We start from the raw sequence: 57314 nt of genomic DNA, 5'->3' as shown, positions 1-57314 counted from the left end.
CGCCGGTCGACCGGTCCACGTCGGCCGGCAGCACCGCGTTGAGCGCCTTCGGGTTCTGCACGTCCGCGTTGGACGGCAGCGCCGCCGAGCGGTACTGGACCGTGGGGGCGGAGCCGAGCAGCGGGTCCGTGGCGGTCGCCTCGGCCAGCGTCAGCCGGTCGGTCCGGTAGAGGAACGCCGAGGCGATGCCCCGGGCGTCCGCGCCGGTCCGGTCGTACGCGGCGGCGTACGCCGGGCCGCCGTTCGCGGCGATGGCGAGCGCCAGCTCCTGCACGGTGTCCGGCGCGCCGTCGGCGTTGTTGGTGTCGCCGCAGGCGAGCGCGCCGTCGACCACCGAGCAGATGTCCTGGTCCTCGGCCTCCTGCACCAGGATCAGATCCGGGCTGTGCAGCGACTGGACGATCTGCCGGGCCTGCACTGCGAGCTTGGCGGCGTACGCCTCCGGGCTCGCCGGCACGTAGTCGAACGGCGGGCTGACGCCGGGGCAGCCGGTGTTGCCGGCGAAGTCGCAGCCGTCGAACGGGTCGTCCCGGTAGTCGTACAGGTTCTCCACGTTGTACGTGGCGATCGCGACCTCGCTGCCGCGGTCGGCCGGCTGCGGCGGGGGGTTCGCGGCCGGGTCCGCGCCGCCGGTCAGGGTGAGCTGCTCGGGCTGCACGCTGTACTTGCTGAACGCGTACGAGACGGAGCCGTAGGCGTCCTCGGTGAGCGTGTCGAACGTGCGCGCCTCGGGCAGCAGCGCCCGGGAGTCACCGGCGGTCGCCTTCACACCGCCGGCACCCAGCAGGATGCGCTGGTTGTTGCCGTTGTCGAACAGCGTGCCGGGGATGTCGTCGAGCGGGTGCGCGTCCCGGAACACCCGCCGGGCGTACGGGTCGGACCGCTTCATCACCGGGTCCTCGCGGTCCAGCACGTAGATCTCGGAGTCGGCGGTGGAGGAGTAGATGTGCCGGGGCGCGGAGACGCCGCTGCCGGCGCGTACCCGCATCCGCTCGCCCTCGTGCCGCTCCCAGAACAGGTCGGCGGCGGCCGCCTCGGCCGGCGGGACCGCGTCGTCGACCCGGACCGCGGTGTCCACGGCGAGGCCGGAGTCCAGCTTGCGGACCAGCGAGGCACCGGAGAGCTGGGTCTGGTTGAAGTACTCGGAGACCCGGCCGCGCAGCACGACCTCGTCACCGACGGTCGGGGCGTACCCGCCGATGAGCGTGGTGAACGAGCCCATGAAGACGAACAGGCCGTCGGAGGTCAGCGGGTCGCCGTCCTCGGTGCCGAGCCGGCTCTGGAGGTAGAAGCCCCACTGGTCGGCCCCGGCCGAGCTGCGGGTCAGCGACATTCCGGTGATGACACCGCGTACGTCGTACAGCGTGGAGCTGGTGCCGTTGCCGCTGGTCGGCGCGAGCGGCGACCGGTCGGTGCGGCCGTCCTCGTCGTCGGCGGTGCGGCCCTGCACCTCGCCGATCGACAGCACGCTGGTGGCCTGCACGGTGAGCGTGCAGGTGGCGGTGCCGCCCTCGGCGTCGGTGGAGGTCACGGTGACCGCGTAGCTGCCGGCCGGCAGGCCGGTGGCGGTCAGCGTCGCGGTGGCCGTGCCACCGTTCGCGACCGCCGGGGTGAACGCGGTACGGCTGATCGAGCCGCTCGCCGGCACCGGCACGACCGAGGTGACCGCCAGGTCGGTGATCGTGTCGTCGGCGTCGGTAGCGGTCACGTCGCGGGTCGCGGTGGCGCCCGCCGACAGCGTCAGCGCGCCGCCGCAGGCCAGGGTGGCCGGCTGGTCGACCGGTCCGCCGTCGACGGTGTGGCTGCCCAGCCCGTCGAACGTGTCGGTGGCGAAGCCGGCCCACTGCGCGGCCGGATCGAACGGGTCCGCCGGGTCGGTGTCGCCGGCGGTCACCGAGGGCAGGCGGCGCAGCGTGTTGTCCGCAGTGCTGGTCAGCCCGCCGCCCCACTCGGTGCCCGGGTCGACGCCGACCTGGCCGAGGGAGTCGACCACCGTGCCACCCTTGCGCAGCACTATCGCGTCGTCGCCGTTGAACAGCGAACCGGAGTACGTCTGGTCGGCCTGGGCGAGGATCGCCGGCGCGGCCGCCGCGGCGGCGAAGACGAACACGTCACCGGCGGCGACGGTCCCGGTCAGGGCCACGTTCGTCGAGGTGGTGGCGCCGTTGAAGAAGAGCTGGAGCTGGTAGCCGCCGGCAGCCAGGTCGATCGGGGCGCCGGTGCCGTTGTACAGCTCGACGGCCTTGTTGTTCGACGACCCCTCGACGTACTCCGAGATGAAGAGGTCGGTGGGCGCGGCGCTGGCCGCGGTGGGTGCGACAGCGATCGCCGTGAGGGTGACGGCGGCGGTGGTCGCGAGCGCGGCGAGGGTGCGGCGCGGGCGCATGGGGCCTCCACGATGGGTGGACAGGAACTAACGAACGTTAAGGCTCTCGTGGGTACACCGTCCAGCCCTTCGATGGCCGGGCGGTGAACGGTCAGCGGTGACTGTCCAGCCGGTGCACCAGTTCGGCGACGTCCACACCGTATTCGCACCAGTCGCGGTCGGGGCGGTAGCCCAGCTCGGCGTTGACCTTCAGCATCGACTCGTTGTCCTGCGCGTTCCAGGTCTGCACCTCGGCCACCTCGGGCTCGGCCGAGCGCAGCTCCAGCAGCATCCGCGCCTTGATCGCCCGGTCGATGCCGTAGCCGCGGTGGTCGTGGACGACGATCGTGTCGTACTGGTCGGCCCGGGTCGGGTGCTGCGCCGGCACCACCACCTCGGTCAACCCGGCCACCTCGCCGGTCTGCTCGTGCAACGCCAGCACGATGTACGGCTTCATGCCGCGCCGGTGCAGCGTGGCGAGGCTGTCGCGCAGCCGGTCCGGGTCGTAGGAGCTGGGCCGCAGCTCCACGTCGTCGGAGTCGCGCACCTCGGCCTTCGCCCGCGCGTACGCCTCGATCAGCTCGTCCGGCGGGCCACCGGGCCAGAACTCCACGCGGTAGCCCGCGCCGACCTCGGCGGCCATCTCGGTGAGCGCCGGCCAGTCCACTGAGCGCAGGTCGAGCACGCTGCGGGTCTCCACGTAGTCGCGGGTGAAGCCAAGCGACTCGTAGAACCCGACGGCCGGGGTGTCGCCGACCACCTCCACGCCGATCGACTGGAAGCCCTCGTCCCAGACCCGGCGGGCGGCCACCCGCACCAGCTCACGGCCGATCCCGCTGCGCCGGACCGCCGGGTGCACCAGCACCTCGAGCACGCCGATACCGCCGAGCAGCAGCACGTGCACATGCCCGAGGATCGCACCGGCCGTGCCGTCCGGGGCGGCGTCGTCCTGCGCGACCCACGAGATCCGCCGCTCGCCGGGCATCACCTCGGACAGATACTCCCGCATGGAGCTCTCCCGCCAAGGCGGATCCTGCGGCAGATCGGCCGCCAGGACCGCGTTCAGCGTGTCCAGCAGGGACGCGATCTCGGCGGACGACGCGGTCCTGGGATCCCACTCGCGCACCATCACCCGTCTAGCTTGCCGTCAACGGCAGCCGGGGGGAAGGGTTCAGTCCGCGAATGTACGCGAGCCGTCACCTCACGTTGCGGCTGAGCCTGCCGTACTCGTCGGCCTTGTCGAAGACGGCCTGGGCGTACCGACGCACATCGTTGTAGGACAGGATGGCGCCCCACCAGTCGCCCGGGATGGTCATGTTCCGGCCGCCCTTGCACAGGTAGAGCCCGGCGGCCAGCGCCGCGTCGTCGATGTCGTGCGGGTTCTTCACCCCGTCGCCGTCGGCGTCCGCACCGATCTCCTGCCAGGTGGTCGGGATGAACTGCATCGGGCCGAGCGCCCGGTCGTGGACCCGGTCGCCGTCGAGCAGCCCCTGGTCGGTGTCGAGGATCCGGGACCGGCCGCCCTGCCCGTCGAGCGGCTCTCCCTTGATCTCCGGCAGGGCCCGGCCGTCGGCCTGCAGCGTGGCGCCGTTCGCCGCGCCGTGGCGCGACTCGACGTACCCGATGGCGGCCAGCGTGGTCCAGCTCAGCTGGCACCCACGGTTGGTCTGGGCGAGCACCAGTTCGGCGTACGCGTACGCCTGGAGCGCCACCACGGGGACGCCGGTCACCGCGCTGACCCGCTGCGCCCAGCCGGTGAACGCGTCGGCGGGGCGTCCGGCCGGCAGCACCGGGGCGGTGGTCGCACCGGGCAGCGGGGTGCCGGTCGGCGCGGTGGTGCCGGGCAGGTCGGTCAGCTCCGGCAGCGGGGGCGTGGCGGGCGCCGCCGCGGTCTGCGGCACGCTCTGCGACGGCGTGGCCTCGGCGACCGTCTCCGGCCGGCCGACCGCCGCCGGCACGACCACCGCACCGGCGGTGGCGGCGGCGGCGACCAGCGCGAGCAGGAACAGCGCGGGCAGCGTGGTGCGGCCGCCGGGCCGCCGGGACCAGGCGCGGGTGGCCCGGGCCGCGCCGACGGTGAGCTGTGTCGGGCGCGTCCGGACGGCGTGCGCGAACGGCATCCGCCGGCGTCGTCCGCCGCTCTCGGCCACCGCCTCGGCCTTCGTCTCCGGCCCGGCGTCGGTCCCCTCGCGCCCGCCGTCCGCCCCGGGCTCGGCGTCGGTCTTCGCGCCTGGCTCGGCGCCCGCGTCGGCTGCGGCGCCCGCGTCGGCTGCCGCGCCCGCGTCGCGGGGCGGATCGGCGGGCGGGTTCGGGGGGAGGGAATCGCGCTCGCGGCGGGGCTGCGGGATGGACCGGGTGCCGTCGTCGGGTGGCGCGGCGGGTCGCAGGGGCCGGGCCGTCGCTCGCCGTTCGCCGTCCACCACCCGTCGAGTATCACCCATCCGGGTGGCGACGTCAGGCCCGGCCGTACGCTTGGGACATGCCCCGGTACGAGTTCCGTTGCCGCGCCTGCGGCGACACCTTCGAGGTCAGCCGTCCGATGGCCGAGGCCGCGCAGCCGGCCGCCTGCCCGCAGGGCCACGCCGACACGGTGAAACTGCTGTCCACGGTGGCCGTCACCGGACGCGGCGGCTCCGCCCCGAGTGGTGGGATTCCCAGCGGCGGTGGTTGCTGCGGCGGCTCCTGCGGCTGCTGACTTTCCGCCTTCCGTCCCGCGGGTCGATCGGGGTCTTGCCGCCGGTGTGATCTTTTGGCACCTTGGGGCGGAATCTGCCCAGCCGTTCTCACGATGCGTGACGGCACGACCATAGGGCAGCATGAACCCGACGTCACCGGGCGGAGGTTCGACGTATGTCGCAAGGACACCACCTCCCCAGCGGGTGGGTGACCTTCGTGTTCACCGACATCGAGGGCTCGACGCGGCTGGCCCGGATGCTCGGCCCGGTCTACCGTCCGGTCCTGCACGAGCACCGGCGGCTGCTGCGCGACACGCTGGCCGGCACCGACGGAGCCGAGCTGCTGACCGAGGGGGACTCGTTCTTCCTCGCGTTCCCCGACGCCGCCGCCGCGGTCCGCGCCTGCCTGACCGCGCAGCGCGCGCTCGCCGGGCACGAGTGGCCCAACCCGGACGCCACCCCCCGGGTACGGATGGGACTGCACACCGGCTACGCCGAGCCCCGCGACGGCGAGTACGCCAGCCCCGAGGTGCACCGGGCCGCCCGGGTGGCCGCCGCCGCGCACGGCGGGCAGGTGCTCTGCTCCGCCGCCACCGCCCGGCACGCCGACCCGCTGCCGGACGGGGTGTCCCTGCTGGACCTCGGACTGCACCGGCTGCGCGGCTTCGACGACCGGGAGCGGCTGTTTCAGCTCGTCGCGCCCGGGTTGGAGCGGCGGTTCCCGCGTCCGCGTACCGCCGACGCGACGGCGCACAACCTGCCCACCCAGGTCACCTCGTTCGTCGGCCGGCAGGCCGAGCGCGCCGAGCTGGGGCGGCTGGTCGAGGCGTACCGGCTGGTGACGGTGCTCGGCGCGGGCGGCGCCGGCAAGACCCGGCTGGCGGTGGAGCTGGCCTCCGGACTCGTCGAGGACTACCCGGACGGCGTCTGGTTCGTCGACATCGCCGCGGTGACCGACCCGGGGCTGGTGGCGTTCGAGATCGCCGCCGTGCTCGGCCTGCGCCCGGAGCCCGGCCGACCGATGGTCGACACCCTCGTCGAGTACGCGGCGCCGCGCCGGATGCTCGTGCTGCTCGACACCTGCGACGCCCAGACCGCCGCGTCGGCCGAGGTGATCGGCCGGCTGCTCGCCGGTGGCCGGGGTGTGCGGGTGCTGGCGACCAGCCGGGAGTCGTTCGGCGTGCCCGGCGAGGTGGTGTGGCGGATACCGCCGCTGTCGGTGGACGAGGGTCCCGACGGCGGGGGGAGCGACGCGGTGGCGCTGCTGCTGGACCGTACCGCAGTGGCCCGCGGCGGCCGGGCGCCGGAGCCGGCCGAGCAGGCGGACCTGCACCGGGTGGTACGCCGCCTGGACGGGTTGCCGCTGGCCATAGAGCTTGCCGCCGCCCGGCTGCGGGTGCTCTCGGCCGGGCAGCTGGCCGAGCGGCTGGACGACATGCTGGGCACGCTCGACGCCGGGCGGGAGACGGCGGAACCGCCGCCGGTGGAGGCGGGTTGGAGCGGCAACCAGCAGGACACGGTGGACCTGGTGGCCGCCGCGACCGGCGCCGCACCGCCCACTCCGGCGACGCGGGCGGTGCAGCGGTCGGCGAGTGAGCGGCACCTGACCATCCAGGCCACTGTGACCTGGTCGTACCGGACGCTCGGCGCGCGCTCGGCCCGGCTGCTGCGCTGGATGGCGGTGTTCGCCGGCCCGGTGGACCTGCCGACCGTGCAGTGGCTGCTCGACGAGGACCCGCTCGACCCGCTCTCGGTGCTCGTGGACAAGTCGATGGTGCTGGCCGAGCCGCACGCGTCCGGCAGCACCTACCGGATGCTCGACCCGATCCGCGCGTACGCGGCCCGGCGGCTGGTCGAGGCCGGCGAGGAGCAGAGCGCCCGGGACCGGCACGTCGCCTGGTGCCGGCACGCGCTGGACCGGGCGCACCTGGGCCCGGACGGCCGCCCGGTGACGCTCTCCCTGTACGCGCTCGACCCGCTGGCGAACGAGTTGCGGGCCGCGTTGCGCTGGTGCGCCACCGGCGGCAGCGCCCGGTCGGGTCTGTCGCTCGCCGGTGACCTGGATCAGTGGTGGCGGGAGCGCGGCCTGGCCCGGGAGGGGCGGCTGTGGCTGTTCCGGCTCTACGGCCGGCTCGCCGAGACCGGTGAGCCGATGCCGGACGCCGAGCTGGCCGCCGCGTACCACATGCACTCGCTGCACGCGGGCGCGGACGGCGAGTTCGGCGAGGAGCTGCGGTACTCGCAGCGGGCCGAGGCGGCCGCCCGGCAGTCCGGCGACCGGGGTCTGCTGGCCCGGGTGCTGGCCGGACGCGCGGCGCCGCTCGTCGACATGGGGCAGTTCGCCGAGGCGGAGCGGATCTGCCGCGAGGTGATCGACTGGGCGTACGCGCAGGACGTGGTGGGGGACGCGCTGCTGGCCGTCTACAACCTCGCCGAGCTGCTCTGGCGCCGGGGCGCGCTGGACGAGGCGGCCGACCTGCTCGCCGCGGCCCGCCCGGTCGAGGCGGCCCGGCCGGCCGAGCGGGGCGGCCGGTCGGTGGACATGCTGCTCGGCATGGTGGCCCTGGCGCGGGGTGATCTGGTCGCCGCGCACGAGCACCTGCTGGTGGCGTTGCGGTCCCGGATGAGCCACGGCTACCTCGGCCGGGCCTGCGACACGATAAACGCGATAGCGGTGCGCTGCGCGCTCGCCGGGGACGCGCTGGCGGCGGCCCGGCTGTTCGGGGCGGCGCAGGCCACCCGGGCGAACCTGCGGGCTACGCCGGGGATATACGGCCCGTACTGGTCGGCCCGGCAGGCGGAACTGCGGCGGGTGCTGGGTGACGAGGCGTTCGACGCCGCCTACGGGGCCGGTACGGGGCTGCGGCTGGACGAGGTGGCGGCGCTGGCGCTGCACGTCGAGCACCCGGACCTGGCCGCCGACTCGCCCCGGTTCGGCACGCAGACGCCGGGCTCGTGGCCGGCGTTCGAGCCGCGCAGCACTGCGGGCTGAGCCGGCCGGGCGCGGCGGGTCGACCGGCTGAGCGCGGCGGGGAGCCCGCTCGGTGGCGGACTCCCCGTGCGGTGCGTCAGGCGGGCGCGGCGGCGCGGCGCTGGGCGTCGGCCTTCATCCGGGCGGCGCGGTCGAGGTCGGCCTGCGACACCGCGGCGACCGAGCCGAAGACGCTCACCGCCTGGTAGTACGTCCAGGCGAGGCTGTAGCAGGCGGGCCGGACCACCGCGTTGTACGTGGCGCAGACCCGCTTGAGATCCGCGTAGAAGGCGCTGTCCAGACGGGACTTGCTGGACGAGAAGACGCCCATCGCCTTGTGGTTGCGGTAGCCGAAGTCGTGCCGGTAGCAGGAGAGCTTGAAGTTGAACCCGATCGGGTTGTCCGGGCTGGACGAGCAGTAGTCGGTGGACCAGTCGAAGCCGTACTCGGTCCAGGGTGCCCGGTTCTGCCGGGCGCTGTTCCAGGCGTTGTAGCTGGACGCGCTGGTCTGCGTCCAACTGGTGAGGACGGACAGCTTCTGCTGGGTGCTCACCGCGGCGGCGGCCGGTGTGGCCAGGCCGAGCAGGGTGAGCAGGGCGAGTGCGCCGGCGGCGAGGGTGGTGGCGAGTCGACGGGACACGGGAACCTCCGGGGGTGGTGGCCGGGATCTCCGGATGTCGACAAGTGTCGATCAAAGGGGTGAGCTGGGGCGATGCCTCGGGGAGCGGCTCGCTGACATCCGCCTGAACAGACGAATGCCCCCGGGCCGTCGAGGCGGCCCGGGGGCATTCGGGGTGAATCAGCGGACGAAGCGCGGCGGGCTCGCCGGGCTCTCGTTCGCCAGCCGGTCCAGCGCGGTCACGTAGTACGTGTACCGGGCGCCGTCGGCCGCCGTCGTGTCCACCCAGGACTGCACGGCGCCGTCGGTGGCCCGGACGGTGCCGACCAGGTGCGAGGCGTCCGCGAAGTCGCAGCGCCCGGCCAGGCCGTGCCCGTCGAACCGGTAGATCGCGTACGACGCGGCGGTGCCGAGCGGGCCCTTGCCGTCGGCCGGCTGACGCCAGCTCAGGCGTACCCCGTCCGCCTCCCGCTGGGCCTTGGTGACCACCGGGAACAGCAGCGGCTTGCGCGGCAGGTGCGTCATGGTGGGCACCAGCGCCGGGCGGGAGTAGTGCTCGGCCGCGTAGATGTCGGTGGCGCCGAGCCGGTTGGCCCGCACCTGCACCGCGGAGAAGTGCACGTTGCCGAGCACCTCCGGGTACGACCGGTTGAGCGTCAGGTGGTTCGACAGCTCCTGCGGGTTCATCCAGAACGACCCGTACGCCGGGTCGCCGCTCTTGTAGTCGGCCTGGCCGATGTAGAGCTGGACGTCGGTGCCGCGCACCTGCTCGGCCCACCACGGCACCAGCCGGGCGTAGTCGGCGGCCGGGTACTGGCCGATGTACCAGTAGAGCTGCGGCACGATGTAGTCGATCCACTCCTCCTTGACCCACTTGCGGGAGTCGGCGGAGATGATGTCGTACGACTGCGAGCCGGTGGTGTCCGAACCGTTCGGGTCGGCCGACGCGTTGCGCCAGATGCCGAACGGGCTGACGCCGAACTTCACATACGGCTTGACCGCCTTGATCTTGGCGTTCATCTCCTGGATCAGCAGGTTGATGTTGTCCCGCCGCCAGTCGGCCTTGTCCGTGAAGCCCCTGTTGTGCGCCGCGAACGTGGCGTCGTCGGGCACCTGGTGGGTGCCGCTCGGGTACGGGTAGAAGTAGTCGTCGAAGTGCACGCCGTCGATGTCGTACCGCTTGACCGCGTCCATCATCGCGGTCTGGACGAACTCGCGGACCTCGGGGACGCCGGGGTTGTAGTAGAGCCGGCTGCCGGCCACGCCGGCCGGCGGGTAGGCGAAGACCCAGTCGGGGTGCTGGCGGGCCGGGCTGTCCGGGGCCAGTTGCGACAGGTCGGCGCCGGCGCCGCCGGGGGCGGGCATGGAGACGCGGTACGGGTTGAACCAGGCGTGGAACTCCAGGTTGCGCTTGTGCGACTCGTCGACGAGGAAAGCCAGCGGGTCCCAGCCGGGGTTCTTGCCGCGTACGCCGGTCAGGTACTCCGACCACGGCTCGTACGGCGAGGGCCAGAACGCGTCGGCGGTCGGGCGGACCTGGACCACGACGGCGTTGTGGTTGAGCTTCTGGGCCAGGTCGAGCCAGGCCAGGTATTCGGCCTTCTGCTTGGCCACCTGGTCCGGCGCGGTCCAGGAGTCCTTGCTGGGCCAGTCGATGTTCGTAACCGAGGCGATCCACATGGCCCGGAACTGGCGCTTGGGGGTGGCCGGATCGGTGACGCAGTCGGTGGAGGGGGAAGTGGCGGTGCCGATGTCGCCGGGGGCGGCCTGCGCCGGCGTGCCGGCGACCAGCGTGCCGAGCAGCGCCGCGGCCAGCGCGGCGGCTCCGAGCCGAGTTGCCTTCATGCGGTGCGGTCCCTTCGTCGGGTCCGGGGGGACGGTCGGCGGCGGAGCGTACGGCAAGATTCGCCGTGCCATCCATGCCGCCGGTAGAAAACTTTCATCTATCCGTGCCCGGCGCAAGACCCCGACCGGTGATCGATGTCCCGCGCCGTCCGACTCGGCCGGATCGTGACGATTCCGAGACCTGCGGTGCGGGATTGGAGCGGAAAACGGCTGGGTAGCTAGCCCGGTCACAGACCGCCACCGTGGCGGCCACACGGCGGGGGAGGTGATCAGATGTCGGTCCTGCGGACCAAGCCGATCGGCGACGTGCTCGCCCAGGGCGACGCCGACGGCGAGGACGGCAAACCGGGCCTGCGGCGCCGGCTCGGCGCGGTCGACCTGATGGGCTTCGGCATCGGCATCGTGATCGGCACCGGCATCTTCACGCTCACCGGCGTCGAGGCGCGCAACAGCGCCGGGCCGGGCGTGGTGATCTCGTTCGGCATCGCCGGCCTGGTCGCGCTGCTCGCCGCGCTCTGCTACGCCGAACTCGCCAGCAGCGTGCCGACCGCCGGCAGCGCCTACACCTACGCGTACGCGACGATGGGCGAGATCGTCGCCTGGATCATCGGCTGGGACCTGCTGCTGGAGTTCGCGCTCGGCGCGGCGGTGGTGGCCCGCGGCTGGTCCGGCTACCTCGCCGACCTGTTCGGCCTGCCCAGCGCCTGGTTCGCCGAAGAGGGCAGCGTCGTGAACCTCGGCGCGATCGGCATCGTGCTGGTGCTCGGTGTGGTCGCCATCGTCGGCATCCGCGAGTCGGCCCGGGTCACCAACCTGCTGGTGCTGGTCAAGGTGGCGATCTGCGCCTTCGTCATCATCGCCGGGCTGTTCTTCGTCAAGGCGGCCAACCTCAGCCCGTTCATCCCGTCCGCCGAGCCGGCCGGTGCCGGGGACGACGGCATCAAGCAACCGGTCACCCAGGCCATCTTCGGGCTGGAACCCTCCGTCTTCGGCTTCGTCGGGGTGCTCACCGCCGCCGCCGTGGTGTTCTTCGCGTACACCGGGTTCGAGGCCGTGGCGAACCTGGGTGAGGAGACCCGCAAGCCCAAGCGGGACCTGCCGCTGGGTCTGCTCGGCACGCTGCTCATCTCGACGGTGCTCTACATCGGCGTCTCGCTGGTCGTGGTCGGCATGGTCAAGTACACCGAGATCGACGAGGGCGCGCCGATCGCGTCCGCGTTCCGGGCGGTCGGCGCCGGCTGGGCCGCGGTGCTCGTCTCCATCGCCGCCGTCGCCGGGCTCACCAGCGTGATCCTGGTCGACCTGGTGGCCATGGGCCGGATCGGCTTCGCCATCGCCCGCGACGGGCTCATCCCGCCCGCCATCGCGAAGGTGCATCCGCGCTGGGGCACGCCGTACCGGATCGCCGGGATCATGACGATCGCGGTGGCGCTGCTCGCCGGTTTCCTGCCGCTGTCCGCGCTTGCCGACCTGGTCAGCATCGGCGCGCTCTGCGCGTTCACGCTGGTCGCGATCGCGGTGCCGATCCTGCGCAAGCGCCGCCCCGAGCTGGAGCGGCCGTTCAAGGTGCCGTTCTCGCCGGTGCTGCCGATCGTCACCGCGGTGGCGTGCCTCTACCTGAGCCTGAACCTGTCGGTGGAGACCTGGCTGCGGTTCCTCGCCTGGATGCTGATCGGCGCGGTCATCTACTTCGGGTACGGCCACCGCAAGAACCGGCTCGCCCGTCACGAGCACTCGGACACCCCCGAGCCCGCCCCCACCCCCTGAGGCGGGCCCCGAAGGAAGGGCCCCTTCTTAACGCCCGGCGTTAAGAAGGGGCCCTTCTCCTACCGGAGGCGTTAACAAGGGGCCCTTCCTTACGCCGGAACGAAGCGCAGCAGGTTCCAGGAGGTGGCCGGCAGCAGCACGGAGACCCGGCCGCCGTCGACGGTGGGAGTGGTGAGGTCCCGGGGCGTGACCCGCTCCGGGTCCGCTTCGGTGTTCGTGGCGTCCGGGTCGGTTCCGGCCGCCACCGTGGTGTGCGCCTCGGCCCGCAGGCCGGGCAGGCCGCGCAGGTACAGGTCGAGCGGGACGTCCTGCGAGCTGCGGTTGACCGCGAAGACGGCCAGCGCGCCGGTCTCCTCGTCGTGCACGGCGACGGTGTCCAGCGCGGGCACGTCGCCGTACCGCCGGGTCTCGTAGGTGGGGCCGGTGGGCTCGGTCCGCAGCACGGTGCCGCGGGCGTACCGGGCGGTCAGCGCGAACGGGTGGAAGATGCTCTGCCGCCAGGCCGGACCGCCGTTGCGGGTACGGATCGGGGCGATCACGTTGGCGAGCTGCGCCTGGCACGCCACGCCGATGCGGTCGGCGTGCCGGAGCAGGGTGATCAGCAGGTCGCCCACCACCACCGCGTCGACGGCCGTGTAAGCGTCCTCGATCAGCGCCGGCGCCTCGACCCAGCCGCGCCGGTCCAGGTCGGACTGGAGGCGGGACTGGTACCAGACGTTCCACTCGTCGAAGGAGATCTTCAGCTTGCGCTTCTGCCGCAGCTTGGCGCCCACGTAGTCAGCGGTGGCGACGACCTCGGTGATGAAGGCGTCCATGTCGACGGCGGAGGCGAGCAGGCTGGCCCGGTCGCCGTCGGAGGGGTCGTAGTAGGTGTGGGCGGAGATGTAGTCGACGTGCTCGTAGGTGTGCTCCAGCACCGTCGCCTCCCACGCGGCGAACGTGGGCATGCCCCGGCCGGAGCTGCCGCAGGCGACCAGGCTGATCGACGGGTCGATCATCTTCATCGCGCGGGCGGTCTCGGCGGCGAGGCGGCCGTACTCGTCGGCGGTCTTGTGCCCGACCTGCCACGGTCCGTCCATCTCGTTGCCGAGGCACCACAGCCGCACCCCGTACGGCTGTTCGGCGCCGTGCTTGCGGCGCAGGTCGGACAGTCGGGTGCCGCCCGGGTGGTTGGTGTACTCCAGCAGGTCGAGCGCCTCGGTCACGCCGCGGGTGCCGAGGTTGACCGCCATCATCGGCTCGATCCCGGCCTCGGCCGCCCAGGTCATGAACTCGTCGAGCCCGAACTCGTTTGTCTCGATGGTCTTCCAGGCCAGGTCGAGCCGGCGCGGGCGGTCGCCGACGGGGCCGATGCCGTCCTCCCAGCGGTAGCTGGAGACGAAGTTGCCGCCCGGGTAGCGGACCACTGAGACGCCCAGCTCACGGGTCAGGTCCAGCACGTCGCGCCGCAGCCCTCGCCGATCGGCTGTGGGGTGGCCCGGTTCGTACACCCCGCCGTAGACGCAGCGGCCCATGTGCTCGACGAAGGAACCGAAGATCCGGCGGTCCGCCGGCGCGACCCGGAACGCCGGGTCGATCGTGAGCTGCGCGTTCGGCACGATGCCAACCTCTCCCTCGCTGCTGGTGCGGGTGACCGCTGTCACTCCGCTGTCAGTGGTTTGTACAACGTTGTAAGCGCCCGTGTAAAGAGGCAGTCGCGTCGTCGTGGCGCGGTACAGTGCGGCCAGCGTTCACCGGAAGGGAGTGCAGTGCGGCACAGGCTCAAGGACGTCGCGGAGCGCGCCGGAGTGTCGGTGAAGACCGTCTCCAACGTCGTCAACGGCTACCAGCACGTGCGCGCCGACACCCGGGCCCGCGTCGAGGAAGCCATCGCCGCGCTCAACTACCGGCCCAACCTGTCGGCCCGCAACCTGCGCAAGGGGCGCACCGGGGTGATCGCGCTGGCCGTACCCGAACTGGACATCCCCTACTTCGCCGAGCTGGCCCGGCACGTCGTCACCGCCGCCGCCGACCACGGCTGGACGGTGCTGATCGACCAGACCGGCGGCCGGTCCGAGCAGGAGCGCAAGGCCGCCAGCGGGATCGGCGACCACATGATCGACGGCCTGATCCTGAGCCCGCTCGCGCTCACCGCCGACGACCTCGCCGCGCTGGCCGGCCTGCCCATGGTGCTGCTCGGCGAACGCGTCGACCACGGCTCCGCCGACCACGTCATGATCGACAACGTGGCCGCTGCCCGCGAGATCACCGCCCACCTGATCGGGCTCGGCCGCCGCCGGATCGCCGCGATCGGCTCCCAGTGCACCCCCGAGGGCGCCAGCGCCCGGCTCCGCCTGGCCGGCTACACCGCCGCGCTGACCGAGGCCGGCATCGCCTACGACGACCGCCTGGTGGCGCCCGCGCCGGCCTGGCACCGCGCGGACGGCGCCGCCGCCATGCGGCACCTGCTCACCACGGGGGTACGCCCCGACGCCGTCTTCTGCTTCAACGACACGCTCGCGCTCGGTGCGCTGCGTGCCCTGCACGAGATGGGCCTGCGCGTGCCCGAGGACGTCGCGGTGGCCGGCTTCGACGACATCGAGGACGGCCGCTTCTCGATCCCGACGCTGACCACGGTCGCCCCCGACAAGGAGCGCATCGCCCGCCTCGCGGTAGAGCTCCTGGCGGGCCGCCTGGGCCAAGACCGCGACTCCCCACCGCGCGAGCTGGTGGCCCCCCACCACGTGGCCCTCCGCGAGTCCGCCTAACCCGCCCCCTCGTGCCCCGCTTGCCCCTCTTGCCCCGTCGATCATGAAGTTGACGGCGAAGTCGATCTCCTTGAGTGCCGTCAACTTCATGATCGACGGGGTGGTCCCTGGGGCGGTCGGCGCGGCTTCAGTCGAAGAAGCGGGCCAGGTGGGAAGAGGGTGGGGCGGGGGCGTCCGGCGGCAGGGGGGTCAGGTCGGCGAAGATCGAGGCGCCGTCGCAGCCGACGTGCAGCGGATACCAGCGCGGCGTACCAGGCGGACGCTGGCCGCAGATGCCCTTGAACGTCTGCACGTCGAGCAGGCGTACGTGGGTCGGGTCGGCCACCGCGTTGACGTGCCGCCACCAGGGGCTCATCACGTGCAGCACCCCGCCGGGACGCAGCACCCGGTGGCACTCGTCGAACAACGGCAGGAAGTCGATCAGGTGCTCGACGATGTGCACCGCGAAGAACACGTCCACCGACTCGTCGCGCAGCGGCAGCGAGCCGGCCAGGTTGGCGACCGCGTTCACCCCCGGCGCCGGATAGATGTCCAGCCCCAGGTTGCCCGGCCACTGCTTGGTCGCGCCGCAGCCCAGGTCGACCACGACCGGCGCCTGCCCGGCCACTGTGACCCGGCACCAGACCCCGAGTACGCTGGACAGCCGGCCGATCAGCTCCCGTACCAGCCGTAGCTGCTCCGGGTCGGCGACCTCGCCGGTCAGGTGCGCGACCCCCCGGTCGAAGCGCACCTCGACAGCCGTTCCGCGCAGCCGCTCGTCGTGCCGGACCATGTCGGCCCACGCCTCGGCGAGGAAGCCGTCGGTCTGCCGGAGTCGCTCACCCGAGAGCGCGGTCTGCCCCATCGCCACCATGCGCCACCTCCGGCGGCCCGTTACCCCCGATTCGCCCCGATATACCCCGCCAGCCCGCCCCCGTCCGCCCCGGCCCCCGCTCAGCCGCGCCCCGCCCGCGTCGGCCCCGCCCGGCCCGCGCCCCCCAGCCCTCCGTCCGCCCCGCCTGTCGCCCGTGATCAAGGACTTTGTGTCCCCGGACGACGCCCTCGAGGACACAAACTCCTTGATCACCGACGCGTGCCTGAGATCTTGGAAGATTTCGGCCCCTATGGGGGCACTTTCCTTCCAAGATCTCCCGCGACTCGGGCTGCGGCGCTGATCAAGGAGTTTGTGCTGGCGCCCGCGGCGTGGATGGACCCAAACTCCTTGATCACCGCCGGTCTCGGGTCGGGTTGTGCGCGGCGATGGCGGGAGTCTGGGCTGCGCCTCGTCGATCATGGAGTTGTGGCCCGGGCAAACCTCGCGAAAGGTGCAGGAAAGGGGCCGCAACTGCAAGATCAGCGGGGTGAGGGTGAGGGTGAGGGTGAGGGCGGGGGTGAGGGTGAGGGCGATGGCGGGGGAGAGGGCGGTCAGGGGGAGAGGGTGCGGCGGACTGCGCGGGAGCCTCGCATGCGCTGGCGCGGCTGGGCAGCCGCTGCCTTCGGGCGCTTGAGGTGGTAGCGGTGCAACTCGTTGTTGCCCGGCAGCGACGGGTCCTCGCTCATCGCGACCAGTTCCCAGCCCTGGTCACCGGCCCGGTTCAGGTGGGCCAGCGCGGTGTCGCCGTACGGCGTCACGTCGATCATGGAGCCGTCCGGGCCGTACCAGATGAAGACGACCTCCCACCCGGCGTCGGTGGCGGCGGCCTGGCGGCGGCGGACCAGCAGCGCGTACTCCCACTTGAGCATGCGCTCATTGTGGACCCGCGCGCGCCGGTCGGCACGGATCAGTGTTCGGCGATCCGTCCGTCCGCCACGCGCAGCCGCCGGTTCACGCTCACCGCGTCGAGCATCCGCCGATCGTGGGTCACCAGCAGCAGCGTTCCCGGGTAGCTCGCCAGCGCCGACTCCAACTGCTCGATCGCGGCCAGGTCGAGGTGGTTCGTCGGCTCGTCGAGCACCAGCAGGTTGACGCCACGCCCCTGGAGCAGGGCCAGCGCGGCCCGGGTCCGCTCGCCGGGGGACAGCGTCGCCGCCGGCCGCAGCACATGCTCGGCGCGCAGCCCGAACTTCGCCAGCAGCGTCCGCACGTCCGCCGGGGCCAGATCGGGTACGGCGGCACCGAACGCGTCGAGCAGCGGCTGGTCGCCGAGGAACAGTCCCCGGGCCTGGTCGACCTCGCCGACCACCACACCCGGGCCGAGCGCGGCGTGCCCCTCGTCCAGCGGCAGCCGGCCGAGCAGCGCGGCGAGCAGGGTGCTCTTGCCGGAGCCGTTCGCCCCGGTGATCGCCACCCGGTCGGCCCAGTCGATCTGCAGGTCCACCGGGCCGAGCGTGAAGCCGCCACGGCGTACCACCGCTCCTCGGAGCGAGGCCACGACGGCGCCGGCGCGGGGCGCGGCGGCGATCTCCATCCGCAGCTCCCACTCCTTGCGCGGCTCGTCGACCACCTCCAGCCGCTCGATCAGCCGGGCGGTCTGCTTGGCCTTCGCGGCCTGCTTCTCGGTCGACTCGGCGCGGTACTTGCGGCCGATCTTGTCGTTGTCGGTGGCCTTGCGGCGGGCGTTCTTGACGCCCTTCTCCATCCACGCCCGCTGGGTGCGGGCACGCGCCTCCAGGTCGGCCTTCGTGTCGGCGTACTCCTCGTACTCCTCGCGGGCGTGGCGGCGCGCCACCTCCCGCTCCTCCAGATAGGCCGCGTAGCCACCGCCGTAGTGCTTGACCTGCCGCTGGTGCAGGTCAAGCTCGACGATCCGGGTGACGGTGCGGGTGAGGAACTCCCGGTCGTGGCTGACCACCACGGTCCCGGCGCGCAGCCCGGTGACGAAGCGTTCCAGCCGGTCCAGCCCGGCCAGGTCGAGGTCGTTGGTGGGCTCGTCGAGCAGGAAGACGTCGTACCGGCTGAGCAGCAGCGACGCGAGCCCGGCGCGGGCGGCCTGCCCGCCGGACAGACCGGTCATCGGATGGTCCAGGCCCACGTCGAGACCCAGCTCCGCGGCGACCTGCGCGGCCCGCTCGTCCAGATCCGCGCCGCCGAGGTCGAGCCAGCGTTCCAGAGCATTCGCGTACGCGTCGTCGGCGCCCGCCGCCCCGGCGGTGAGCGCCTCGGTGGCGGCATCAAGCGCGGCCTGCGCGGCACTCACCCCGGTGCGCCGGGCCAGGAACTCGCGGACCGTCTCGCCGGGCCGGCGCTCCGGCTCCTGCGGCAGGTAGCCGACGGTCGCCGTGGGCGGGCTGAGCGAGACCGAGCCCTGCTCGCGGGGGACAAGGCCGGCGAGGGTACGCAGCAGCGTGGACTTGCCCGCGCCGTTGACCCCGACCAGCCCCACCACGTCGCCGGGCGCGACGACGAGGTCGAGGTCTTCGAAGAGGAGGCGGTCACCGTGGCCGGCGGTGAGGTCCTTGGCGATCAACGTGGCGCTCATCAGATGACCGAGCCTACCGGCGGGCGCATCCGGATTACCGTGACCCGCGCTCGCGGCGGCGCCGGTCTGAGGGAGACTCACAGCCGTGGTGACCACACTGGCGATCGACTGTGGTGGTGGCGGGATCAAGGCCTCCGTACTGGATGCCGCCGGAACCATGCGCGCACGGCCGTTGCGCGTGCCCACGCCGTACCCGCTGCCGCCGGCCTTGTTCGTCAAGACGCTGCTGGATCTCGGCGCCCGCCTGCCCGCGGCGGACCGGCTCACCGTCGGCATGCCCGGCATGATCCGGCACGGCGTCGTGGTGGCGACGCCGCACTACGTGACCCGCTCCGGGCCGCGCAGCCGCGTCGACCCCGAGCTTCTGGCCGAGTGGTCCGGGTACGACGCGCGCACCGCGCTGGCCGAGGCGTTCGGCGTGCCGGCGCTGGTGCTGAACGACGCCGAGGTGCACGGCGCGGGCGTGGTCGCCGGGACCGGCTGCGAGCTGGTGCTGACGCTCGGCACCGGGCTGGGCAGCGCGCTGTTCGACGGCGGGGTGCTGGCGCCGCACCTGGAGCTGTCGCACGCGCCGGTGCGGTGGAACACCACCTACGACACGTACGTGGGCGAGCCGGAACGGCGGCGGCTCGGCGACGCGTTCTGGTCGCGGCGGATCCGGCAGGTGGTGGACGGCCTGCGGCCGGTGTTCCGGTGGGACCGGCTGTATCTCGGCGGCGGCAACTCGCGGCTGATCCGGCCCGAGCAGGTGGCCCGGATGGGCGACGACGTGGTGATCGTCCCGAACACGGCCGGAATCGTCGGCGGTGTCCGGGCCTGGGACCTGGTCGGCGGCCGGTACGACCCGACCACCTGATCTTTCGCCCTGCAGGAACACTCGCGCTCGCGCCGGTGTTGTGCCAGCGTCGGACCTAGGGCCTGGCGCGACACGAGGAGGTGGGTCGAGTGGATCTTCTGGCGGAGTACCGGCGGGCGACCATGTTCTTCGAAGCGGGTGACCCGACCGGAGCGGCCCGGCTGCTCGAACCGATCATCGAGGCGGAGCCGGACAACTCCTCGGTCCGGCAGCTGCTGGCCCGCGCGTACTTCCAGTCGGCCCAGCTCAACCGGGCCGAGGAGCAGCTGCGCGAGCTGGTCGACCGCGACCCGAGCGACCACTACGCGCACCACGTGCTCGGCCGCACGCTGGAGCGGATGAACCGGCCGGTGGACGCGCTGCGGCACCTGCGCATCGCGGCCGCGATGTACTCGACGAACACCGACTACGCCACCGCCCTGCGCCGGGTGGAGGGCAAGGTCGGTCGTTGACCGATGACGCGGAAGGGCAGCCCGGGCGGGCTGCCCTTCCGCGTACCTAGGATGGGACCGTGAAGCTCAAGCTCGACCTCCACGACATCTACAACAAGGGCCACGACATCGATCGTGCGCTGCGCGGGATCATGGACGAGGCGGTCGCGAAGAAGGCCACGCTCGTGGAGATCATCCCGGGTAAGGGGTCGGGCGCGCTCAAGAAGAAGGTGCTGCGCTTCCTCGACCAGAAGGACGTGAAGCAGCTCTACCACCGGGTCGAGAAGGACTCGAAGAACTTCGGCCGCCTGTTCGTGCACTTCCGGTGGAAGTAGCGCCGCCTGCGTCTGCTCCCACGATCAGGCCGCGGTGAGCACCGTCATGGGGGAGCCGAAGGTGGTTGTTCCGGGGCCGTGCCCGATGCCGACCAGGACCCGGTTGCCGAGCGGCGCGGCCAGGCGCACCACCACCTCGCGATCCTCGGCGTAGTCCAGTCGGATGCCGTCCCCGTCGTGGGTGACCTCCACCGGTTCGACGAGCACCGCGGTGTCCGTCTCATGCACCAGGGCGTCTGGGTAGTCGGCGTATTGCGCGGGCGTTCCGATGAACCGGAACGTCAGAGTGCGCCCATCGTTCGCGAGCATGGCCTCCTCGTGATGAATGGCGCCCACACCGGGGGGCCGCCATGTCATCCGACGTTCGAAGTCCGGGTCCATGGCGATGAACGGCCATCGCCGGTCCTCGGGGTACATCATCCACGCCGGGAGTTCGCGGACACCTCGATCGGTGGCGAACGGCCCGTCCCCGCGGATGATGTTCGCCAGCGGTCTCTGCGCCCCGGTTTGCACGTCACGGCAGTACTTGACGGCGTGCGGCCTGAGCTCCGGCGGCAGGTCGGACTCTGGAACGCCGGGAGCGTCGAACGACGCCCGCCACTGGGTGTCCACCATGAGTCGGTCGAGCGCTGTGACGCCCATCGCTGTCAGCACGATCGGACGCGGCTCGCGGTGAACGGGGAAACCGTCCCACATCGCCAACGCCTGCCGTACACACTCCGGATCGCTTGGCACGTCGCCAGCCTAGCCACCTGTGGACACTTGGCGGCGTGCCCCAGTCGGCGAACCGCCCTCGCCGCACCGACAGAGCCTGTGCAGTTCGCCGAGCCGCACGTCGCCTACGACATAAGGGAATACCGTGAGACCCGGTTGGGAGATCACGAGTAGCCGGTTACGCCGGGCGTCCGCCGAACACCCAGTTGTGCACCTCGACCTCGGCGTACCGGTCGGCGGACAGCACGGCGCGCGCCTCGTCCGGCCCGGTCGCCCGCACCAGCGCCGCCGTCCCCACCCACGTCACGCCGTCGTCGGACAGCAGCGGCCCGTACGCGATCAACTCGTCCTGCCGCTGCGGCAGCACCGGACCGGCGCCCTGCTCCGGACCGAGGCCGAGCACCAGGTAGCGGTTGCCGCCCGTCCGGCCCCCGGTGAACTCCCACATGGTGCGGCCCAGCATGTTCCACCACCGCCGCAGCATCACGTCCCGGTACGCGCCGGCCTGGTAGTTGGGCTCGTCGAAGGCGAACGCCCGGGCGGCGGCGGGGCCGGGCAGGCTCAGGATGTGCACGCTCCCGGTCGGCGAGCCGTCGGCAGCAAGGGTCGGGCCGCGCGCGATCATCTGCTCCGCGAACCGGTCCATGTAGGCCCAGTGCTCCGCGACCAGGTCACTCCGCAACGCCATCGAGCCGAGCCGGTCCCGGTGGTAGCAGAAGAAGTCCATGCCCTCAGCCGGCCAGCTCGGTGGAGCCGTCCCAGCCGTTGTATCCCTGCTGCGTGATCCGGCCGTCGGCGTAGGTGTAGGACCAGCGTTCGCCCGTCTCGCCCTCGAACCGGACGGTTCCCGCGCGTACGAACGGGGCCAGCGCGACGTAGAAGGCGATGGCCTGGCCCGACCACTTGAAGTCGTCCCGGCTTTGGCCGACTTCGATCCAGTCGCCGTCGCGGACGAACGTGGCGGCACCCACCCACGCCATGTCGGTCAACGTCTCGGGCGTGGGCGGCAGGTCCGGGTCGAACCAGCCATCCCGCTGGGAGCAGGCGACCCGGACAGCGGCGAGAGCGGCCGCCTCGTCGCCCTCGGGAAGGTGCAGGCGGCCGGACGGCTCCACGTTGTATCCCACGGCACCGATGCTAGGGAGATCCACCGACGCTGTCAGACCCGCTCGCGGGACCATGCCGACTTCAGTACGCCGAAGTGGCGGTATCCCGGCGCGGGGATACCGCCACTTCGGCGAGGTGGTGCCGATCAAGCAGGTGGTGTCGATCAAGCGGCGGTCAGAGCGGGTACGTGCGCGCCACCGCCAGCATCTCCGAACTGTGCGAGCCGACCACGCCCACACCCTCCGGCCGGGGCCGGAACCCGGGCACGGAGGACAGCCCGTCACTGGCGTCCATCGCCCGCACCGACACGGCACCGCCGCGCGGCACGAGCGTCAGCGTCACCTCGACGCCCTCCGGCGGCGGTGCGTGGAACACGATCCCGAATCCCCACTTCCCGTCGCCCGGCTCGACCGGCACGCTCCGCCCCGCCACCGTGGCGGACCGCACTGTGGCGGTGCTGGTGTCGACGTGCAGCGTGAGCAGGCGTACCTGCCGCTGCGGCACCACCCGCACCCGCAGCACACGCTGGTCACCGTCGCGGGTGTCGGAGAGCGTCTCCAGCTTCGGCGCGGGCAGCGGCGCGGCCGTGGCCGGCCCGGCGCGCATCTCGCCGTCGCCCAGCCCGGGGAAGTCGTCGGCCAGCGAGATGCTCCGGTCGACGTAGCCGTCGGTCCAGGGCTGCGGCTTCTCCTCGCGAGTCAGCCACGCCGCCTTCCCGGTGCCCGCGTCCAGCGCGTACATCAGATGGGTCGGCACGGGATGTGCGGCGTCGAAGCGGTCCACTGCGAGGCCGACCCCGGTGAGCACCACCGCCGCCAGCGCGGCGGCCGCGGCGGGCAGCGCGCCGAGCCGGCGTGCGCGCAGCGCGAGCAGGCCGCGCTGGCCGCCGGCCCGTGGGTGCAGCAGGTCCACCACCGGGAGTACGGCGAGGCCGAGCAGCACCGCGACGAGCGCGGCTACCGCGCCCATGCCCATGCCGAGCGCCGGGAACAGCAGCACCACCGGAGGCAGCAGGATCACCACTGCCACCGCGGCGGCGAGCGTCACCGCGACCACCGGCCACGGTCCGTCGCGGCGGGTGGCGAGCGCGGCGAAACCGGCGAGCGCGCCGGCCAGCGCCGGCACTGTCGTCAGGTACGCCCCGCCGGGTACCGCCACGGCGAGCAGCACACCGAACACGGCCAGCCAAGCCAGTCCGCCGAACGCCAGCGCGGCCGGGCCGACGCGGCGGCGCAGCAGCGCGTACCAGCAGAACAGCACCGCGGCGGCGAGCGCCACGACGGCGAGCCGGTACGCCACCGGGCGGTACGGGTCGAGCAGTTCGGCGTACCCGGGCCGGACCGTGGTGATCGCGGCCCAGAGCAGCCACGCGCCGAGCGGGGCCACGACGATCGGCGCCAGGGTCAGGCCGAAGCCGGCGGCGAGCGTGCCGGCGGTGGCCCGGCCCCGGATGCGCAGGAGCCAGCCGAGGGCGCCGACGGCGAGCAGCGCGACCACGGCGAGCGGCACCGTCAGCCAGCCGGAGTAGCGGACCAGCCCGCCGAGCACCGGGAAGTAGGTGTCGTCGTGGCCGGCGCGCAGGTCGTCCAGGTCGGTACGGCCGAACTCGCGGGCCAGGCCGAGCGCGTTGTCACCGTGCATCTGGAGGCTGCCCCGGTCCATCCGGGCCGGCACGTCCAGCGGGGTGTGGTAGATCGCGCCGCCGTCGATGTAGGCGGAGTTGAGTCCGACGAACTTCCGGTCGAGGAAGGCGGTGAAGTCGGTGTCGTTCGGCAGCGCCCGGTAGATCTCCACCGCGAACGAGGTGCCCACCGGGTGCGGGGCGGCCTTGCCGAAGATCTCCACCAGCTTCGCGTTGTCCCGGGACGTCTCGAACATGATCACTGGGCCGGTGGAGCCGCGCGCCTCCAGGTTGAGCACCACCCCGCCGTCGCGGGCGAGCGGGTGGTAGGCGGCGAACCCGGCGGCCCCGCACAGGCACGCCTCCTCCGCGTCGGTCAGCACGAAGACGATGTCGTTGCGGGGGCGCGGGCCGGTGGTCAGCGCCCGGGCCACCTCCAGGATCGCGGCGGTGCCGGCCGCGTCGTCGTTGCCGCCCGGCCCGGTCTGCACCGAGTCGTAGTGCGAGACCAGGAACACCTTCCCGGTCGGGTCGGTGCCGGGCAGCCGGGCCACCACGTTGCGGACCCGGGCCAGCGTCGCCCCGCCCGCCGCGCCGGACAGCTGCCCGGCCTCGGGCGCCACCGTGTCCTGCACCTCGGTCTGAAGGCCCAGCCCGCGCAGCGTCGTCACCAGGTGCTCGCGTACCCGGTCGTTTGCGGCGCTGCCCGCCACGTGCGGCTCGGCCGCGATCACCTCGACGTTGCGGAAGGCGCGGGCGGCGCTGAAGTCGCCGGCGGGCGCGTCCGCCGGACGTGGTGTCGGGGTGGAGAGGCCGACCAGGACGCCCGCCCCGACGGCGAGCAGCGCGACGAGCGCGGCCAGGGCGGCGATCGGCCGGCGGCGGGGCCTGCTGAACGCGCGGTCGGCGGGGCGGGTGGGGGGTGCGCCCACGGGGACTCCTCGGGGTGGATCAACGGGGTGGGATCATCCTGCACCCCCGGGGGCCGCGGCGGCAGTCCTCGGTCGGTGCGCTGCGGGCGTGACAGCGCTCCCGGCGTAACATCGTGGGTCGACCGTGCCGCTGTCGGGGTGGGACCGTTGTGTCAGCCAGGATCAGCAGGGCATTCGGAAGGAGTCCGACATCACCAGCGAACTCCCGCGTCTCGCGGCGGTGACCCGACCGGTGCGGCCGGCCGGCGCGTCGGGTGCCGTCCGCGTGCCGTCGGCCGGGGCGGGGCTGCACGGTGGCGTACCGCCGGGCGAGCGGCTGCGGGTGCTGCTGGTCGAGGACGACGAAGGCGACGCCTTCCTGGTCGGTGAGCTTCTCGCCGAGACCAACTCGATGATCGACCTGCTGGTCGCCACCAGCCTCAGCGAGGCCCGGCAGCGGGTGATGGGCGTGGACTGCGTCCTGCTCGACCTGGGCCTGCCGGACGCGCAGGGCCTGGACGGGCTGCGCCGGGTGCTGGAGATGGCCAGCGGCGCGGCGGTCTGCGTGCTGACCGGCCGCTCGGACGAGCACCTGGGCATCGTCGCGGTCGCCGAGGGAGCGCAGGACTACCTGGTCAAGGGCCAGGTCGACGGGGTCCTGCTGACCCGGGCGCTGCGGTACGCCGTCGAGCGCAAGCGGGCCGACGAGAACGCCCGCCGGCTGCGTGAGGTGGAGCTGCGCCAGGCCGAGTCCGCCCGCCTGGAACGCGGCCTGCTGCCGCAGCCGCTGATGACCACCGACGAGGTGTCGGTGCACACGTTCTACCGGCCCGGCCGGCACGCCGCGCTGATCGGCGGCGACTTCTACGACGTGGTGCAGACCCGGCCGGACCGGATCGATTTCATCGTCGGCGACGTCTGCGGGCACGGCGTGGACGAGGCCGCGCTCGGCGTCGAACTGCGCGTGGCCTGGCGGGCCCTGGTGCTGGCCGGGGTGCCGGACGACGAGGTGCTGCCCGCGCTGGAGCAGGTCCTGATGAGCGAGCGCCGCCTCCAGGAGATCTTCGCGACGGTGGCCACCACCCGGCTCGACCTGGCGTCGGCACGGGCCACCGTACGGCTCGCCGGTCATCCGCCGCCGCTGCTGCTCAGCGGCGGGAAGGTCGCGCCGGTACCGGCCAAGGGCGGGTTGCTGCTGGGCGTACGCCCGCGCCGCCCGGTCGCCTTCGACCTGGAGTTCGACACCGACGACTGGTCGCTGCTGATGTACACCGACGGCCTGATCGAGGGCCGGGTGGACGGCGGCGACGAACGGCTCGACGTACCGGGTCTGACCGGGCTGCTCGCCGACCCGGCGAACCGGGCGGTGCCGCTGGCCGAGCTGCCCGCCTGGCTGGTCGGGCGGGCCGAGCAGATAAACGGCGGCCCGCTCGCCGACGACGTGGCGATGTTGCTGGTGACCCGCGGTAGTGGTCGTTGAAGGGCTACGGGGAGGAACCTGTGAAGGCGTACCAGCAGGGGTGGACCCTGCGACGGCGGGTGGTCGCGCTCCTCGGCGTGGTGGTGGTGCTGCTGCTCGGGCTGGCCGCCGCGGAGGCGGCGGTCGCGGCGAAGAACCGGCAGAACATCGATGCGGTGCTGCTCAAGACCGGCCCGCTGCGCGTGCAGGCGCAGGAGCTGATGAGCGTGCTGCTCGACCAGGAGACCTCGGTTCGCGGGTACGCGGTGAACGGCGACCGCAGCGACCTGGAGCCCTACCGGGAGGGTGTGCAGCGCGAGCAGAGCCTGGTCACCTCGATCCGGAACCTGTCGGCCGACTACCCGGACGTGCGCCGGTCGCTGGAACTGGTGGAGCAGGAGACCGCGCAGTGGCGGGCCCAGGTGGCCGAGCCGGTGATCACCACAGTCGAACGCGCCGGCCCCGCGGCCGGACAGGCGCTGATCACCGACGCGACGCGGCAGCAGTTCGACGGCATCCGTACGTCGGTGAACACGCTCCAGGAAGAGATCCTCACCGTCCGGCAGGAGACCGCCGAGCGCGTCAACTCGACGAGCAACACGCTGGTCGTGCTGCTGATCATCGCCGCGCTGGTGGTGACGACGGCCGGCGTGGTCATGCTGGTCTCGCTGGACCGGATCCTGATCCGCCCGCTGGCCGACCTGGTCGGCCAGGTGCGCGAGGTGGCCGACGGCGACTACCGGCACCGCATCGAGGGGTCCGGCCCGCCGGAGTTCCGCCGGCTCGCCGACGACATCGACCAGATGCGGATGAAGATCGCCCGCGAGCTGGACGAGGTACGCGAGGCGCGGGAGCGCATCGAGTGGGTGAACGGCCAGTTGCAGAAGCAGGCCGAGGAGCTGACCCGCTCCAACCGTGACCTGGAGCAGTTCGCGTACGTGGCCTCGCACGACCTCCAGGAGCCGCTGCGCAAGGTGGCGAGCTTCTGCCAGCTGCTGCAGCGGCGCTACGCCGGGCAGCTCGACGAGCGGGCCGACCAGTACATCGCGTTCGCGGTGGACGGCGCGCAGCGCATGCAGCGGCTGATCAACGACCTGCTGGCGTTCTCCCGGATCGGCCGGCTGACCACCGGTTTCACCGAGGTCGACCTGAACAAGGTGATGGGCGACGTGGCGGGGCAGACCGAGGCGGCGCTGCAGTACGCCGACGCGGACCTGACCTGGGGCGAGATGCCCACCATCCGCGGCGAGGAACCGCTGCTGACGAACCTGCTGGTCAACCTGGTCAGCAACTCGGTGAAGTTCCGCCGGCCCGACGTGCCGCCGAAGGTGCACGTGTCGGCGCGGCTGGTGGACGGCGAGTGGGAGATCAGCTGCCGGGACAACGGCATCGGGATCGAGCCGGAGTTCGCCGACAAGATCTTCGTGATCTTCCAGCGGCTGCACTCCAAGGACGCGTACCCGGGCACCGGCATCGGACTGGCCATCGTCAAGAAGATCGTGGAATATCACGGCGGCCGGGTCTGGGTGGACACCGACGCCGACGAGGGCACCACCATCCGGTTCACGCTGCCCGCGCTGGAGGCCGACATCGAGGCCGCCAAGGCGGCGGAGGCAGCGGCGGACGAGGACACGACGGACGCCGCGGAGCCGGCCGCCGAGGGCGCCGACGGTGACCCGGCGGACGGCGGGCGGCAGCCGGACGGCGAGGCACGCGAAGAGCCGCCCGCGGAGGCGGACCGACACGGTACAAACGGTGGCATGAAGGAGACGGTGGCATGACCGCGCCCGCGGACGGCAAGAGCCCGATCGAGGTCCTGCTCGTCGAGGACGACCCCGGCGACGTGCTGATGACCCAGGAGGCGTTCGAGGAGCACAAGCTCCGCAACCGCCTCACCGTCGTCTCCGACGGCGCCGAGGCGCTCGCCTACCTGCGCCGCGAGGGCCGGTACGCGGACGCGGTGACGCCCGACCTGATCCTGCTCGACCTGAACCTGCCCCGCCGCGACGGCCGGGAGGTGCTCAAGGAGATCAAGAAGGACGAGGAACTGCGCCGCATCCCGGTCGTGGTGCTCACCACCTCGCAGGCCGACGAGGACATCCTGCGCAGCTACCAGCTGCACGCCAACGCCTACGTGACCAAGCCGGTGGACTTCGAGCGCTTCATCTCGGTGGTCCGCCAGATCGACGAGTTCTTCGTCAGCGTGGTCAAGCTGCCGCCGCGTGGCTGACCCGCTGCTGGACGACGTCGGCGCGCTGCTGAAGGAGGCGGCGGCCAAGGTCGTCGTGCCGTTGTTCCGCCGGCTCGACGCGTCCGACATCTCCGAGAAGGCGCCGGGCGAGGTGGTCACCGTCGCCGACCGCGAGGCCGAGGTGCTCATCTCCGAGGGCCTGCGGCGGCTGCGTCCCGGCTCGGTGGTGGTCGGCGAGGAGGCCGTCGCCGAGGACCCGGACCTGCTGCGGCACCTGCGCGGCAGCGGCGACGTGTGGCTCGTCGACCCGGTCGACGGCACCTCCAACTTCGCCGCCGGTCGCCGGCCGTTCGCGCTGATGGCGGCGTTGCTCACCGACGGCGTACCGGTGGCCTCCTGGGTGTACGACCCGCTCGACGGCACGATGGCGGCGTGCCGGCTCGGTGCCGGCACCGAGCTGGACGGGGCGTCGCTGAGCGCGCCGCCGGCCGAGCCGCGGGTGGGCGCGCTGCGCGGCACCGCGGCGACGAAGTTCCTGCCGCCGGACTTCCGCCGCCGGGTGGAGGAGGGCGGACGCCGCATCGGTGAGCTGCTGCCCGGCCAGCACTGCGCGGGCCGGGAATACCTGGACGTGCTCACCGGCGAGCAGCAGTTCGTGCTGTTCTGGCGCACCCTGCCGTGGGACCACACACCCGGCACGTTGCTGGTGCGCGAGGCCGGTGGCGTGGCCCGCCGGTTCGACGGCGCCGACTACCACCCGGCCGACGACGGCCGGGGACTGCTCGTGGCGTCGAGCCCGGAGATCTGGGACGAGGTGAGCGCCGCCCTGCTGGGCGGTTGAGCGGCGTTGTGCGACGGGCACGGCACGCTGCGTCGATGTCGGACGCCGTACGCCGTCGCCGGCCTGGCGCGTCGCGCGTGGTCCGGTATCGTGACCGGCGGTCTCCGCCAGCAGGCCGCCGTCCGGCGCCGGCGGAGACGCCGCTCGGTGTACGGGGGCCGGCGGTCGACGGAAGGACCAACACGTGCCCAGGACCAGCCCTACCGGCCGGCGCGTCCGGCGGTCGCTGCTCGCCGCGCTCGCCGCGGTGGCCGTGCTGCTCGGCTCCGGCGTGGCCGCCGGCCCGGCCGCCGCCGTACCCAGCCCGAACGCCCCGAACGAGGGCGGCAGCAAGCAGCTGCGGGCGGCGTTGGAGGCGGCGGCGAAGGGCCACATCGAGGCCCAGAACAAGCTGGAGAACTCCAAGCGCCGGCAGAAGGCGCTCGCCGCCCAGCTCAAGGATGTCGAGGTACGCCTCGTCGGGCTCAGCGCGCAGGCCGGTGAGGTCGCCGCGCAGTCGTACCGGATGGGCCGGCTGACCGCGACGTCGATGCTGCTGGCCAGCGCCGACCCGAACGACTTCCTCAAGCGCGCGGCCGAGCTGGACGTGATGGCCCAGCGGGACAGCAAGCGGCTGCGGGAGCTGGCCGACGCGAAGGCGCAGGCGGCCGAGGCGAAGCTCGCCATCGACGCCGAGGTGCGCGAGCAGGCCAAGCAGGTCGCGGTGCAGGCCCGCAAGAAGAAGGACGCCGAGGTGGCGCTGGCGAAGGTCAGCTCCGGCGCCGGGTCCGGTTTCAACGGGACCTCCTCGTCGGCGAAGCCCGCCCCGCGCAGCTCGGACGGCTCGTGGCCGTCGGAGTCCTGCTCGGTGGACGACCCGACGCCCGCGTCCGGCTGCATCACGCCGCGCACGCTGCACATGCTCCAGCAGGCCAAGGCGGCCGGTTACAAGCGCTACGCCTCGTGTCACCGCAGCGGTGGCGGCGGCGAGCATCCCAAGGGCCGGGCCTGCGACTTCTCCGCCGCCAGCGGCGGGTTCGAGGACAAGACCGCCACCGGCGGCGACAAGGCGTACGGCGACAGCCTCGCCGCCTGGGCGAAGAACAACGCGAACCGGCTCGGCATCATGTACGTCATCTGGTATCGGCAAATCTGGATGCCGAACACCGGTTGGCGCGCGTACAGCGGCGGTGGCAGCCCGGCGGCGGACCACACAAACCATGTTCACATCTCGATGTATTGACCCGGCCCGCCGCGAGCGCTGCGTAGCATCGCCACGGTGAGCAGCACATCGTCAGACGTCGTCACGGGACCGGTGGCCGACGCCCCGGTCCCGCCCCGGGCCCTGCCCAACGGGCTCGCCGCGTTCCTCGTCTTCCTCTCCAGCGGTGCCGTGCTGGTGCTGGAGACCGTGTCGCTGCGCCTGGTCGGCCCGTACGTCGGGGTGACCCTCCAGGTGACCAGCTCGGTGATCGGCATGGCGCTGGCCGCCATCGCGTACGGGGCGTGGTTCGGCGGGTGGCTGGCCGACCGGCGTGACCCGCGCACCCTGCTCGCCCCGGCGCTGGTGCTGGCCGGCATCGCCACCGCGGTCACGCTGCCGATCGTCAGGTACGCCGGTGAGGCGCTGCGCGGCGGCGCGGCGAGCGCGGTGCTCCTGCTGACCGCGCTGACCGTGCTGCTGCCGGCCGCGCTGCTGGCCGGGATCACCCCGCTCGTGGTGAAGCTCCAGCTCGCCGACCTGCGCCGGACCGGGCAGGTGGTGGGCAAGCTGTCCGGCATCGGCACGCTCGGCGGCATCACCGCCACGCTCGGCACCGGCTTCGTGCTGGTGGCGGCGCTGTCCAGCACCGTCATCGTGTTGGGGCTGGCCGCCGTGCTCGGCGTGACCGGGCTGGCGCTCGGCTTCTGGCTGCGCCGGCAGGCCGGCCCGAGCGGGCTGTCCGCGCCGGGCCGGGTCAAGGCCGCGCTGGCGCTGCTCGGTCTGGCCGCCGCCGGGCTCACCGCGGCGGCGCCGAACCCGTGCGACGTGGAGACCGCGTACCACTGCGCCCGGGTCGAGGTGGACCCGTCGTGGCCGCAGGGACGCACGCTCTACCTCAACTCGGCCGAGCACTCGTACGTCGACCTGGGCGAACCGACCCACCTGAAGTACGCGTACACGCAGTGGATCGGCCTGGTCGCGGACGTGGCGCGGCCGGCGAAGCAGCCGATGGACGCGCTGCACCTGGGCGGCGGCGGTTTCACCGTGCCGCACTACCTGGCCGCGACCCGGCCCGGCACCGACAACCTGGTGTTCGAGCTGGACGGCGGCCTGGTCGAGCTGGACCGGCGGGAGCTGGGCCTGCGTACCGGATCGGGGATGCGCGCCGAGGTGGGGGACGCGCGGGTGCTGCTGCGCGGCGAGCCGGCCGACAGCCGCGACTTCATCGTCGGCGACGCGTTCGGCCACCTGGTGGTGCCGTGGCACCTGGCGACCCGGGAGATGGCCGCCGACATCCGGCGGGTGCTGCGCCCGGACGGGATCTACGTGCAGAACGTCATCGACTACCCGCCGGGCCGGTTCATCCGGGCTGAACTGGCCACCGTGAAGGCCGAGTTCGCGCACGTCGCGCTGATCGCCCCGCCCGGCGCGATCGACGGGAAGCAGGGCGCCAACTTCGTGATCGTCGCCTCGGACGCGCCGCTGCCGCTCGCCGCGATCCCGCCCGGCCTGAAGCTGCTGCCGGAGCCGGCCTCGCTGATGGACGAGGCGGCGGTCACCGCATGGGTGGGCGACGCGATGGTGCTCACCGATGACTACGCGCCGGTGGACCAACTGCTCGCGACCGCCTGAACGGGTGACTTTCCTGACCGATTCCGACCGCTGAGGTGTACCGGGGCCCACTTCGGGCAACAGGACCGACCATGGGTGGACCGGTCAGGAACGGCGTGCAACTGCTCGGCGAGCGATATCGACTCGTCGAGCAGTTGGGTGCGGGCGGCATGTCGGTCGTCTGGCGCGGCTACGACGAGGTGCTGGGCCGCCAGGTGGCGGTCAAGGTGCTGGCCTCGCGGCTGGCCAGCGACAAGGCGTTCCGGCACCGGATCCGGGTGGAGGCGCAGGCCGCCGCGCGGCTGTGCCACCCCAACATCACCAACGTGTACGACTACGGCGAGTCCGTGCAGGTCGGCCTGACCGTGCCGTACGTGGTCATGGAGCTGGTCGACGGCGGTCCGCTCAGCGGGCGGCTCGGCCGCGACGGGCAGCTTCCCTGGCGGGAGGCCATGACCATCGGCGCGGAGGTCGCCTCGGCGCTGGCCGCCGCGCACGCCCGAGGCGTGGTGCACCGGGACGTCACCCCGGGCAACGTGATGCTGACCCCGACCGGGGTGAAGGTCGTCGACTTCGGCATCTCGGCGCTGGTGGGGGAGAGCGACAAGGGGCCGGACGGCGCGCTGCTCGGCACGCCGGCCTACCTCGCGCCGGAGCGGCTGGACAACGGCCACGTCTCGCCCGCCACCGACGTGTACGCGGTCGGGCTGCTGCTCTACCGGATGCTCACCGGCCGCCTGCCGTGGCAGGCCAGCACCACCACCGAGATGCTGCGCGCCCACATGTACCGCGACCCGGACCCGATGCCCGCGGTGCCGGGGCTGCCCGAACCGGTCGCCGCGCTGGTACAGCGGTGCCTGGCGAAGCGCCCCGAGGACCGCCCGGCGACCGCCGAGGTGGCCCGTACGCTCGCCGAGGCCGCGGGTATCGCGGCGATCGTGCCGGTGTCGCCCGCGTTCGGCCGGATGGACCCGGCGCTCGCCGAGAACGCCGGTACCACGATCCTGCCGTGGTCGGCGGAGACGGACGCGCTGCCGTTCTCGGTGGTGCGGACCCGCACGAGGCGGGCGGTGGCGCGGCGGCGCAAGGTGGAGGCGGGCGTGGCCGCCGTCGGCCTGGTCGCGGTGACCGCCACCCTGTGGGGGCTGACGTCGCGGAGCCCGGCCAGCGGCGGGGTGGAGCCGACCGAGGCGCGGATGAGCATGCCCGAGCCGATCCCCTGCGCCGTCGACTACTCGCTGCGCCGCGACACCGGCAAGGACTTCTCCGCCGAGCTGACGCTCACCAACACCAGCGACCGGGAACTGCGCGGCTGGACCATGAACTTCACGTTCCCCGGCAAGCAGACGGTGACCACGGCCCAGCCGACGGCACGTCAGGTGGGGCGTACCGTCTCGATCGCCGCACCGGCGACGGACCCGGCGCTGGCGCCCGGCGCGTCGACGAAGCTGACGCTGGCCGGCCGCTACACCGGGAGCAACACGCTGCCTGTGGAGTTCACGCTCGGCGGCAGCACCTGCGGCGTGCAGGTCTCCGGCATCGCCGGTTCGGCGCCGACCACCGCGCCGCCGGTGAAGACGCCGGTCAAGCCGGCCACCAAGACCACCACCAAGAGCGGGCCGGCGAAGGCCAAACCGGCGCCGGCGAAACCGAAGCCCAAGGCCGCGCCGAAGTCCAAGGGCAAGGAGAACGGCAAGGGAAAAGCAAAGTAGACCGGCCGAAGGGGGGTGGGCACGGCAAGGGCAAGGGTCCGAAGAAGGGCTGACACGTAAGACCTGTCGTCACGTCGGTGCCGTCGTCACGTCAGCGCGGAGAAGCGCTGCACCTGGGTGATGCCGCCCTCCACGATGAGCACGCTGTCCGCCTCCAGCACGGTGTCCGGCCCGGCGTACCGGAACGGTTCCCCGGCCTGCTTCTCACCCACCACCATCACGCCGTACCGGTCCTGCGGTGCGATGTCACGCAGCGACCGCCCGACCAGCGGCGCCGGCACCTTGATCTTGGCGATGGCGAAGTCGTCGTCGAACTCGATGAAGTCGAGCATCCGGCTGACGATCAGATGCGCCACCCGCTCGCCGGTCTCCGCCTCCGGGAAGACCACGTGGTGCGCGCCGACCGAGTGCAGGATCTTCGCGTGCTTCTCCGAGGTGGCCCGCGCCCAGATCTGCTCGATCCCCAGCTCGGCCAGCGCCAGCACGGTGAGCACGCTCGCCTCCAGCGACGCCCCGATCGCGACCACGACCCGGCGGAAGTCCGCCAGCCCGAGCTGGCGCAGCACCACCTCCTCGGTGCTGTCCGCCTGCACCACCCGGTCGAGGTCGGCCGACCAGTGCTGGACCCGGGCCGGGTCACGGTCGACCGCCAGCACCTCGTGACCGAGCCGGGACAGGGAGCCCGCCAGGCGCGCGCCGAACCGGCCCAGGCCGATCACCGCGATGCCGGTCTCCTCCGGATGTCTAGCCAACAATGGGTTGCTCCTCCGGGTAGCGGTACAGCCGTCGACGGGTGTTCAACGCGATGGCCGAGCCCAAGGTGAGCGGCCCGACCCGGCCGATGTACATGAGCGCGGTCAGCACGTACTGGCCCGGCGGCGAGAGCTGCCCGGACACCCCGACGGTCAGGCCGGTGGTGCTGAACGCGGAGGTCACCTCGAACAACGCGGCCGAGAACGACACGTGCGAGGTCAACCCGATCAGGCCGACCGTCCCGCCCGCCACCAGCGCCACGCTCAGCAGCGCCACGGTCAGCGCCTGCCGCTGGCTGGCCGCCGCCACCCGGCGGCGCCCGACAGTGGTGTCCAGCTCGCCGCGCAGCTCGGCCCAGATGGCGAAGCCGAGCAGGAAGAACGTAGAGACCTTGATGCCGCCGGCGGTGCTGGCGCTGCCGCCGCCGATGAACATCAGGCCGATCAGCATGGGGTAGCTCTCGTCGGTGAGCTGCCCGACGTTCATGACGTCGAACCCGCCGGTACGGCTCAACGCGATCTGGGTGAACGACGCCAGCAGCTTGCTCCGCACGTCGTAGGTGCCGATCGTGAACGGGTTGGCCCACTCGGCCATCAGCAGGTAGGCGACGCCGAAGACGATCAGCACCACGCTGCCCCACACGGTCAGCTTCGTGGCGACCGCCCAGCGCTCCGGCTGCCGCCACTCGCGTACCGCCTCGAACAGCGCCGGGAAACCCAGCCCGCCGATGATCGCGCCGATGCTGAGCGGCAGCGCCACCCAGCCGTCGCGGGAAAACGCGATCAGGCCGTCGGAGTAGAGCGCGAACCCGCCGTTGTTGAACGCCTGCACCGAGTGGAACACCGCCGACCAGAGCGCCCGGCCCGGCCGGTAGTCGTACGCCAGGAACAGGCGCGCGGCGATCACCGCGGTCATCAGGGCCTCGGTGACGAAGACCGTGGCCGCGATGCGCAACAGCAGCCGGCGTACGTCGCCGAGGCCGAACTCGGCGGTCTCCGCCTGCACGAGCAGCCGGTTACGCAGGCCGAGCTGGCGGGAGACGGCCAGGATCACCAGCGACGCCCCGGTCAGGATGCCCAGACCGCCGAGCTGCGTCAGCACGGTGATCATCACGAGCCCGAAGCCGTTCCAGTAGTTCGGGGTGTCGGTCACCGCCATCCCGGTCACCGACACCGCCGACGTGGACGTGAACAGCGCGGTGACGAACGGGGTGTACCGCTGCTCGCTGGTGGCCCAGGGCAGCATCAGCAGACCGGTGCCGGCCAGGATCACCGCCAGGAACCCCAACGGCACCAGCCGTACGGGCTTCCGGAGCAGGCGGCGCATCCCGTCATCTTCCGTCCGGAGATTCACCGGCAGGTCAGGAACCGACCAACTGGTGGTCAACCACGCCCGGTCTGCTGTGCGTACCCATCGACGACAGGAGACGGCGTTGCGACGTACCCTTTCCGCCCTCGGCGTGACCGGCGCGCTGCTCGCGGCGGCCGCAGTGGTGGTGCCGGCCGTGGCCGCCCAGGCCGGCCCGGACCACCGCGCCGCCGAGCAGGCCCGCCCGGCCCACCGGCCGATCGTGATCGGCCACCGCGGCGCGAGCGGCTACCGCCCCGAGCACACCCTGGAGGCCTACCGGCTCGCCATCCGCCAGGGCGCCGACTTCATCGAGCCGGACCTGGTCGCGACCAGGGACGGCGTCCTGGTCGCGCGGCACGAGAACGAGATCTCCGGTACGACGGACGTGGCCGCCCACCCCGAGTTCGCCGCCCGCAAGGCGACGAAGACCATCGACGGGGTGAGGGTCACCGGCTGGTTCACCGAGGACTTCACGCTGGCCGAGCTGAAGACGCTGCGGGCCAAGGAGCGGCTGCCGCAGGTGCGGGTCGCGAACACCGCGTTCGACGGCAGATTCGAGATCCCGACGTTCCAGGAGGTCATCGACCTGGCGCGGGCCGAGTCGAAGGCCCGTGGCCGGACCATCGGCGTGTACCCGGAGACCAAGCACCCGACCTACTTCGCGTCGATCGGCCGCCCGCTGGAGGAGCCCCTCGTGGCGGTGCTGCGCCGCAACCGGCTCACCCACCGGAACGACCCGGTGTTCGTGCAGAGCTTCGAGACCGCCAACCTGCGCAAGCTCGACAAGATGATCGACGTACGGCTGGTGCAGCTCATGGATGCCGGTGGCGCGCCCTACGACTTCGTCGCGGGTGGCGACAAGCGGACCTACGCGGACCTGGCCACCCCTGCGGGACTGGCCGGGATCTCCCGGTACGCCGACGGTGTGGGCCTGAACAAGAACCTGATCGTGCCCCGGGACCCGGCCGGACGACTGCTCGCGCCGACAGCGGTGATCCGGGACGCGCACCGGCAGAAGCTGGTGGTGCACGCGTGGACGTTCCGGGCCGAGAACCAGTTCCTGCCGGTGGACTTCCGCATCGGCACCGACCCGAACGCGCGTGGTGACATCACGTCCGAGTACGAGCTGTTCTTCGACCTGGGCCTGGACGGCGTGTTCAGCGACCACCCGGACACGGCGGTGGCCGCCCGAGCCGGCCGCTGACCCTGCTCCCCTGTGACGGGTGCCCGCCGCAAGCGGCGGGCACCCCGTTCGCGTTTTTTCCCCGCCCCGTTGCGCCCGGCCGCTCCCTAGATCTTGGTACGAAACGGCCCCTCCGAGGGCCATTCCGTACCAAGATCGGTGGGGTGGGGTGGGGCGGGGCTCGGCGCGGGGCGGGCGCCACTTCGGGGAAGTGGCTGCTTCCGGGCGGGATGATGCCGCCACCTCGGCGTAGTGGAGTTGATCAGGCCGGTGGTTCGGCTACGTAGGTGCCTCGGCCGGGCTGGCCGGTGATCAGCTCGCGATCGTGCAGCAGCGACATCGCACGGTAGGCCGTGTTCATGTGGACGCCGTAGGTCTCGGCCAGCTCGCGGGTTGAGGGCAGCCTGTCGCCCGGCTTCAGTTCGCCACTCTTGATCTTTGCGGCGATGTCGTTGGCGATACGGCGGAACGGTGCTTCTGCTGTGGGCATGGTGGGGACTCCGGTTGGTTCGGCGAATCCGATCCTGCCCTACCTGCACAAGTAACTGCAACAAGTTGCCCGGCACGTCGAGAGTGGAGGCTCGCGCATAACCAGATACTGGTGTAGGTTGAGTCGCGTCCGGCTCCGGTTGGTTCGGCAAACCTCGGGAGTCGGACCCGGATTGGGCTCCGGGGTCGTACCGCCGAACGGGCTGCGGTCTCGGGGTCGGCGGCCCGCCCGCGTCCCCTGTCTGCGGGCGGGTCGCCTCCACGGCTCGGTGAGGAGGATCGGCGTGCGTAACGTGCTCAACCTGTTCCAGCCAACCCGGCGACGTGGCAAGGGAGGGCCGCCCAACCAGGGCTGGTACCGCTCGGACTCGTGCCGGCCGCTGAGCGTCGGGCAGATCCGCGAGCGGCGGTTCCGCACCGTGCGGCACGGGCTCGACCCGGCGGAGGTGCACGCCTTCCTCTACCGGGTGGCCGGTGACCTGGCGCTGGCCCGGCGCGACGCGTCCCGGTACGCCGAGGAGAACACGCGCATCAAGGCGGCGCTCAAGAGCTGGCAGTCCCGGTTCACCCCGGGCGCGCAGCGGTGAGCCGGGAGCGGTTCGTCGTACACCTGCCGGTGCTCGCGGCCGACCTCGACGGCGCGCGGGGGTTCGCGCGTGCCATCTGCCGGGCCCTTGGGTTCCTGGCCGACGTGGAGCGCGCCGGGACCACCGTGTCGCGGGAGGACGAGCAGTCCGTACGCCACTGGGTCTGGTGCGACCGGCCGCGCGACGGTGGCCGGCGGTGCGCACGGGCGGCCGACCACGACGGGGACTGCGGCGGGCGGTGACCGGCGCGCGATGGCGTGGGCCGACATTCCCGGCGGGGCGTGCGTGGTGGGTGCGGCCATCCCGGGTCGGTGCGGTTACGTGGCGATGTCCGGCGTTGTAACGTGCGGCCACCCCGTCACGGGGACTTGTGTGCGCCGACCACATAGCCCGTGGGTGACGTCACTTCTAGCGTGAGCCGACAACTGACATTCCCCCTGTCCTCACCTGGAGTCGCAATGACGATCCGGCACACGCGACGGGTGTTCCTTACCGCCGCCACCTCGGTGGCGGTCGCTCTGGCCGCCACGGCCTGTGGCAGCCCGCAGGACACCGCATCCGGCGGCGGCGACGCCGCCCCGGTCAAGGTCGGTCTGGTCTACTCCCAGTCCGGGCCGCTCGCCAGCTACGGCAAGCAGTACATCGAGGGTTTCAAGGCGGGCCTCGACTTCGCCACCAAGGGCACCGGCAAGGTCGGAGACCGCACGATCGAGGTGACCGAGGCCGACGACGCGGGTGACCCGGCCAAGGCCGTGTCCGCCGCGAAGGACCTGATCGGCAAGGGTACGAAGATCATCGCCGGGTCCACCTCCTCCGGGGTGGCGCTCCAGGTCGCGCCGATCGCCGCGCAGAACAAGGTGCTGTTCATCTCCGGTCCGGCCGCCACCGACGCGGTGACCGGCGCGAACAAGTACACGTTCCGGTCCGGCCGGCAGTCCTGGCAGGACGTGGTGACCGCCCGGTCGTTCATCGGTGACGCGGGTGGCAAGAAGGTCGTCGTGTTCGCGCAGGACGGCGCGTTCGGCGACGCCAACGAGGCCGCCGTCAAGGCCGTCATCGGCGGCGCGGGCGCGAACGTCAGCAGCGTCCGGGCCCCGGCCAGCGCCACCGAGTTCACGCCGTTCGCCAGCCAGATCAAGGCCGCCAAGCCGGACCTGCTCTTCGTCGCCTGGGCGGGCACCACCGCCGGCGCCATGTGGCAGACGCTCGACCAGCAGGGCGTCCTCGCCTCCACCACTGTCGTCACCGGCCTGGACATCCGCGCCTCGTGGCCGACGTTCGGCGCGGCCGGCAGCAAGATCTCGTTCCTGTCGCACTACTTCGACGGCGCCAGCGACACCGAGGCCGCCAAGGCCGCGAAGGCGAAGGTGCCGGGCGGCACGCTCGACCTGTTCCACCCGGACGGGTTCGCCGCCGCGCAGATGGTCGTCCGCGCGGTGCAGGAGGGCGGCGACGACGTGGAGAAGATGGTCAAGGCGCTGGAGGGCTGGGAGTTCGAGGGCGTCAAGGGCACCATGAAGATCCGCGCCGAGGACCACGCCCTGCTCCAGCCGATGTACCAGGCCAAGCTCTCCGGCAGCGGCACCACCTTCACGGCGACCGCGCAGAAGTCGCTCACCGGTGACGAGAGCGCGCCGCCGGTCGCGCAGATGAAGGGCTGACCCGTGCTCGCCACCCGCGGTCTGACCTGGCGGATCGGTGAGGTCGCCATCGTCGACTCCGTCTACCTCGATCTGGCGCCGGGGGAGTTCCTCGGCGTGATCGGGCCCAACGGCGCCGGCAAGACCTCCCTGTTCAACCTGATCACCGGCCTGCGCCGGCCCACCGAGGGCACGGTCCTGCTGGACGGCGCGGACATCACCGCGCTTCCGCCGCACCGGCGTGCCCGGCTCGGACTGGGGCGTACCTTCCAGGCGTCCTCGGTCTTCGGCTCGCTGAGCGTGCGGGAGAACGTCCGGCTCGCCGTACAGGCACACCGGGGTGGCTCGATGAAGCTGTGGCGGCGGGCGGCGGCCGACCGGGAGGTGGCCGCCGCCGCCGACGCGGCGCTCGACCGGGTCGGCCTGCACCACAGGGGTACGGCGCTCGCCGGCACCCTGGCCCACGGCGAGAAGCGCAAGCTGGAGATCGCGCTGCTGCTCGCCGGTGAACCCCGGGTGATGCTGCTCGACGAGCCGATGGCCGGGGTGAGCGCCGAGGACGTACCCGAGCTGGTCAGCGTGATCAAGTCGTTGACCGGGGACAGCGGCCGGGCGGTGCTCATGGTGGAACACCACATGGACGTGATCCTGGAGCTGGCCGACCGGATCGCCGTGATGCACCACGGCGCACTGCTGGCGTGCGACACCCCGGACACGGTGATGGCGAACGCCACCGTGCAGGAGGCGTACCTGGGGGAGGCCCTCTGATGACCGAACCTGTCCTGTCCGTGGCGGACCTGTCCGTGCGGATCGCCGGGCTGCACATCCTCCAGGGGGTGTCGTTCGAGGTCGCCCCGACCGGCGTCACGGTGCTGCTCGGGCGCAACGGCGTCGGCAAGACCACCACGCTGCGCGCGATCGTCGGGCTGACGCCGCGCGGCGGCGAGGTGCGCGGCAGCGTACGCATGGGGGCGCGCAGCCTGCTCGCCCGCCCCACCCACCGCCTGGTCCGCGACGGCCTCGGCTACGTGCCGGAGGACCGCTGCGTCTTCGCCGCGCTCACCGTCGCGGAGAACCTGCGGCTTGCCGAACGGCGGGGCGTCACGCCCGCGTACGACAAGGTCTTCGCGCTCTTCCCGGAGCTGGAGCGGCGCGGACGGCAACGGGCCGGCTCGCTGTCCGGCGGGCAGCAGCAGATGCTCGCGATCGGCCGGGTGCTGCTCAACGACAACCGGCTGCTGCTGGTCGACGAGCCGACGAAGGGGCTGGCACCGAAGGTGGTGACCGAGGTGGCCGAGGTGCTGGAACGGGTGGCGGAATCCGTGCCGGTGCTGCTGGTGGAGCAGAACCTGGCGGTGGTACGGCGGCTGGCGACCGACGCGGTGGTGCTCTCCGCAGGCAAGGTCGCCTGGACCGGCGACGCCCAGGAGCTGCTGCTGGAGACGGCGCTGACCAAGTCGCTGCTCGGTGTGGGTTCGGCGGAGGTGCACTCATGAACACAGTGGTCCTGCTGACGCTGACCGGGCTGGGCCTGGCGGCGCTGTACTTCCTCGTGGCCTCCGGCCTGTCCCTCGTGTTCGGCCTCGCCGACGTGCTCAACTTCGCGCACGGGCTGTTCCTCGGCGTGGGCGCGTACGCGACGTGGTGGGCGGCGGGCAACCTGCCCGGTGCCGGCCCGGACGGGTTCGGCTTCGTGCTGGCAGTCGTCTTCGGCGTGCTGGCCGGTTCGCTCGTCGCGGTGCTGGTGGAGCTGGTGCTGATCCGGCCGCTCTACTCCCGCACCATCGAGCAGGTGCTGGTCACCGTCGGCCTGTCGCTCGCCGGGGTGGCGCTGCTCCAGGCCACCTGGGGCGCCGACCCGCGGCCGTTCCCGCGTCCGGACTGGAGCCGGGGCGTGACATCGGTGCTCGGCGCGCAGGTGCCGAACGCCGGGCTGCTGCTGATCGTCGCCGCCGCTGTGGTGCTCGGCGCGCTGCTGGCATTCCTGCGCTGGACCCGGTACGGCCTGATCATCCGGGCCGGCGTGGAGAACCGGGAGATGGTGACAGCGCTCGGCATCGACGTGCGCAAGGCGTTCACGCTGGTCTTCGCGATCGGCGGGGCCGCCGCCGCGCTGGCCGGTGCGCTCGGCGGCGTCTACTTCGGCACCGTCTCGCCGGGGCAGGGCGGCTCGCTGCTGATCTTCGCGTTCATCGTGGTGGTGATCGGCGGGATGGGCTCGGTGGTCGGGTCCGCGTACGCGGCGGTCGCGGTGGGGCTGCTGCAACAGTTCGTCAACTACTACGGCACGTCCGGGCTGGGCGACCTGTGCGTGGTCGGCCTGCTCGCCGTGGTGCTGCTGCTGCGTCCGCAGGGCCTGGCCGGAAAGGTGGCTCACGCATGACCAACTCGGTGGTCGACGCGCCTCCGGCGCAGGTGCCCGACGAATTGACCCCCGGGCGTTCCCGCTGGCACGGACTGCGCCCGTACCTGCCGTTGGTGGCCCTGGTGGTGGCGGCCGTGCTGCCGTACTCGACGCTGCACCTGCCCGGGATCTTCGAGGGGCCGCTGAACTCGCCCGGCACGCTGCAACTGCTCGCCATCTGCCTGGTGTTCGGCGGGCTCGCGGCCGGATACGACCTGCTGTTCGGCCGTACCGGGATGCTCTCCTTCGGCCACGCCCTCTACTTCGCCGCCGGGGTCTACGGCACCGACATCCTGGTCACCAAGGCCGGGCTGCCGCTGTGGCAGGCCGCCGTGCTCACGGTGATCGGCGGGACCACGCTCGCCGCGCTGCTCGGCGCGGTGGCCCTGCGTACCGTGGGTATCGCGTTCGCCATGGTGACGCTGGCGTTCGCGCAGGTCGGGGCGATCCTGGTGGCCCGCGACTTCGGCGGCCTCACCGGTGGCGAGGAGGGGTTGCCGCTGGATGTCTCGGGGCTGCCGGCGGCGCTGGTGGGCGTCACCAACACGGTGAACCTGTACTGGCTGGCGCTGGCGTACCTGGCCATGGTGGTCCTCGTGGTGCACCGGGTCAGCGCCTCGCCGACCGGGCGGGTGCTCGCCGGGCTGCGCGACGACGAGCGGCGCATCGGGGTGCTCGGGCTCGACCCGTACCGGTTCAAGCTCGTGGCGTTCACGCTGGCCGGCGGTCTCGCGTCGGCCGGCGGGGTGGTCTACGTACTGATCGTCGGCGGCGCCAGCCCGCACATCACCTCGTCGGAGCTGACGCTGTCGCTGCTGGTCATGGTGGTGCTCGGCGGTCCCGGTACGCGGTGGGGGCCGGTGCTGGGCGGCGTCCTCTACATGTACCTGGACCACCGGCTCACCGCGTTCGGCAGCAGCGATGCGGTGAACAGCCTGCCCGCGTTCCTCAGCCACCCGCTGAGCCAGCCCCTGTTCGTGCTGGGCACGGTGTTCATCCTGGCCGTCTACTTCTTCCCCGGCGGCCTGGCCAGCCTCCGCTCCCGCCTGACCCCCGTCCTGACGGCCCTCCGCCGCCCTCGCTGACCCGCTCCCCACGCCCCGGCGATCATGAAGTTAACGGCACGACACGCCGTGTCCGACCGCGCTAACTTCATGATCGACCGGGGCAAGGTCCTGGCAGGGCCGGGCAGGACGCGCGGAAGGGGAGAGGTCATGGGGGAGCAGGAGCGGCGGCTGGCTGTGGTCAGTGGGGGTGGGACCGGGATCGGGGCTGCCGTGGCACGGGGGCTCGTGGGCGACGGGTTCGACGTTGTCGTGGTGGGGCGGCGAGGGGACGTGCTCGACGCCGCCGCGCGGCGGATCGGTGACGAGAGCGGACGGGACGGGGCGGTCACCGCTGTCGTCGCCGACCTGACCGATCCGGGGCAGGCCGGCGCGGTGGTGGACGCGGTCGGGGAACGGGCCGTGGACGCCGTCGTCAACAACGCCGGCGGTTACCTCGGCGGGTCGACCGACTCGCTCGGCGGGGTGGCGGACTGGTGGCGGGCCAACCTGGACGCCAACGTGCTCACCGCCGTCCTGCTCACCGAGGCGCTCCTGCCCGCCCTGCGCCGCCCCGGCGGCCGGGTGGTCCTGCTCAGCTCGATCGCCGCACAGCGCGGCGGCGCCGGGCCGTACTCGGCCGCGAAGGCCGCGCTGCACGGCTGGGCGTACGACCTCGCGGCCCAGCTCGGCCCGGAACAGATCACCGTGAACGTGGTCAGCCCCGGCTACGTGGCCGAGACCGAGTTCTTCGGCGACCGGATGACGCCGGAGGGGCACGCCAAGCGGGTCGCCGCCACGCTCGTCGGCCGGGCCGGTGTGCCGGACGACATCGCGGCGGCGGTGCGCTACCTGGTCGGCCCGTCCGCCGGGTACGTCACCGGGCAGGTGCTCGGCGTCAACGGCGGCTCGGTGCTCGGCCGCTGACACGCGCGAGGGGCGGCGGCCCCCCGTGTGGCCACCGCCCCTCGCGCTCACGTCGTGGTCAGCCGTTGAGCATCTCGTACGCCGACGCCGGCGCCTTCTGCACCTGCGAGCCCGTCGGCGCGCTGATCTTCGGCGCCTTGCCGAAGTCGTAGTACTTGGCGACCAGCTTCATCGCCTTCTGCTTGCCCGCGGCCGGCAGCTCCAGGGTCAGCGAGGTGAGGTTGCCGTCCGGCCCGACCACGGCGGTGAACGGCACCTTCTTCGCCGCGTCACCGAGCGCGGTCACGTCCACCGTGGTGAAGCTCTCGCGGATGTCGGCGTTCGCGGTCAGGTCGGCGAACCCGCCGTACGTGCCGTCGCCCCGGTCCTCGACCGTCTCCGCGGTCCGGATGACGGCGGCCGTGTTGGCCGGGTCGGCGTTCTGGTAGACCGGCACGTCGGAGGCGTCGTCGAGCTTGGTGCGGTCCAGGAGCATCCAGCGCTTGGGCAGCTTCATCATGTCCTGCAGGCCGGCCATGCCGGTGATCTTGACCCGCATCCAGATGTCCTCCTCGATCACGCGGAAGGTCATCCCCATGGTGAACTCGGGGTCCTGGCTCTTCTCCGACATGGACAACTCGAGGCCGTGCGTCGCCGGGTCGACCACCCCGTCGAACTTGTCCGCGCCCTCGATGGTGGAGAACCGGAAAGCCGGGTCCTTCTCGTCCGGCACGGCGGCCAGCAGCGCGGCCTTCGGGTCGGCCGACGGGCTCGGCGCCGGTCCGGCGCTCTCGGTGGCGTCCCCGGTCCCGCACCCGGCGGACAGGACGGTGGTGGCCAGCACGGCCGTCGCGAGAGCCGCCATCCGCCGGAGGCTGCCGGCGGAACCGATTCGCTGCGTCATGGTGTTCGACTCACTTTCCCAGGTGATTGTTGCCGGGTAAGTATCGTCAGACGTCACGGCGGCCTCGCTGCCGATATGCTGCCGTCCGACTGCCGTCGGCCACCGTGGGCGACGGCAGCCGACACGGGGGCGGAAACTCGCATGTCAGAGGCGCTGCGCTTCGAACTCCTCGGCCCGCAGCGGGCCTGGTACGCCGACCGTCAGATCGATCTGGGCCCGGCGAAGCAGCGGGCGGTGCTGGCCGTGCTGCTGCTCGCCGCCGGCCGGCCCGTACCGAGCGGGCAGATCGTCGAGGCGGTCTGGCCGGACGAGGCACCGGTGAACGGCCTCAACGTGGTGCAGAAGCACGTGGCCGGTCTGCGCCGGGTGCTGGAACCGGACCGGTCGCCGCGTACGCCGGCCCGGGTGCTCACCCTCACCGACGCCGGCTACCTGTTGCAGGTGCCGCCCGAGGCGGTGGACGCGGTGCGCTTCGAGCGCGGCGTGCGGCGTGCGCGGTCGGCGCAGGTGGCCGGGCGTACGGAGGAGGCGCTCGCCGAGGTGAGCGCCGCGCTGGACCTGTGGCAGGGGGAGCCGTTCACCGGGTTCGCCGGGCCGTACTTCGACGCGGCCCGGCACCGGCTGGTGGAGATGCGCGCGGTCGCCCTGGAGACGCGTGTCGACCTGGAGCTGGCCGACGGGCGGCACGGCGAGCTGGTCGGCCGGCTGGTCGAGCTGGTCGCCGAGTTCCCGGTCCGGGAGCGGCTGCGCCACCAGCTCATGCTGGCGCTGCACCGCAGCGGACGGCAGGCCGAGGCGCTGGCCGCCTACCGCGACTACGCCGGGCTGCTCCGCGACGAGTACGGCATCGAGCCGGGCGAGCCGCTCCAGGATCTGCACCGGCGCATCCTGCGCGCCGACCCGGACCTCCTGGCTCAGGCGCCGCGTCGTCCGGCCGGACCCGGCGAGAGGTGGGCGGGCGGCCCGGAGCCGTCTCCGGCCCCCGCCGTGGCGCCGGCCCGGCCGCTGCCCACCGGCCCGGCCGAGAGCCCGCCCCAGCCCACCGCGTCGGCCCAGCCCACCGCGCCGGCCCAGCCCACGGTCTCGGCTCAGCTCACCGTTCCGGTGCAGTTCACCGTCTCGGCGCAGCCGGGTGGTCCGTTTCCGCCGCCACCGCCCGGTGAGTCGCCGACCGGCCTGCCGCCCTGGGTCTCGCCCCCTGTCGCGCCGCTTATCGGCCCCGTGCCGCCGTCCCGGCGTCCATCCGGTGTGCCCGGCTGGTTGAGCGTCGTCGCGACTGTGGGGGGCGCGCTCGTCGCCCTGTTCTCGTTCGGCATGCTCACGTGGCTGGTGGTGCTGCTCTACGGGGTCTGGCGCCGGGGCTGGGGCAGCGTCGCCGCCGCGATCTACTACCTGGCCGTGGCCGTGACGTTCGTGGTGGTCCTGGGCAGCAGCGAGACCGAGGAGGTCAGCGGACCCGAGGCCACCCTGATAGTGATCTGGCTGACCACCTGGGCGGCGGGCGTCCCGCACGTGGTGCTGCTCAACGGCCGGCTGCTCACCTGGTTGCGCGGCCTCTGGCGTGGGCGGCCCTACGCCGACCGCAACCGGCTGCGCCGGGAGTACGCCCGTTACCTGCTCTACCAGTACCCGTCGGCCCGGGACGACCTGCGCATCGGGCGCCCCGACCTGCCCCGCGCGTACGACGACGGCGGACTGGTGGACGTCAACTCGGTGCCCGACCAGGTGATCGCCGGGCTGCCGGGACTGACCCGGTCGCAGGCGCAGCACGTGGTGGTCGACCGGCGGATGCGTGGCCCGTACACGTCGATGGAGGAGCTGGCCGCACGGTGCCTGCTGCCGGCGGCGGCGACGGACTCGCTGCGCGAGCTGCTGATCTTCCTGCCACCCGCACCGACGCCCACGCCGACGCCCGTACCGGCGCCCACGTCGCCGTCCGGCCCGCCGGAGTCGTCCGCCCTCCCTGGTAGAAATGCCGGATGAGCCAGGATCGGATGGCCGTACGGGAGCGCGCCGAGGCGGTGCTGCGGCGGCTGGCGGGTGACCACGCCCGGCTGCGCGAGGACCAGTGGCGGGCCATCGAGGCGCTGGTGGTCGACCGGCGGCGGGTGCTCTGCGTGCAGCGCACCGGCTGGGGCAAGTCGGCCGTCTACTTCGTGGCGACCGCGCTGCTGCGTGAGGGGAACCAGCACGGGCCGACGGTGATCGTCTCGCCGCTGCTGGCGCTGATGCGCAACCAGGTCGAGTCCGCTGCCCGGGCCGGCATCCGGGCCCGGACCATCAACTCGGCGAACCTGGACGAATGGGACGAGATCACCGCCGAGATCCACGCCGGTGCCGTCGACGTGCTGCTGATCAGCCCGGAGCGCCTGAACAACCCGGACTTCCGTGACGGCGTACTGCCGAAGCTCGCCGCCACCACCGGGCTGCTCGTGGTCGACGAGGCGCACTGCGTCTCCGACTGGGGGCACGACTTCCGCCCCGACTACCGGCGGCTGCGCACGTTCCTGGCCAACCTGCCCGAACGCACGCCGGTGCTCGCCACCACCGCCACCGCCAACGCCCGCGTCACGCAGGACGTGGCCGAGCAGCTCGGCGACGCCCTGGTGCTGCGCGGCACGCTCGACCGGGAGTCGCTGCGCCTCGGCGTACTCGATCTGCCGAGCCCGGCCCACCGCCTGGCCTGGCTGGCCGACCACCTGGACCGGCTCCCCGGCTCGGGGATCGTCTACACGCTCACCGTCGCGGCGGCCACCGAGACGGCCGACTTCCTGCGCGGCCGGGGCTGGTCGGTCGCCTCCTACACCGGGCAGGCCGAGGACGCCGACCGGCGGGCCGCCGAGCAGGACCTGCTGGACAACAAGATCAAGGCGCTGGTCGCCACCAGCGCGCTCGGCATGGGCTTCGACAAGCCCGACCTGGGCTTCGTCGTGCACCTGGGCGCGCCGCCCTCGCCGATCGCCTACTACCAGCAGGTCGGCCGCGCCGGCCGGGCCGTCGAGCACGCCGAGGTGCTGCTGCTGCCGGGCGTGGAGGACGCGGCGATCTGGCGATACTTCGCCTCGCTCGCCTTCCCGCCCGAGGAGCAGGTCCGGGCCGTGCTCGCCGCGCTGGACACCGAGCGGCCGGTCTCCACCCAGGCCCTCGAACCGGTGGTCGACCTGCGCCGGGCCCGGCTGGAGCTGATGCTCAAGGTGCTCGACGTGGACGGCGCGGTCCGCCGGGTGCGCGGTGGCTGGCTCGCCACCGGCGAGCCCTGGGTCTACGACGAGGCCCGGTTGCGGCGCGTCGCCGACGCGCGCGCCGCCGAGCAGCGGGCCATGCGGGAGTACGCCTCGACGTCCGGCTGCCGGATGCGCTACCTGCGGGAAGGGCTGGACGACACCGGGGCGCAGGACTGCGGGCGGTGCGACAACTGCGCCGGCCCGCTGTTCGACGCCACCGTCTCCGACCAGGCGCTGACCGCGGCGCAGACGTTCCTCGGGCGCCCCGGCGTGCCGATCCCGCCCAAGAAGCTCTGGCCCACCGGGTTGGAGGCGGTCGGCGTACCCCTGAAGGGCCGAATCCCCCCGGCGGAGCAGGCGCTGCCCGGCCGGGCCGTGGGGCGCCTGTCCGACCTGGGCTGGGGCGGGCGGCTGCGCGGGCTGGTCGGGCCGGAGGCGCCGGACGGCCCGGTGCCCGACGACGTGGTGGCCGCCGTGGTCGAGGTGCTGAAGGCGTGGGCGCACGGCGACGACCCGTGGCCCCGGCGGCCGGTGGGCGTGGTCGCGGTCGGCTCCCGGACGCGACCGGTGCTTGTCGGCTCGCTGGCCGAGCGGATCGCCGCCGTGGGCCGGCTGCCGCTGCTCGGCCACGTCGTCCCGGCCGGGCCTGGCGGCGGCGGGCCGCGCGGCAACAGCGCCCAGCGGGTACGCGCGCTGCACGACGCCTTCCACCTGCCCGACGAGCTGGCCGGCGCGCTGGCCGGGCTGGACGGGCCGGTGCTGCTGGTGGACGACCTGGTCGACTCGGGCTGGACGATGGGCATGGCGGCGCGGCTGCTGCGCCGGGCCGGCGCGCCGGACGTGCTGCCGCTGGCGCTCGCGGTGGCCGGCTGACCGGTCCGGCCGCGGGTGGGTTCCCGGCGGTGCGTGGCGGGTTCCCGGCCGGCGCGGAAAGTTCCCTGGCCGGCCGGAATGCGAGCGTCACCACCGTCGGCGGACCGTCGTCGGGCCCGCACCCGGGCGGCGGTACCGTGGGGTCATGACCGAGCAGCGACCCGTCGTCCAGACGTACACCGTGACCGGGATGACCTGCGGACACTGCGTCAAGGCGGTGACCGAGGAGCTGTCCGCGCTGCCCGGCGTCGACGAGGTCCGGATCGATCTGACGAGCGGCACCGCGACTGTCACCAGCGCGGCGCCGCTGCCCGTCGAGTCCGTGCGTGCCGCTGTGGACGAGGCGGGTTACGAGCTGGTCGGCGGCGGTGCCTGAGTCGTCGTCCGTCACGTCCGGCACCGGCGTCGTCCCCGACGACTCCGAGGCCGGTTCCGACGCTCCCGCTGCGCAGCCCGGGGACGCGGCGTTGGCCGGGGACGCGGCGCTGGCCGGGAACGGCGCGAGTGGGTCGGCCAGGGAGGCCGGGCCCGTCGCCGTCGACCGGGAGACGCTGCGGCTGGCCCTGGTGGTGGGCGGCCTGGTGCTCGCCGTGCTGCTCGGCTTCGGTCTCGGGCGGATGAACGCGCCGGCCGACCCGGCCCGGCCCGCCGGCGCCACGGCCGGGGTCGCCACGGGCGGCGCAGACGGCGGCGTGCACGCCCACTCACCCGGCACCGGCGCCCACACGCACGACGGCGCCACGGTCACCCAGGGCGGCGGCGACGGCGCGACCGGGCTGTCGATCACCTCGGCCGGCTACACGCTGGTGCCGTCGACCGAGCTGGTCGCGGACCGCGCCGGTGAGCTGCGCTTCCAGATTCGCGACGACCAGCGCCGGGCGGTCACCCGGTTCGCCGTCGTGCACGACAAGCCGATGCACGTGATCATGGTCCGGCGTGACCTCAGCGGCTACCGGCACCTGCACCCGACGATGGCCGCCGACGGCACCTGGTCGGTCCCGATCACGGCGCCGGACGCGGGCCCCTGGCGGATGTACGCGGACTTCACCGCGGTGGCCGACGACGGCCGCCAGGTCGCCGTGGTGCTCGGCGCCGACCTGACCGCGTCCGGCGCGTACCGGCCCCGGCCGCTGCCCGCCGCCGCCACGTCGGCCACCGTCGACGGATTCACCGCCGGGTACGCGGGCACGCCGGAGGTGGGGAAGTCGGTGCCGCTGCGGTTCCGGGTCACCGGCGCGGACGGCGCGGCGGCGGCGCTGGAGCCGTACCTCGGGGCGTACGGGCACCTGGTGGCGTTGCGCGAGGGCGACCTGGGTTACCTGCACGTGCACCCGGAGCCGGTGCGCGACGGCGACGACGTGACGTTCTGGCTCACCGCGCCGGGGCCGGGTAGCTACCGGATGTTCCTGGACTTCCAGGTCGGCGGCGTGGTGCGGACCGCCGAGTTCACGCTGACAGTGGCCTGAGCCCCGTCGCCCGCCCGGCGCTCAGCCGGCCCGGCGGACCGGGCGGCGGGCCAGGTAGCGGAGCAGATCGCGGATGTGGTGCTTCTCCTCGGCGGGCACGTTCGGGTCGGCGAGCCGATCCAGGATGACCCGTACGTCGGCCTCCACCGGGCCGTCCTCGGCACCCCGGCGGCGGGGCACCGGCCCGGCGTCGGGCAGGCCCAGCGCGCGGAACGCCGCAGCCACGGGCAGGTCGAGGGCGGCGCAGAAGCCGCGGACCTTCGCGAGTTCGGGGTAGTCCTGCCAGTCGCCGGCCAGCCAGCGGAACACAGTGGAACGGCCGACGCCGGTGTGGGTGGCGAGGTCGGTCACCGTCCAGCCGCGCTCCTCGCGCGCGGCGTCGATGGCCCGGCGTACGAAGCGCGCGAAGGCCATCTGTGGCGAAACGTCTGCGGAACCCATCCCTGGTGGATCTGTCCCCCTCCTCCGGTGGCCCGGCTCGCGCCCCGAGCCTAGTACGCCGGGCCGGAGAAGTAACTGACTGATCGGTCCGGAGGTCCCGCCGGCGAGACTCGACGACTGCGGAAGCCTGCTTCGGGTAATGCGCTTCGGGTAATAGGCTGAGGAAACCCTGGGAAACGATGGAGGAGAAGCATGGCCGAGCCGGACCGTTCCGTATCGCATCGCCCCGGCGCGGTGAGCCTCTTCTTCGTGGCCAAGGCCGCGTTGTTCGCTCTCGGCTTCTGGATCTGGCTGCTGGTGCTCGCGGTACGCGGAGGCGACGCGACCGGCGTACACCTGATCGCCGCGACCGGCGCGATCTGCACCACGCTGGCCGCGGTGGTGCTCGGGGCGCGGATGGCGTTGCAGCGCAACGCCGCCCTCCGGCACGCCGAGCTGAAGCGGATGCTGGTGGACATCTCGTGGAACGCCTTCGCCGCCGCCGGCAACGCCGAGCATGCCGGGAAGGTGGTGCCGTTCCCGAGCGCGTCGCACGACGGCGAGCGGGCATCGAACCGCGGTGAGCGGGTGTCGGTGCTGGACCGGGGCGACCGCAACCGGGGCGAGCGCGGGCGGTAGGACCGCCGCGCTCGGCGCTCCTCAGCGCGCGCCTCGGCTCAGCGCTCCTCGGCCAGCAGCGTCTCCAGCCGGGGCGTGACACCCCACTGGCCGACCAGGTCGCGATACTCGGCGCGCTGCCCGTCGGCGGGCGCGCCCGCCGTCCGCCGTGCCCGGATGAGCAGGTTACGCGGCGTGTGCCGGGAGTCGACGAACTCCACCACCTCGGCGCGGTAGCCGTGCAGGCGCAGCAGCGCGGCCCGCAGCGAGTCGGTGAGCACGTCGGCGAACCGCTCCCGCAGGATGCCCTGGCGGGTCAGCAGCTCGTACGGCGCGGGCGCCCGACCGGCCCGGAGCTGGGCGGCCAGGTCGTGGTGGCAGCAGGGCGCGGCGAGCACCCAGCGGGCGCCCCAGCGCACCGCCCGGGCCAGCGCCTCGTCGGTGGCGGTGTCGCAGGCGTGCAGCGCCAGCACGAGGTCGGGCGCCGGGTCGACGGGCGCCTCGGCGATCGTGCCGGCCACGAAGCCGACCCGGTCGGCCCAGCCCAGCCGCTCGGCCAGCTCGGTGTTGCGGCGGCGCTGGTCCTCGCGCACGTCCACCCCGACGAGCGTCACGTCCAGGCCGCGCTGCACCAGATAGCGGTAGGCGGCGAAGGTCAGGTACGCGTTGCCGCAGCCCAGGTCCACCACCCGCAGCGGGCCGGTGAGGTCGTCGGGCAGCGTGGCCGCCAGTGCGCGCAGGAACGCGTCGACCTGGCGGCGCTTGGCGGCCGAGCCGCCGATCTCCCGGAACAGGGGGTCGCCGGGGTCGAGCAGCCACTCCTTGGCCCGGTCGTGCCCGCCCGGCTCGGCGGCCGGACGGCTGGCCGCCGCGCGGTGCACCTGCGCCTCGCCGGACTTGGTCACCCGGAGCTGGAGCGTCGCGTCGGCTGTCTCGACGTGCCAGTTGCCGAACGGCTCGGCGAGCAGTTCGTCTACCGCCGCGCCGGCCTCCGTGCCCGGTGCCACGTTGCGGGTGTGCGGCCGTGATCCGTCGGAGACGGCGATCTGCAACCGGGGGCCGGCCTTCAGCGTGACCGGGCGCAGCTCCGCGCGTACCACCGAGGGACGCTGCCCACGACGGCGCCCGGCGGCGACCGCGCGGGTCAGCCCCGGCGCGAGCAGCAGCGCCCGCACCTCGGCGAGCGCCGAGTCCAGCGCTTCCGGCATCAGTACCTACCTTTCCTGGCCCCACCGCCGTCCGCCCGGGGGCGCCCGGCCCGGCGATCATGAAGTTGACGGCGCGACACGCCGCGCGCGCCACCGCCAACCTCATGATCGTCGCAGTGAGGGAGTGGGCGGGGGAGGGGGAGGGGCGGGCGGGGATGGGGACGGCCTCCGGGACCGGGGTCCGGGAGGCCGTTTCCGTGGTGTTCGTCAGTCGGCGTTGGTGGCCTCGGCGGGCGCGCCGGTGCTGCCGCTGCGGCGACGGCGGCGACGACGCGGCTTGCTCGCCGCCTCACCCTCCGCGGCCTGCGGTGCGGCGGCGGTCTCGGCCGCGCCCTCGGTGCCGATCACCGCGGTCGGCTCACCGGCCACCGTCTCGCCGGCCCGGCGGCGACGACGCCGACGCGGCGTACGCGGGGCCTCGTCGTCCCCGGCGTCGGCCTGCGCGGAGGGCGAACCGGCGGACGAACCGCCCTCGCCGCCCCGGCCACGACCGCGGTCGCGGTCGCCGCGCTCGCGGCCCCGGCTGTCGCCGCGCCGCGCGCCCCGGCGCGACCGGCCGCCGCCCAGGTCCTCCTCGACCTCGGCGGACAGGCCGGCCCGGGTGCGCTCGGCGGTCGGCAGCGTGCCGCTGACGTCCGTCGGGATGTCCAGGTCCGTGTAGAGGTGCGCGGAGGTGTGGTACGTCTCCGGCGGCTCGGGCATGTCCAGCCCGAGCGTCTTGTCGATGATCCGCCAGCGGGGCATGTCGTCCCAGTCGACGAACGTCACAGCGGAACCCGTGGCCCCGGCCCGGCCGGTACGGCCGATGCGGTGGGTGTAGGTGTCCTGGTCCTCGGGGCAGTCGTAGTTGATCACGTGGGTGACGCCCGTGACGTCGATGCCCCGGGCGGCCACGTCGGTGGCGACCAGCGTGTCGATCTTGCCGGCCCGGAACGCCCGCAGCGCCCGCTCACGCGCGCCCTGGCCGAGGTCACCGTGCACGGCGGCGACGGCGAACCCGCGGAAGTCGAGGTCCTCGGCGACCCGGTCGGCGGCCCGCTTGGTACGGGTGAAGATCATGGTCAGCCCGCGGCCCTCGGCCTGGAGGATGCGCGCCACGATCTCGACCTTGTTCAGCGAGTGCGTGCGGTACGCGAGCTGCTTGGTCTGCGGCGACGGACCGGTCTCGGCGGTGTGCCCGGCGTGGATGGTCACCGGCCGGCGCAGGAAGCGCCGGGACAGCGTGACGATCGGGTCCGGCATGGTGGCCGAGAACAGCATGGTCTGCCGGTCCTCCGGCAGCATCGCCAGGATCTTCTCGACGTCGTCCAGGAAGCCCAGGTCGAGCATGCGGTCGGCCTCGTCGAGGACGAGCGCGCGGACCCGGTCGAGCCGCAGGTGCTTCTGCTTCTGCAGGTCCAGCAGGCGGCCCGGGGTGCCGACCAGGATCTCGACGCCCTTGCGCAGCGCCTCGATCTGCGGCTCGTACGCCACGCCGCCGTAGATCGGCAGCACCCGGACACCCCGGGTACGGCCGGCGGCGTCGAGGTCCTTGGCGACCTGGATGCCCAGCTCACGGGTCGGTACGACGACGAGTGCCTGGGGCACGCCGTCGCTGCCCTCGGACGGGGCGAACACCCGCTCCAGCAGCGGGATGCCGAAGCCGAGCGTCTTGCCGGTGCCGGTCGGCGCCTGCCCGATCAGGTCGACGCCGCGCAGCGCGATCGGCAGCGCGTACTCCTGGATGGCGAAGGCGCGGGTGATGCCGGCGGCGGCCAGCGCCTCGACGGTCTCCTGCCGCGCGCCGAGCGCGGCGAACGTGGGTGCCTCCGGGGGGACCGGGGCGGTGGGGGCCAGTGGCTGGCCGGAAATCTGCTCGCTCATATGGATTTGGGGGTGCCCTCTCGTGGTGCGCCCCTCAAGTCCTCAGGGCGCGATCGGTATGGCGCGGGCCACGCGGTCAGGGGCGAATTCGCCGAGCCGGACCGGGCCGCACGCGCGTCGGGGACCGGCGTTGATCAGCAAGTGACCGATTCGGTGCCCACGGCAACTGTCTCATCGTACCTGAACGGTCCCTGAGTCGTCCCGATTCCCAGGTGGTGGCCGTGCGTGCGGGGCGGATTGTTGTGACTTGAGTCACATCGGTGGCGCCGGTAGCCTGCGTTCGTGGCCGCCCCCGACCCCGCCGCCGTCGACCTGTTCGGGCTCGTCGCGTACGGCGAACTGCTCGCCTTCGACCGCTTCGCCGCCGACGCGCGCCTCGCACCCGACCTGCGCCGCCGCGCCGCGCTCAGCGAGATGGCCGCCACCGAGATCGCGCACTACAGGTGGCTCACCGACCGGCTCGCCGCCTGCGGCGTCACCCCGGAGGAGGCGATGGCCCCCTACGTCGAGGCGCTGCGGGCGTACCACGACTCGACCGAGCCGCGGGACTGGGCGGAGGCGGTGACGAAGGCGTACGTGGGCGACGCGATCACCGACGACTTCCTGCGCGGGATCGCCGACGGCCTGGCCGGGCCGGACCGGACGCTGCTGCTGGACGTGCTGCACGACTCCCGGTACGCCGAGTTCGCCGCGGCCGAGATCCGGGCCGCGATCGAGGCCGATCCCCGGGCGGCCGGACGGCTGTCGATGTGGGCGCGGCGGCTGCTCGGTGAGGCGCTGTCCCAGGCGGGCCGGGTGGCCGCCGCCGACCGGGGCGCGCTCGTCGCGTTGATCGGACGGACCGGCGGGGACGTGCCGGGGCTGCTGCACCGGCTGACCGAGGCGCACGCCGCGCGGATGACAGCAGTCGGCTTGAACAACTGAGCCGCCGTGGCGGGGAGGCCCGCCACGGCGGCCGGTGCCGCGGGAATCAGCGAACGGTGAACCCGACCGCGCGGGGCGACGCCTCGGCGATCTCGACGTAGGCGACCTTGCCGACCGGAACGATCACGCGCCGGCCCTTCTCGTCGGTCAGGGAGAGCGTGCCCTCGCTCTTGGCGAAGGCGTCGGTCACGATCTGCTCGATCTCGGCCGGCGACTGCGCGCTCTCCAGGACCAGCTCCCGCGGCGCGTACTGCACGCCGATCTTGACCTCCACTGTGCCTCCTCAACTGGGGCGAAAAAGCCACCGTGGGAAGGCTATCCGATCCGGTGGCCCGATGTTCAGGCTGACTCACCTTGCAGCGGGAAGCTGGCGATGCCCCGCCAGGACAGGGCCGCGACCAGCGCCTCGGCCTCCGCCTTGGGCACCTGGCGGCCGCCGGCGAGCCAGAACTGGGCGGCCGTCTCGGCGGCGCCGACCAGGCCCGAGGCGAGCAGTTCGGCGTGCGAGCGGCTGACCCCGGTGTCCGAGATGATCGTGTCGGTGATCGCGGCGATGCAGCCCTGCTCGACCCGCTCCACCCGCTGCCGCACCGCCGGGTCGTTGCGCAGGTCCGACTCGAACACCAGCCGGAACGCCTCGCTCTCGTGGTCGACGAAGTCGAAGTACGCGCGCACCGCGGCGCCGACGCGCTCCTTGTTGTCGTTGGTGCCGCTCATCGCGTCCTGCACATTTGCCACTATCGCGTCACAGTGCGTGTCCAGCAGCGCGAGATAGAGCTCCATCTTCCCGGGGAAGTGCTGGTAGAGCACCGGCTTGGAGACACCGGCCCGCTCGGCGATGTCGTCCATCGCGGCGGCGTGGTAGCCCTGCGCGACGAACACCTCCTGAGCGGCGGCGAGCAGCTGCTTACGGCGCGCCGAGCGGGGCAGGCGGGTGGGCCGACCGGCGGTCTGTGCACCGTTCCCCACTGCGGTCATCGGATCCTCCGAGTATCTGCGTACGAGCCGGCACGTATCACCCGAACCGGTCCGGGTTCGTGAACCCGTCGCGGAATTGGCCCGCCGCTGTAACTTATCGCCACTGTCACCACACGGTAGCCTCAGCGGGGGCGACCAAGGAGCGCGCGGTGAGTGAAACAGGGCAACCCGGAGCCGCCACCCCGGGAGAGCACGGCGACGGGACGGGCCAGCAGGACGAACCGGCCCGTACCGGCGGCGGTTGGGCGCCCCCGCCGAACGGCTGGTCCCGCGGTGCTCCGGCGCCCGGCGGCTGGCCCTACGGCGACCTCGGCGGCTGGGCCGCCTCCTCGCCCCGGCACGGCGACCTGCCGGCCCCGCTGCCCGGCCACTCCGCGCCGGAACCGGGCCGCGTCAACGGCCGTCACGTCAACGGCGTGCACCACGCCGGGGAGGAGTCGCCAGTGACCCGCCAGGCGCCGGTCAGTGCCCCGCCCGCGGACGAGCCGCCCCGGCCAACCGACGGCGAACGGCTGGCCGTGCCGGCCCCGCGCCCGGCGCCGACGATCGAGCAGCCGACCGACCCGGGGGAGACCGCCGGTTCCCGGCACGCCGCCGACGACCCGGCCGCCCGGGCCCCGCGCTGGGCCGAGAGCGGGCCGACCTCCGCGCCACCGGCGCTCCAGGTCCCGCCGGTCGGCGCCGCCGCCTCCGGGTTCGAGGTGCCGCCGGGCTTCCACGCGCCCAACACCGAATCCGCCCCGTCGCTGTCCCGGGGCTGGGCCGACCGGCCGGTCACCCCGCCACCGGCCGCGAACCGGACGGAGCACGCACCGGGCGAGGTGCACCCGCCCGAGGGCCGGGCGACCGGCGCCGAGCCGCGGGCTGCCGCCGACCCGCCGGCGGGCGACGACCCGAGGGCCGCCGAACCGGACTGGTCCGGGCCGTCCTGGAACCGCCCGAGCTGGGGTGACGGCTGGGCCCCGCCGTGGGCCCGCACCGACGAGCCACCGGCCCGCCGGGCCGAGGAGCCACCGGCCCGGGGAGCGGAGGAGCCGCCCGCCCGCCGGGCCGAGGAGCCCGCCGCCGAGCGCCGGGAGTGGGAGGACGACAGCGCCGCCCACCGCACCGCCCGCGAGGACC

The 57314-nt window shown here is 73.1% G+C and carries 52 protein-coding genes (2 of these 52 cut by a window edge); 30 read left to right on the top strand and 22 right to left on the bottom strand.

Features of this window, described 5'->3' with window-relative positions; all coding sequences use genetic code 11:
* The 3 genes from OC439_RS10100 to OC439_RS10090 form a co-directional block, all read right to left on the bottom strand.
* Positions 1-2386, bottom strand: the 5' portion of a protein-coding gene (locus OC439_RS10100; protein WP_262013163.1) for a lamin tail domain-containing protein. It extends 884 nt beyond the left edge of the window; the window shows 2386 of its 3270 coding nt (coding positions 1-2386); its start codon is at positions 2384-2386; its stop codon lies off the left edge, out of view.
* A gap of 91 nt (positions 2387-2477) precedes the next feature.
* A complete protein-coding gene (locus OC439_RS10095; protein ID WP_262013268.1) occupies positions 2478-3494 on the bottom strand; it encodes a GNAT family N-acetyltransferase in 1017 nt (338 codons plus the stop codon).
* Between the two features lie 67 nt (positions 3495-3561).
* A complete protein-coding gene (locus OC439_RS10090; RefSeq protein ID WP_262013162.1) occupies positions 3562-4806 on the bottom strand; it encodes a lytic transglycosylase domain-containing protein in 1245 nt (414 codons plus the stop codon).
* 38 nt (positions 4807-4844) lie between these two features.
* Here OC439_RS10090 and OC439_RS10085 point away from each other — a divergent pair, with 38 nt between their 5' ends.
* The gene (locus OC439_RS10085) at positions 4845-5060 is read left to right on the top strand and encodes an FmdB family zinc ribbon protein (protein ID WP_194801505.1); all 216 of its coding nucleotides are present in this window, start codon (positions 4845-4847) and stop codon (positions 5058-5060) included.
* Between the two features lie 155 nt (positions 5061-5215).
* Positions 5216-8032 (top strand): adenylate/guanylate cyclase domain-containing protein, encoded by a 2817-nt coding sequence (locus OC439_RS10080; RefSeq protein WP_262013161.1) that lies wholly within the window; start codon positions 5216-5218, stop codon positions 8030-8032.
* Between the two features lie 76 nt (positions 8033-8108).
* Here OC439_RS10080 and OC439_RS10075 read toward each other — a convergent pair whose 3' ends face one another.
* Together OC439_RS10075 and OC439_RS10070 are read right to left on the bottom strand one after the other, a co-directional pair.
* Complete coding sequence (locus OC439_RS10075; RefSeq protein WP_262013160.1) at positions 8109-8651, bottom strand: phospholipase; 543 nt, start codon at positions 8649-8651, stop codon at positions 8109-8111.
* 159 nt (positions 8652-8810) lie between these two features.
* Positions 8811-10475, bottom strand: a complete 1665-nt coding sequence (locus OC439_RS10070; protein WP_262013159.1) for a glycoside hydrolase family 10 protein — start codon at positions 10473-10475, stop codon at positions 8811-8813.
* Between the two features lie 273 nt (positions 10476-10748).
* On the opposite strand from OC439_RS10070, the gene OC439_RS10065 reads away from it, so the two are divergent.
* A complete protein-coding gene (locus OC439_RS10065) occupies positions 10749-12242 on the top strand; it encodes an amino acid permease (RefSeq protein WP_262013158.1) in 1494 nt (497 codons plus the stop codon).
* 89 nt (positions 12243-12331) lie between these two features.
* Here the strand turns inward: OC439_RS10065 and OC439_RS10060 are convergent, their stop codons facing one another.
* Complete coding sequence (locus OC439_RS10060; RefSeq protein ID WP_262013157.1) at positions 12332-13840, bottom strand: alpha-N-arabinofuranosidase; 1509 nt, start codon at positions 13838-13840, stop codon at positions 12332-12334.
* Between the two features lie 150 nt (positions 13841-13990).
* Between OC439_RS10060 and OC439_RS10055 the strand changes: the two genes are divergently transcribed.
* Positions 13991-14989, top strand: coding sequence for a LacI family DNA-binding transcriptional regulator (locus OC439_RS10055; RefSeq protein ID WP_262013156.1), 999 nt, complete (start codon positions 13991-13993; stop codon positions 14987-14989).
* A 127-nt stretch (positions 14990-15116) separates the two neighbouring features.
* Here OC439_RS10055 and OC439_RS10050 read toward each other — a convergent pair whose 3' ends face one another.
* From OC439_RS10050 to OC439_RS10040, 3 genes are all read right to left on the bottom strand, one after another.
* Positions 15117-15842 carry a methyltransferase domain-containing protein gene (locus tag OC439_RS10050; protein WP_262013155.1) on the bottom strand — a complete coding sequence of 242 codons (726 nt, stop codon included), beginning with the start codon at positions 15840-15842 and terminating at the stop codon, positions 15117-15119.
* Between the two features lie 551 nt (positions 15843-16393).
* Positions 16394-16711 (bottom strand): hypothetical protein, encoded by a 318-nt coding sequence (locus OC439_RS10045; protein WP_262013154.1) that lies wholly within the window; start codon positions 16709-16711, stop codon positions 16394-16396.
* Positions 16712-16749: 38 nt separating this feature from the next.
* Positions 16750-18387, bottom strand: coding sequence for an ABC-F family ATP-binding cassette domain-containing protein (locus OC439_RS10040; RefSeq protein WP_262013153.1), 1638 nt, complete (start codon positions 18385-18387; stop codon positions 16750-16752).
* Between the two features lie 85 nt (positions 18388-18472).
* Here OC439_RS10040 and OC439_RS10035 point away from each other — a divergent pair, with 85 nt between their 5' ends.
* The 3 genes from OC439_RS10035 to OC439_RS10025 all read left to right on the top strand — a co-directional run bounded on the left by OC439_RS10035 (position 18473) and on the right by OC439_RS10025 (position 20009).
* A complete protein-coding gene (locus OC439_RS10035) occupies positions 18473-19243 on the top strand; it encodes an ROK family protein (protein ID WP_262013152.1) in 771 nt (256 codons plus the stop codon).
* 89 nt (positions 19244-19332) lie between these two features.
* Complete coding sequence (locus OC439_RS10030) at positions 19333-19695, top strand: tetratricopeptide repeat protein (protein ID WP_018787684.1); 363 nt, start codon at positions 19333-19335, stop codon at positions 19693-19695.
* Positions 19696-19754: 59 nt separating this feature from the next.
* A complete protein-coding gene (locus tag OC439_RS10025; RefSeq protein ID WP_013288724.1) occupies positions 19755-20009 on the top strand; it encodes a Smr/MutS family protein in 255 nt (84 codons plus the stop codon).
* Positions 20010-20033: 24 nt separating this feature from the next.
* Here OC439_RS10025 and OC439_RS10020 read toward each other — a convergent pair whose 3' ends face one another.
* The 4 genes from OC439_RS10020 to OC439_RS10005 form a co-directional block, all read right to left on the bottom strand.
* Complete coding sequence (locus OC439_RS10020; RefSeq protein WP_262013151.1) at positions 20034-20744, bottom strand: hypothetical protein; 711 nt, start codon at positions 20742-20744, stop codon at positions 20034-20036.
* 157 nt (positions 20745-20901) lie between these two features.
* On the bottom strand, positions 20902-21450 hold the full coding sequence (locus OC439_RS10015; protein ID WP_262013150.1) for a YciI family protein: 549 nt from the start codon (positions 21448-21450) through the stop codon (positions 20902-20904).
* A gap of 4 nt (positions 21451-21454) precedes the next feature.
* Complete coding sequence (locus OC439_RS10010; RefSeq protein ID WP_262013149.1) at positions 21455-21850, bottom strand: hypothetical protein; 396 nt, start codon at positions 21848-21850, stop codon at positions 21455-21457.
* 154 nt (positions 21851-22004) lie between these two features.
* Positions 22005-24383, bottom strand: a complete 2379-nt coding sequence (locus tag OC439_RS10005; protein ID WP_262013148.1) for a M28 family peptidase — start codon at positions 24381-24383, stop codon at positions 22005-22007.
* Between the two features lie 220 nt (positions 24384-24603).
* On the opposite strand from OC439_RS10005, the gene OC439_RS10000 reads away from it, so the two are divergent.
* The 7 genes from OC439_RS10000 (at position 24604) to OC439_RS09970 (ending at position 33359) form a co-directional block, all read left to right on the top strand.
* Positions 24604-25842: a PP2C family protein-serine/threonine phosphatase gene (locus tag OC439_RS10000; RefSeq protein WP_262013147.1), complete on the top strand. Its 1239-nt coding sequence runs from the start codon at positions 24604-24606 to the stop codon at positions 25840-25842.
* A gap of 20 nt (positions 25843-25862) precedes the next feature.
* On the top strand, positions 25863-27602 hold the full coding sequence (locus tag OC439_RS09995; protein ID WP_262013146.1) for a sensor histidine kinase: 1740 nt from the start codon (positions 25863-25865) through the stop codon (positions 27600-27602).
* Positions 27599-28051, top strand: a complete 453-nt coding sequence (locus OC439_RS09990) for a response regulator (RefSeq protein WP_194801487.1) — start codon at positions 27599-27601, stop codon at positions 28049-28051. The genes OC439_RS09995 and OC439_RS09990 overlap by 4 nt, the downstream gene beginning before the upstream one ends.
* On the top strand, positions 28044-28853 hold the full coding sequence (locus OC439_RS09985) for an inositol monophosphatase family protein (RefSeq protein WP_194801486.1): 810 nt from the start codon (positions 28044-28046) through the stop codon (positions 28851-28853). Before OC439_RS09990 ends, OC439_RS09985 begins: the two co-directional genes overlap by 8 nt.
* A gap of 184 nt (positions 28854-29037) precedes the next feature.
* Entirely contained in the window at positions 29038-30075 is a 1038-nt protein-coding gene (locus OC439_RS09980) for a coiled-coil domain-containing protein (protein WP_262013145.1), read from the top strand.
* A gap of 36 nt (positions 30076-30111) precedes the next feature.
* Positions 30112-31668 carry a fused MFS/spermidine synthase gene (locus OC439_RS09975; RefSeq protein WP_262013144.1) on the top strand — a complete coding sequence of 519 codons (1557 nt, stop codon included), beginning with the start codon at positions 30112-30114 and terminating at the stop codon, positions 31666-31668.
* Between the two features lie 71 nt (positions 31669-31739).
* Positions 31740-33359: a serine/threonine-protein kinase gene (locus OC439_RS09970; protein WP_262013143.1), complete on the top strand. Its 1620-nt coding sequence runs from the start codon at positions 31740-31742 to the stop codon at positions 33357-33359.
* Between the two features lie 86 nt (positions 33360-33445).
* Here the strand turns inward: OC439_RS09970 and OC439_RS09965 are convergent, their stop codons facing one another.
* Both OC439_RS09965 and OC439_RS09960 read right to left on the bottom strand, forming a co-directional pair.
* The gene (locus OC439_RS09965) at positions 33446-34114 is read right to left on the bottom strand and encodes a potassium channel family protein (RefSeq protein ID WP_262013142.1); all 669 of its coding nucleotides are present in this window, start codon (positions 34112-34114) and stop codon (positions 33446-33448) included.
* Positions 34104-35438, bottom strand: coding sequence for a TrkH family potassium uptake protein (locus OC439_RS09960; RefSeq protein WP_262013141.1), 1335 nt, complete (start codon positions 35436-35438; stop codon positions 34104-34106). Before OC439_RS09960 ends, OC439_RS09965 begins: the two co-directional genes overlap by 11 nt.
* 106 nt (positions 35439-35544) lie before the next feature.
* Here OC439_RS09960 and OC439_RS09955 point away from each other — a divergent pair, with 106 nt between their 5' ends.
* Positions 35545-36666, top strand: coding sequence for a glycerophosphodiester phosphodiesterase (locus tag OC439_RS09955; protein WP_262013140.1), 1122 nt, complete (start codon positions 35545-35547; stop codon positions 36664-36666).
* Between the two features lie 241 nt (positions 36667-36907).
* On the opposite strand, the gene OC439_RS09950 is transcribed toward OC439_RS09955, so the two are convergent.
* Positions 36908-37135 carry a GntR family transcriptional regulator gene (locus OC439_RS09950; protein WP_073829006.1) on the bottom strand — a complete coding sequence of 76 codons (228 nt, stop codon included), beginning with the start codon at positions 37133-37135 and terminating at the stop codon, positions 36908-36910.
* A 283-nt stretch (positions 37136-37418) separates the two neighbouring features.
* On the opposite strand from OC439_RS09950, the gene OC439_RS09945 reads away from it, so the two are divergent.
* From OC439_RS09945 to OC439_RS09910, 8 genes are all read left to right on the top strand, one after another.
* Positions 37419-37721 carry a DivIVA domain-containing protein gene (locus OC439_RS09945; protein ID WP_262013139.1) on the top strand — a complete coding sequence of 101 codons (303 nt, stop codon included), beginning with the start codon at positions 37419-37421 and terminating at the stop codon, positions 37719-37721.
* The gene (locus tag OC439_RS09940; protein ID WP_047894639.1) at positions 37718-37963 is read left to right on the top strand and encodes a hypothetical protein; all 246 of its coding nucleotides are present in this window, start codon (positions 37718-37720) and stop codon (positions 37961-37963) included. Before OC439_RS09945 ends, OC439_RS09940 begins: the two co-directional genes overlap by 4 nt.
* A 216-nt stretch (positions 37964-38179) precedes the next feature.
* Positions 38180-39382 carry a substrate-binding domain-containing protein gene (locus OC439_RS09935; RefSeq protein WP_262013138.1) on the top strand — a complete coding sequence of 401 codons (1203 nt, stop codon included), beginning with the start codon at positions 38180-38182 and terminating at the stop codon, positions 39380-39382.
* A 3-nt stretch (positions 39383-39385) separates the two neighbouring features.
* Complete coding sequence (locus OC439_RS09930) at positions 39386-40129, top strand: ABC transporter ATP-binding protein (RefSeq protein ID WP_013288706.1); 744 nt, start codon at positions 39386-39388, stop codon at positions 40127-40129.
* Positions 40129-40857, top strand: a complete 729-nt coding sequence (locus OC439_RS09925) for an ABC transporter ATP-binding protein (protein ID WP_120573026.1) — start codon at positions 40129-40131, stop codon at positions 40855-40857. The genes OC439_RS09930 and OC439_RS09925 overlap by 1 nt, the downstream gene beginning before the upstream one ends.
* A complete protein-coding gene (locus tag OC439_RS09920; RefSeq protein WP_013288704.1) occupies positions 40854-41744 on the top strand; it encodes a branched-chain amino acid ABC transporter permease in 891 nt (296 codons plus the stop codon). Before OC439_RS09925 ends, OC439_RS09920 begins: the two co-directional genes overlap by 4 nt.
* A complete protein-coding gene (locus tag OC439_RS09915; protein ID WP_262013137.1) occupies positions 41741-42850 on the top strand; it encodes a branched-chain amino acid ABC transporter permease in 1110 nt (369 codons plus the stop codon). Before OC439_RS09920 ends, OC439_RS09915 begins: the two co-directional genes overlap by 4 nt.
* Positions 42851-42979: 129 nt before the next feature.
* Complete coding sequence (locus OC439_RS09910) at positions 42980-43735, top strand: SDR family NAD(P)-dependent oxidoreductase (RefSeq protein WP_262013136.1); 756 nt, start codon at positions 42980-42982, stop codon at positions 43733-43735.
* A 58-nt stretch (positions 43736-43793) separates the two neighbouring features.
* Here OC439_RS09910 and OC439_RS09905 read toward each other — a convergent pair whose 3' ends face one another.
* Positions 43794-44579, bottom strand: coding sequence for a hypothetical protein (locus tag OC439_RS09905; protein ID WP_262013135.1), 786 nt, complete (start codon positions 44577-44579; stop codon positions 43794-43796).
* 180 nt (positions 44580-44759) lie between these two features.
* Between OC439_RS09905 and OC439_RS09900 the strand changes: the two genes are divergently transcribed.
* The 4 genes from OC439_RS09900 (at position 44760) to OC439_RS09885 (ending at position 50181) form a co-directional block, all read left to right on the top strand.
* Entirely contained in the window at positions 44760-46601 is a 1842-nt protein-coding gene (locus OC439_RS09900) for a BTAD domain-containing putative transcriptional regulator (RefSeq protein WP_262013134.1), read from the top strand.
* Positions 46598-48715: a RecQ family ATP-dependent DNA helicase gene (locus OC439_RS09895; RefSeq protein ID WP_262013133.1), complete on the top strand. Its 2118-nt coding sequence runs from the start codon at positions 46598-46600 to the stop codon at positions 48713-48715. The genes OC439_RS09900 and OC439_RS09895 overlap by 4 nt, the downstream gene beginning before the upstream one ends.
* Before the next feature lie 145 nt (positions 48716-48860).
* Positions 48861-49091 carry a heavy-metal-associated domain-containing protein gene (locus OC439_RS09890; protein WP_013288699.1) on the top strand — a complete coding sequence of 77 codons (231 nt, stop codon included), beginning with the start codon at positions 48861-48863 and terminating at the stop codon, positions 49089-49091.
* Positions 49084-50181, top strand: a complete 1098-nt coding sequence (locus OC439_RS09885) for a hypothetical protein (RefSeq protein WP_262013132.1) — start codon at positions 49084-49086, stop codon at positions 50179-50181. Before OC439_RS09890 ends, OC439_RS09885 begins: the two co-directional genes overlap by 8 nt.
* Before the next feature lie 21 nt (positions 50182-50202).
* Here OC439_RS09885 and OC439_RS09880 read toward each other — a convergent pair whose 3' ends face one another.
* Entirely contained in the window at positions 50203-50622 is a 420-nt protein-coding gene (locus OC439_RS09880; protein ID WP_026268433.1) for a helix-turn-helix domain-containing protein, read from the bottom strand.
* A gap of 192 nt (positions 50623-50814) precedes the next feature.
* Between OC439_RS09880 and OC439_RS09875 the strand changes: the two genes are divergently transcribed.
* Positions 50815-51240: a hypothetical protein gene (locus OC439_RS09875; protein WP_262013131.1), complete on the top strand. Its 426-nt coding sequence runs from the start codon at positions 50815-50817 to the stop codon at positions 51238-51240.
* Positions 51241-51278: 38 nt separating this feature from the next.
* Here the strand turns inward: OC439_RS09875 and OC439_RS09870 are convergent, their stop codons facing one another.
* Entirely contained in the window at positions 51279-52427 is a 1149-nt protein-coding gene (locus OC439_RS09870) for a class I SAM-dependent methyltransferase (RefSeq protein ID WP_262013130.1), read from the bottom strand.
* Positions 52428-52634: 207 nt separating this feature from the next.
* Positions 52635-54290, bottom strand: a complete 1656-nt coding sequence (locus OC439_RS09865; protein WP_262013129.1) for a DEAD/DEAH box helicase — start codon at positions 54288-54290, stop codon at positions 52635-52637.
* Positions 54291-54572: 282 nt separating this feature from the next.
* Between OC439_RS09865 and OC439_RS09860 the strand changes: the two genes are divergently transcribed.
* A complete protein-coding gene (locus OC439_RS09860; protein ID WP_262013128.1) occupies positions 54573-55214 on the top strand; it encodes a ferritin-like domain-containing protein in 642 nt (213 codons plus the stop codon).
* Positions 55215-55260: 46 nt separating this feature from the next.
* Here the strand turns inward: OC439_RS09860 and OC439_RS09855 are convergent, their stop codons facing one another.
* Both OC439_RS09855 and OC439_RS09850 read right to left on the bottom strand, forming a co-directional pair.
* On the bottom strand, positions 55261-55488 hold the full coding sequence (locus OC439_RS09855; protein WP_013288692.1) for a DUF3107 domain-containing protein: 228 nt from the start codon (positions 55486-55488) through the stop codon (positions 55261-55263).
* A 65-nt stretch (positions 55489-55553) separates the two neighbouring features.
* Positions 55554-56192 carry a TetR/AcrR family transcriptional regulator gene (locus tag OC439_RS09850; protein WP_013288691.1) on the bottom strand — a complete coding sequence of 213 codons (639 nt, stop codon included), beginning with the start codon at positions 56190-56192 and terminating at the stop codon, positions 55554-55556.
* Between the two features lie 149 nt (positions 56193-56341).
* Between OC439_RS09850 and OC439_RS09845 the strand changes: the two genes are divergently transcribed.
* On the top strand, positions 56342-57314 hold the start of the coding sequence (locus tag OC439_RS09845; RefSeq protein ID WP_262013127.1) for a hypothetical protein. The gene runs 1865 nt beyond the window's last position; the window shows 973 of its 2838 coding nt (coding positions 1-973); the start codon lies at positions 56342-56344; the stop codon falls past the right edge of the window.

The organism is Micromonospora sp. Mcm103 (assembly GCF_024519755.1).
Taxonomy (GTDB): Bacteria; Actinomycetota; Actinomycetes; order Mycobacteriales; family Micromonosporaceae; genus Micromonospora; species Micromonospora aurantiaca.
The sequence above is the reverse complement of the archived record's forward strand: the minus strand, read 5'-3'. Positions and strand labels throughout refer to the sequence as shown.

Bases quoted from the DNA above. Each gene is read 5' to 3' on its own strand.
- OC439_RS10050 (WP_262013155.1), bottom strand. From the start codon at position 15,842: ATGGTGGCGATGGGGCAGACCGCGCTCTCGGGTGAGCGACTCCGGCAG.
- OC439_RS10045 (WP_262013154.1), bottom strand. From the start codon at position 16,711: ATGCTCAAGTGGGAGTACGCGCTGCTGGTCCGCCGCCGCCAGGCCGCC.
- OC439_RS10095 (WP_262013268.1), bottom strand. From the start codon at position 3,494: ATGGTGCGCGAGTGGGATCCCAGGACCGCGTCGTCCGCCGAGATCGCG.
- OC439_RS10040 (WP_262013153.1), bottom strand. From the start codon at position 18,387: ATGAGCGCCACGTTGATCGCCAAGGACCTCACCGCCGGCCACGGTGAC.
- OC439_RS10085 (WP_194801505.1), top strand. From the start codon at position 4,845: ATGCCCCGGTACGAGTTCCGTTGCCGCGCCTGCGGCGACACCTTCGAG.
- OC439_RS09910 (WP_262013136.1), top strand. From the start codon at position 42,980: ATGGGGGAGCAGGAGCGGCGGCTGGCTGTGGTCAGTGGGGGTGGGACC.
- OC439_RS09990 (WP_194801487.1), top strand. From the start codon at position 27,599: ATGACCGCGCCCGCGGACGGCAAGAGCCCGATCGAGGTCCTGCTCGTC.
- OC439_RS09890 (WP_013288699.1), top strand. From the start codon at position 48,861: ATGACCGAGCAGCGACCCGTCGTCCAGACGTACACCGTGACCGGGATG.
- OC439_RS09895 (WP_262013133.1), top strand. From the start codon at position 46,598: ATGAGCCAGGATCGGATGGCCGTACGGGAGCGCGCCGAGGCGGTGCTG.
- OC439_RS09850 (WP_013288691.1), bottom strand. From the start codon at position 56,192: ATGACCGCAGTGGGGAACGGTGCACAGACCGCCGGTCGGCCCACCCGC.
- OC439_RS10090 (WP_262013162.1), bottom strand. From the start codon at position 4,806: ATGGGTGATACTCGACGGGTGGTGGACGGCGAACGGCGAGCGACGGCC.
- OC439_RS09970 (WP_262013143.1), top strand. From the start codon at position 31,740: ATGGGTGGACCGGTCAGGAACGGCGTGCAACTGCTCGGCGAGCGATAT.
- OC439_RS09905 (WP_262013135.1), bottom strand. From the start codon at position 44,579: ATGGCGGCTCTCGCGACGGCCGTGCTGGCCACCACCGTCCTGTCCGCC.
- OC439_RS09935 (WP_262013138.1), top strand. From the start codon at position 38,180: ATGACGATCCGGCACACGCGACGGGTGTTCCTTACCGCCGCCACCTCG.
- OC439_RS09900 (WP_262013134.1), top strand. From the start codon at position 44,760: ATGTCAGAGGCGCTGCGCTTCGAACTCCTCGGCCCGCAGCGGGCCTGG.
- OC439_RS10070 (WP_262013159.1), bottom strand. From the start codon at position 10,475: ATGAAGGCAACTCGGCTCGGAGCCGCCGCGCTGGCCGCGGCGCTGCTC.
- OC439_RS09915 (WP_262013137.1), top strand. From the start codon at position 41,741: ATGACCAACTCGGTGGTCGACGCGCCTCCGGCGCAGGTGCCCGACGAA.
- OC439_RS09950 (WP_073829006.1), bottom strand. From the start codon at position 37,135: ATGCCCACAGCAGAAGCACCGTTCCGCCGTATCGCCAACGACATCGCC.
- OC439_RS09875 (WP_262013131.1), top strand. From the start codon at position 50,815: ATGGCCGAGCCGGACCGTTCCGTATCGCATCGCCCCGGCGCGGTGAGC.
- OC439_RS10015 (WP_262013150.1), bottom strand. From the start codon at position 21,450: ATGGACTTCTTCTGCTACCACCGGGACCGGCTCGGCTCGATGGCGTTG.
- OC439_RS09865 (WP_262013129.1), bottom strand. From the start codon at position 54,290: ATGAGCGAGCAGATTTCCGGCCAGCCACTGGCCCCCACCGCCCCGGTC.
- OC439_RS09960 (WP_262013141.1), bottom strand. From the start codon at position 35,438: ATGCGCCGCCTGCTCCGGAAGCCCGTACGGCTGGTGCCGTTGGGGTTC.
- OC439_RS10065 (WP_262013158.1), top strand. From the start codon at position 10,749: ATGTCGGTCCTGCGGACCAAGCCGATCGGCGACGTGCTCGCCCAGGGC.
- OC439_RS09925 (WP_120573026.1), top strand. From the start codon at position 40,129: ATGACCGAACCTGTCCTGTCCGTGGCGGACCTGTCCGTGCGGATCGCC.
- OC439_RS09870 (WP_262013130.1), bottom strand. From the start codon at position 52,427: ATGCCGGAAGCGCTGGACTCGGCGCTCGCCGAGGTGCGGGCGCTGCTG.
- OC439_RS09920 (WP_013288704.1), top strand. From the start codon at position 40,854: ATGAACACAGTGGTCCTGCTGACGCTGACCGGGCTGGGCCTGGCGGCG.
- OC439_RS09880 (WP_026268433.1), bottom strand. From the start codon at position 50,622: ATGGGTTCCGCAGACGTTTCGCCACAGATGGCCTTCGCGCGCTTCGTA.
- OC439_RS10080 (WP_262013161.1), top strand. From the start codon at position 5,216: ATGTCGCAAGGACACCACCTCCCCAGCGGGTGGGTGACCTTCGTGTTC.